This window comes from Bradyrhizobium liaoningense (assembly GCF_018130955.1).
Classification (GTDB): Bacteria; Pseudomonadota; Alphaproteobacteria; order Rhizobiales; family Xanthobacteraceae; genus Bradyrhizobium; species Bradyrhizobium liaoningense_C.
Genome location: NZ_JAFCJM010000041.1, coordinates 1 through 57,025, shown reverse-complemented (window position 1 = coordinate 57,025; position 57,025 = coordinate 1). Strand labels below are relative to the sequence as shown.

Sequence of the window (57,025 nt, the reverse complement as noted above, 5' to 3'; positions counted from 1 at the left end):
AACGCAGGCCCACTACCGGGTTCAGTGACCACAAGACGGCCGGATGCTGTGAGATCCCCCACACTCCCAGCAGCGAAATGGTCGCGAACCAGATCAACATGATGGGCCCCAACAACCGGCCAATGCGCGCAGTGCCATGGTGCTGCACGGCGAACAATGCGATGAGGATCACTACCGTTGTTGGAAGCACGTAGCGCTCAAGGTGAGGTGCTACGATGTTCAAGCCCTCCAGTGCCGACATGACCGAGATTGCTGGCGTGATCGCAGCATCGCCATACACCAGAGCAGCGCCGCACAAACCGAGGACCAGGATGAAAGGTTGTCGCCCGTGCATTTGGCGAAGAAGTGCCGTAAGCGCCAGAATGCCGCCTTCGCCGCCATTGTCGATACGCAGGGCGATGGTGACATACTTCAGCGAGGTGACGATGATGAGTGTCCAGAGGATGAGCGATAACGCGCCGAGAATTGCTGCCGGTTCTGAATGAGTACCGCCGGTGACGTCCAGCACGGTCTTCAGCGTATAGAGTGGACTGGTGCCGATGTCGCCGAACACAACGCCAAGGGCAATCAGGCCCAGTGCTGGCAGGTTTGGATGCCCTACGGCGGAATGCGGGATCACGGCTGCTTTGTCAGACATGGTACCCGCTCAGTCCTCTCGAGCCTGGCCGGGTGATGATCCCGGGGTGGATGTCGATGAGAGCAAGGCACTTTAGGCTTGCGACTTGTCCTTGATACTCGGGCCGACACTTTGATCCAGATCAAGGAAAGCCGCCCGAGGGCGGCTTCTCAAATTCGATGGAGACGAACTTAGCGCCGTTGGCATTGCATGGAGCATCGCCGGGCGAACCCAAGCGATGGCGGCCGTTTGGGTTTGCCGAAGATTCCGAACTTGCTTGTTGCGAGCACGAATTCTCGATCCGATCAGCGGAGATCAATATGACAGCGGTCGATATCGTATATCGCTATGCTGCGCATGACATTTCTGCGAAACCAATGCCGTTTGACAGCAGCGCAGCTCTTCTCAGGCTGAATAACGGCAACAGGGGTTTTTCTGCGCTTCTTGATCACATCAACGATGACACAGGCGTCATTCAACAGATCATCCCGGTCGATCCGCGCGACCTCGGTCTCACATCGGATGGCGCCAGATCGGTCAAGCAGCGTCCGTTCGCCGCTGTGCTTGGCTGCTCCGACGCCCGCGTGCCGATCGAGCTGATTTTCAATGAGGGGCCGAACGACCTCTTCGTCGTCAGGGTGGCCGGTAACGGCCTTGGAATAGATGTTCTTGGCAGCGTCAAATATGCGATTGAAAATCTGGGCGGCACTCTGAAGCTCGTCGTTGTCCTCGGGCATAGCGGGTGTGGAGCCCTGACCGCGGCTGTCGATATTTTCCTGAACCCGAGCAAGTATCTCGCCCTTGCCGCCAAACATGGGCTCAGGAGTATTCTCGATCGCGCGCTTCTCGTCGTGCATGCCTCCGCCAATAAACTAATGGCCATGTTTGGCCCTGACGCGGCGCAGCGTCCGGGATACCGGCAAGCATTGATCGAGGCGTCGATCGCGACGAACGCAGCGCTTGCAGCTTACTCGATGCAACAGGAGCTTGTTTCGGGCGGGTTGACTGAACTCAGGGTCGCTTATGGTGTTTATATCATCGAGACCCGAGAGGTGTGGGCACCGCGCCGGACTGATTTCGATGGTGTCGGCCTGGCGGTCGTGCCTCGCGATCCGTCTGGCTTCGGCGACCTGGGCGACGCGATCGCAAGATCGGCTCGGATCGCATCGTTTCTGAGTTCGTGAAAATGGCGAGCAAACGCCGTCCGCAAGATGTGGCGGCACAGTCGTTCGCCCGGCCGGACCCGCGCGCCAAAGCACAAACCGCTGCGACGACGATAACGGTCTGGACAGTCTTTGCATGAAAGCGAGGATTACTATGCAATTGTCCAAAGTCGCTGGTTTCGCGCTTATAGCCGGAGCAACAAGCTTGATGTCGGCGTCTTCAGCACTTGCCGCTCCTGAGTGTCCAAAGCTGGTGGGACTGGCGGATTGGGGTGAGAATTCGACCGGCGACATTAGCGTCGCATCAGGGGGCAGTTGCCTGTTTCCGATCCCCATGCGTGGCACGGTGAAGAGCTCGGACATTCTACAAAAGCCGACACACGGCAAGTTGAAGAAGCTCAACCCAACGAGTTACGAATACAGGGCGAAGGCAAAATATGTGGGAAGCGATATGTTTGCCATCAAAGCGACGGGGCAGGGGCCGACGACCTCTGGGACGTCGGTCATTACCGTGCACGCGACGATCAAATAGCGTTCTCGCGTCCATGGCGTGATGAACGCCGTGAAAAGTTTCCGAGGAAAGGCAGATCGAACAACGGTCGGAGTTGGACCGCGATCCGCCTATGGGTGAGCCACGCTGACCATTGAGACAGATCAGAGAGTCGGCCGCTCGTTCCATTCCATCCGGGCAGGGTCGGCGCTGAAGCTCTGCGTGGTTCAGGGCTTCAGGCCGGCAATCTCGGCGTGTCAATCCTGGCCGAGGAATTGAGCCATGGCGGAATTCGTCGAGGCCGCAAAGCACGTGATCGGAGACCAGTTGTCCCGGGAATGGGGCATGCTGATCGGCCGCGAACACGGCCCATTGGCATTTCGCATCGTCATTCAACCGATCGTGGCTGCCTGTCTCGCGATCCGCTCTGGAGTGAAGGACTCTCGGGCGGGTCGGCCCGCTTACGGATGGACCGTCGTCACAACAACCGATCCGGTTCATCGGCGTGAACTGATACGGAAGGGCTGGAGGGACGTGGGCCGGCTCTTTGCTGCAGCCGTTGTTATAGATCTGGTCTACGAGATTATCGTCTTTCGCTGGATTTATCCGGGTCAAGTCCTGATCGTTGCTGCCACGCTGGCGCTGCCGACCTATTTCCTGATCCGCGGATTGGCAAACAGGCTGGCTCGAAGGTGGCTCAACTCGGAGCAGAGGAGGCTCGATGCGTGAGTGGGCTTCAAAACCAGCGAAGCCGGACCGCTTCTGATAGCGGAAAACGACTGCGTTCCCATCCCTCGTTTGCCGACACTGAAGCTCAAGGATGGTGGCCACTAGTGGTGGCCACCACCCCCTCCATGGTGGCCCTCAAGGAAGACATAGTTCTGCCAGCTGCGCATGCGCAGAAGGATTTTCCGCAACAACGAAAGCTCGTGAAAATGCTCGGTGTAGATGGCAGCTTCGCCTTCCGAACCGAGCGGCACCTGGTAACCGGACACGTCATCGACGAGGTCAAGGACGGCCAGAGCCCGGTCTCCGGTCGGCGGCCCCTCGACATTCACCAGCGTGCCCGTGGTTTGAAGCTGGCCTGAAGCAATCGCATCAATCAAGAGGCGAACCTTGGCCTTGAAGACGCGACCCGGTATGCCCTTGAACAGAACTTCGGCTTCATTGCCGGGCCGAACGCGCTGCAGGGCGTTCTGCTGGAACGCCGCTACCAAAGCCCGGTCCCTTTGGCTGTCGTTGACGAAAACCATGGCCGGACGGAAGGGCGCCGGGACCACATACACGCCCGGCCGCAGGGCCAGTTCGGTGACAAAGCCGCCTGCGGGGGCTCGAACAACGGTCTGGTCCAGATCGTATTGCGCATCCGCAAGCTCGTTGCGCAGACGCACGATGGCCGAGTGTTCACCATCAACCATCGCGCCATATGCTTGCCGGGCACGATCTTCGGCAGCGGCGACTTCGGCGACCGTCTGCTTTGCTGCATCGAAGTTACGCGTTGCGGTGTCGAGTGTTGCCTTCGCCACAACGTTTTTCTGGAACAGCGTCGACTGACTGTCGTAGTTTTCCTGCGCGAGCAGCAGTTGGGCCTTCGCCTTTGCGGTCGCCGCCGAGGCCTGATCAACTGACGCCTTGAGCTGGGCGACGTTGGCCTCCGCGTCTGCCAGCCCCGCCCGCTTTTCCGCGACGATATATTCGTAAGGCTTGGGATCGATCTTGAAGAGAACTTCTCCGGCTTCGAGGTGCTGGTTGGTACGGTCCTCAACCGGCACCTCGACCACGCGACCCTTCACCGCGGGGAGCACCGGGGTGACCGCGAAATAGATGCGCGCATTGGTTGAAAACGGGTGATTGTAGGCCATCGTTATGAACAGCAGCGAAAGGCCAACGGCGCCGCCAAGCACTGCCGTCACCAGCGTCCATTGATTGACCGGAATTCTGAAAATCTTGAAGATGGCATAGCAGAGTGCGGCGTAGGTCAATACGAGCAAGATTTCCATCCGCGACCTCCCACTCCGGGATTTGAAGGTGCATCAGCTATCGCCGAGCACCTCGGCTCTTCGAATCTGCCCCTTCCGCCGCAGGGGCGCTCGCCTCGTCAACTGAACCCGATGGTCCCGGCGACTCGACTGCAGCCCGTGGCTTCCCTTTGCTCAATTGAGCTGCTCGATCTCCGATCTCGAGCCTGGCCTCGATCTCTGCCATGCGATGCCTGAGTTCCTGCAACTCAGCCACCGCCTCCTCCGGCGAGGCCGGCTCGCCCGGCTTGTGAGCGAAACCCCAGCCTCGATCCGGCTGATACATCATTGCCCAAATCCAAAGGAACGGCCACAGCACATGCAGCAGGAAGAGGCTGATCCAGCCAGCGGCGTGGATCGCGTCCGCGTGCGGATGGTGACGCGCGTGCGCGATCCGAGCCGGAATGTCGTGGATCGCGATCATGCCGTACACCAGAACGATCACCACGAAAAACAGCAAGCCAAGTGCGAAGTAGTTCAGGAATGGATCTTCCATGAACGCCCTCATTCACGTGAGCACAAGGTGCTATTAAACGCTCTATATCGAATAAGGTCGCCCGCGCCTCTTGCGTCCGGTGGCGGCGGTCAAGTTTGTTTCATGGCGTGGGCGCTATCTCACTTCTGCCCGATGCGATCGTGGATCGCAACGCCAACCCAAAACTCGCCTTGTTCCGCGAAATGCAATTGACATAGATCAAAGCCTCGCCTTGCCGTCACTGCACCGATGTTCGCCCGGAGCGAAAACGAAGATCGGCACGGGCCCGGCGCCCGCAAGGCGACATTCCGGGAGCGGGGTCGCATTTCCGCTTTACCCTCGAAAGCAGACATCGCGGATTTGTGAGTCCACCCCTCAGTTCAGGCTGCGGGTCAGAAGCCGCAGCACGATCGCAAACAGTTCGTTCTGCGCGGAGATGCCGAGCTTCTCATAAGCGCGTTTGCGGTAGGTCAGCGTGGAATGCAGGCTGATGCCGAGTTCCTGCGAGATCGCCTCGGAGCTCAACCCTGCGAGAATGCCGCGACAGACGTCCTGCTCACGCGCGGTCAGATCGCTGAGCGGCGCCTGCGTCGCAAACAGCGCGGCGATATTTTGTTCGGGACGCGGGGCTGTCGTCTGGAAATGGCGCGCGACGCTCGCGCCGATCGCCGGCGCGATGGTCTTGAGGCGTTCGAGCTGCGCACGGCCAAAACGGCCCTGCGCGGCGATGCGGTAGAAATTGACGTAGAAGCAGGTGTCATCGACCCAGATCGCGGTGGCGAACTTGTCGACGATGCCGGAATCCTGGAAGAAGATCTTTCGGTAGCGCGCGTCGTACATGCGCGGCGCGAAGGCCGGCAGCAGGATCGGCGCGGTCCTCACCTGGCCCTCGAACAGCGCGTCGCGGTTAGGATCTGACGCGTGGAACTGCCCGGCATAGGCGGCGCCGAGGTCGCTCCCGATCGGAATGTTGCCGGCATCGAGCAGGCAGCTCGCCGTGCCCTTGCTCGTCAGGGCGAACACCATGCAATGGCCGACATCGGCCTGCCTGCGCAGCGTTTCGATCAGGACGTCCGGAAAATCGGGGCGACCGATGGCGAGCACGGCCGGCGTGATGTCGCCGGCTGCCAAGCCTGATCCTGTCCCATGAGGTCGCATCGCTCTCCTCCGCCAAACGTCTTTTGACGGAGGATATCAGCAGCGGCAACACGTCGGAAGTCTGCGCTTTGGCTTCACTCTGTACCTGGCATAGGATCGGCAAACATTGATGTCGCAGCGGGGTGGGACGAATGAGCCGCTTCCTGTTGATTTGCGTGGCCGCTACCTGCCTTGCGGGAACTCTGCTTTTCCATTCCTCTGGAGCGAATGCGGTCTATTGGCGCGGCATAACCGCGCCGACAAATATCGACATTCACGGATGGCCGATCATCAAAGAGCCTCCCCCCAGCCCATGCCAATGGATACGGGTGAGCGGTGGCTACTGGGTCCGGCAATGCATTTACTAGGCCGATATGGACGAGATCGCCCGGCGGACGTTCATGGCGACGGGCCTCATCATGACCGCGGTTGTCGTCGGCTCGGGCCTGTGTGATGCGCTTGCAAAGCCTCGCTTTTGATCGTTGGCTCGAGCACTCATTTGGACGCGAAGTTCGCTTTCAGCAGGCCCCTTGGTACTTCGATCCGGACCATGATTGGTGGGATCCGCCGCCGATGGAAGCCGTATCTCATCTCACGCGACTGTTTGAAGACCCGGAGCCAGCGTTACAGGGATTTGCTGTCAGCCAAATTGCACAGGGCTTGACCTACCTCGTCAACACGAGCGCTAGCGGCGACAACAGATGGCTTTGTTCAACTGATGTGCCGGTCAAGGACCGGATCCGCTGCGTTACCTCCGTTGCTACTCTATTTGCGAAATTGTTTGAGCCTCGTTGCGCTTCCAGTCTGTCTCACCTCAGCGAAGCCGATGCCGGAACGCTGAACTGTGTTTGCTACATGTGGTGGGATGTGTTTCCGAGCCTGGCGCTTTCCGGCGACCCGGACCTTCCAACTCTCCACGATTGCGCGCTGCGTACCATGGAGCGCATCCTTCACCTCAACTCGCTTGCCTGCCAGGAGAGCGCCTTGCACGGGCTGGGACACTGGCAGCGAGGCTACAGCGAGAAAGTCATCCAAATCATAGACCGCTTTTGCGAGGCGCATTCCAAGGCTGACCCCCGGCTGCTGGCCTATGCCCAATCGGCCCGCAGCGGATGCGTCTTGTGATCCTGACCTGCGCTTGTCACGATGACAGGAGGTCCAGGATGCACGGCATCGGCTGTGAAGCCTGACGCTCCCAACTTCCGTCCTCAGCAGCGCGGACGAAGTGATTGAATGACATCTTGCTGAGAATAAAATTCACCGGACTTCATGTTTTGGGGACATAGCCTCGCTATTCAATCACCTCGTCGGCGCGCGCGAGCGCCAGCGGCGAGATGGTGATTCCGAGCGCCTTTGCTGTCTTGAGGTTGATGACCAGCTCGTATTTTATCGGTTGCTCGACGGCGAGATCGGCGGGCTGCGCACCTCTGAGAATTTTATCTACATACACCGCGGAACGACCAACGAATTCGCTCATATTCACCCCGTAACTCAACAGTGTGCCGGCCTCAGAGAAATCCCGATAGCTGGCGATCATGGGTAGCCGCCCTCTTATTGCGAGTTCTGCGACCTTGTTCCGGTACGGTGCAAACGTCGAGGTCGTAATAAGCACGAGACCATCTATCTGCCGCGGGACAAGTGCGGAAAATATCGCATCAAGCTGCTCTGGACCTGACACGTTAAAGTGTTGGATCTGAATCCCCAGAGACGCCGCGGCCGCATCCAGTTCTCCCATTTGAGAGTTGAAGGCAGGATCCGCCGAGTTGCCGAGGACACCTACTTTGCCGATATCGGGGACAGTCTGCTTTAGAATTTCAAGGAGCTTCCCGACGAACCCCGCAGCTGCGGTGAAGGTGGTACCAGTGACATTGCCACCCGGCCGACTGAGGCTGGAAACGAGCCCCAGCTCAACAGGCTCGGGGGTGAAAACCATGACGATCGGGATGCGGCTGGTTGCATTCTTTGCCGCAACCGCCGCCGATACGGCCGGCGCGACGATAAGATCAACATTGCTCTGAACCAACTCGACTGCAAGTTGCGGCAGCCGCGCAATGTCTCCATCGGCCCATCGATATTCAATGCTGATATTGGTACCTTCGATCCACCCGAGCTCCCTCAATTTTTGCAAAAAAGCATCAAGGATGCGCCGCACGGATTCGCGCGAGGGAGCACTTAGATAGCCGATGCGATAAATCTTCTGCTTTGGCTGCGCGCGCGTCGCATCTGGCAAGATGGCCGCCAATCCGCCGAGAAGAATTATGAAATCGCGCCGCCTCATATCGCGAGCTTACCGGTATGACCTGACGGTTTGAAGGAGGTGAATCGAAAATTAGCATGGATTTCGGTGCGGTCCGGGAGAAGGCCAGTCTGCTTTGCTCCCGGGAGAGGCTCGCAACCGATCCTTCAGTCCGCTCGGCAGCAGCGGCGACGTGTCGGAAGTGTACGGCCCGCGGCCTCGTGAGTCCCGGCTCCGCGCAGCGGCGTTGCACGCTGCAGCGCGTCCGGGACACGAGAGTTTGCGATCAATCAGCAGTCTCGTGGCCCGGACGCAGCACAGCGCTTCTTCCCTGGCGATGCGAAGCATCGTCCAGTGCGGTGCACTGCTGAGCCGGGGCCTAGCGCCGCTACGAGTTCTACCCCGCCGCCGCCTTCGCCGGCGCGACGTTGATCGCGAGCTTGCCGTAGCGGTCGGTGAAGGCCTCGGTGTCGATTTCCTCGAGCTTGATGGCGCCGCTCATGACGCCCTGCTTCCAGGCCTCCTGCGCGGGATCGTTCTGGAACTCCGGCATCACCTCGTGGCCGAACAGCTCGAGCGATTCGCAAATGTGCTCGTGGCTATTCTTGCCGGCCTGGTTGAGCAGGATCACCTGGTCGATATGGGAGCTCTGGAATCGCCTCAACTTCTTGCGGATCGTCTCGGGCGAGCCGATCAGGCCGCCGCGCAGCGCCGCCTCCTGCGCTTCCGGATTGTCGCGCTTCCACTTGTTGTACTCGTCCCACATGTTGACGGTGCCGGGCGCAGGGCGCTGGCGGTTCTGCGAGGCGCCGTAGAAGCGCAGCGCAAACTGGAAGAAGGTGGCGCCGTCGGCGCGCGCGCGGGCCTCCTCGTCGGTCCTGGCGCACATGAAGAACGAGACCAGCGCCATGTTGGGGTTGATCTCGTAGTCCGCGAGCTTGTGCAGTCGCTTGGTCATGGCGTTGTAATAGGCGTGCACCCAGGCATGCGCGGCATCGGCACTCACAAACTGGAAGCCGAGCGCGCCAAAGCCGTGGCGGCCGGCGCGCTCGATGGTCGGCAGTTGCGAGCAGGCCATCCACAGCGGCGGATGCGGTTTTTGCACCGGCTTCGGCACGACGTTGCGCAGGGGGATGTCGAAATATTTGCCGTGATGCTCGCTGCCACCATCCCCAAACATCGGGAAGATCGCGCGCACGGCTTCCTCAAAAACCTCCTTCTTGGTCTCCATGTCGCGGCCGAAGGGCGTGAGCTCGGTGATCGAGGCGCTCTCACCCATACCGAATTCACAGCGGCCGTTGGACAGGAGATCGAGCACCGCGACGCGCTCGGCAACGCGCGCGGGATGATTGGTCGTGAGCTGGAGGATGCCGTGGCCGAGCCGGATTTTTTGCGTGCGCTGGCTCGCGGCCGCGAGGAAGGATTCCGGCGAGGGCGAATGCGAATATTCCTCCAGGAAGTGATGCTCGACCACCCAGGCATGGTCGTAGCCGAGCCGATCGGCGAGTTCCATTTGCCAGAGCGCGTTCTGGTAGAGCCTGAGCTCGTCGCCGGCGATCCAGGGACGGGGCAGTTGGAGCTCATAGAAGATGCCGAACTTCATGACGCGCCTCTCCCAAGTTTTTGCCGACGATTATTCTTGTTATTTGCATCTTAATGAACGAGCCGGCGCTGTCCATCGCGGCACAATTCCGCGAGGTGGGACAAGCGGAATTTACTCAGGACAACCTTGGGTTTATTATCCGTACCGCTGCGACAAAGTGTGCAATGCAGTGCGGGTTGATCCATATCAAACTACCAACGACCCGGTTCCTTTACGTAGACAATCTGCAAGGTAACGGCCCGGATGCCGTCCAGATTCCAAATAGATTCAGAGAGACCGAACATGTCGGCCCCTGGCGACGACACGACTGGGCGTTTGCGCCGACGGCGCATGGAGATCTTTGCGTTCCTGTTCCTGACGGCGGTCGTGATGCCCGCCCTCGCGGTCGGGACCGTCGGCAGCTACGGGCTCGCCGTGTGGATCTACCAGATGTTTGCTGGCCCACCCGGCCCGCCTCCGACCCCGCATTGAAGTCCAAACGGAGAAAGGCAGGCATATGGCCCAAGCCAAACTCAACCGCCGCGCACTGATCACCGGACGGGTGCTTAGCGCCGACCGCATCGTGCCTCCGCCCGGAGGCGAGATCGCCAGCATTCTGGTGCAGGCACGCCCCGACCGCCTGGTGGACGTCGAAGCCGACATCACCGCCCTCGCCGGCTGCGAGATCTACGGCCGCGACGTCAGAGGCAAGCTAGTGGTCGTGGTCGATGCGCCGGACGCCGGCAGCCTCGGCACCACGCTCAACACCATCCAGTCCTTACAGCACGTCTATTCGGCCGCGCTGGTCTTTCACGCCATCGAAGCCTAAGGCGCCGGGAGAATTGACATGACCTCACCGAAAATCGACCGCCGCCAGATGTTGAAGCTGGAGGCCGCCGCGATTGCGGCCGCTGCCGCCGGCATGCCGGTCCCGGCCCTGGCCGCCAATCTCGCCGCCGAGCGCGACGCGAGCGAGCTGAAATGGGACAAGGCCGCCTGCCGCTTCTGCGGCACCGGCTGCTCCGTCATGGTCGCCACCAAGGACAACCGCGTGGTCGCCACCCACGGCGACATCAAGGCCGAGGTCAATCGCGGCCTCAACTGCGTCAAGGGCTACTTCCTCTCCAAGATCATGTACGGCCACGACCGGCTGACGCAGCCGATGCTGCGCAAGACGGGTGGCAAATACGACAAGAACGGCGAGTTCACGCCGGTGTCCTGGGACGAAGCCTTCGACATCATGGCCGAGAAGTGGAAGGACGCCATCAAGAAGCGCGGGCCGAACGGCGTAGCCATGTTCGGCTCCGGTCAGTGGACGATCTGGGAAGGCTATGCCGCCTCAAAGCTGTTCAAGGCCGGCTTCCGCACCAACAATATCGATCCCAACGCGCGCCACTGCATGGCCTCGGCCGTTGCCGGCATGATGCGCACCTTCGGCATCGACGAGCCCGCCGGTTGCTATGACGACATCGAGGCCACCGACGCCTTCGTGCTGTGGGGCTCCAACATGGCGGAGATGCACCCCATTTTGTGGACCCGCCTCACCGACCGCCGCCTGTCCGCACCGCATGTGCGGGTCGCCGTGCTCTCGACCTTCGAGCACCGCTCGTTCGACCTCGCCGATATCGGCATGGTGTTCGTGCCGCAGACCGACCTCTACATCCTCAACGCCATCGCCAACCACATCATCAAGACCGGCCGGGTCAACAAGGACTTTGTCGCCGCGCATACCGTTTTCAAGCGCGGCCAGACCGATATCGGCTACGGCTTGCGGCCCGAGCATCCCTTGCAGAAGAAGGCGACGGGTGCAGCGAAAGCCAACGACTCCACCGACATGACCTACGACGAGTTCGCAAAGTTCGTGTCCGAGTACACGCTGGAGAAGGCCGCGCAGATGTCCGGCGTGCCGCTCAACCGCCTCGAAGCGCTCGCCGAGCTCTATGCCGATCCCAAGACCAAGGTCGTCAGCTTCTGGACCATGGGCTTCAACCAGCACACCCGCGGCGTCTGGTGCAACAACCTCGTCTACAACATCCATCTGTTGACCGGAAAGATCTCCTCGCCCGGTAACAGCCCCTTCTCGCTCACCGGCCAGCCCTCGGCCTGCGGCACCGCGCGCGAGGTCGGCACCTTCTCGCATCGCCTCCCCGCCGACATGGTCGTCACCAACAAGGAGCATCGCACCAAGACCGAGCACATCTGGCTGCTGCCCGAAGGCACCATTCCCGACAAGAACGGCGCACACGCCGTGCTGCAAAGCCGGATGCTGAAGGACGGCCTGATCAACGCCTATTGGGTGCAGGTCAACAACAACCTCCAGGCCGGTCCCAACGCCAACGAGGAGACCTATCCGGGCTTCCGCAACCCCGACAATTTCATCGTGGTGTCGGACGCGTATCCGACCGTCACCGCGCTTGCCGCCGACCTGATCCTGCCGACGGCGATGTGGGTGGAGAAGGAAGGCGCCTATGGCAATGCCGAACGGCGCACGCAGTTCTGGCATCAGCTCGTCACCGCGCCGGGCGAAGCCAAGTCCGACCTCTGGCAGCTCATGGAGTTCTCAAAGCGCTTCAAGATAGAGGAGGTCTGGCCCGAGGAGCTGATCGCCAAGAAGCCGGAGGTTCGCGGCAAGACGCTGTTCGACGTGCTCTACAAGAACGGCCAGATCGACAAGTTTCCGACCTCGGAGATCGAAGCCGGCTACGCCAACGAGGAATCGAAGGCCTTTGGCTTCTATGTGCAGAAGGGCATCTTCGAGGAGTACGCCCAGTTCGGGCGCGGCCATGGCCACGACCTCGCGCCGTTCGACGTCTATCACCGCGAGCGCGGCCTGCGCTGGCCGGTCGTGAACGGCCAGGAGACCAAGTGGCGCTTCCGCGAAGGCAGCGATCCCTATGTGAAGCAGGGCACCGACGTGCAGTTCTACGGCTTCCCCGACGGCAAGGCGCGCATCTTCGCGCTGCCGTTCGAGCCGGCGGCGGAATCGCCCGACAAGGACTATCCGTTCTGGCTCTCCACCGGCCGCGTGCTGGAGCACTGGCATTCCGGCACCATGACACGCCGCGTGCCCGAGCTCTACAAGGCGTTCCCCGAAGCCGTCTGCTTCATGCACCCGGACGACGCGCAGGATGCGAAGCTCCGTCGCGGCGACGAGGTGAAGGTGGTCTCGCGCCGCGGCTTCATCCGCGCCCGCGTCGAGACCCGCGGCCGCGACCGGCCGCCGAAGGGTCTCGTCTTCGTGCCGTGGTTCGACGAGTCCAAGCTGATCAACAAGGTGACGCTGGACGCCACCGATCCGATTTCGCTGCAAACCGACTTCAAGAAATGCGCCGTGCGCATCGAGCGGGTGTGAGCCATGATGAAACGATTTGGTATTGCCGTGCTGGCGCTCGCGATGGCCGCGGGCGCAGGCACCCTGACCGCGCAGACACTCAATTCCGGCCTGCGCGGCCCGGCCCCGCTCAACGACGAAGGCCCCGCGCCGCCGATGCTGCCGAACCGCAACACGTCGGAGAGGGAGGCGCGCAACTATCCGGAGCAGCCGCCGGTGATCCCGCACTCGATCGACGGCTACCAGGTCGATCTGAACGGCAACAAGTGCCTGTCCTGCCACGCGCGCGCGCGCACCGCGGAGTCGCAGGCGCCGATGGTCTCGATCACCCACTTCATGGATCGTGACGGCCAGTTCCTGGCCTCGATCTCGCCGCGGCGCTTCTTCTGCACGGAGTGCCACGTGCCGCAGAACACCGCCACACCACCTGTCAGCAACGACTTCACGGACATCGACACGCTGCTGTCGCGTGCAAGCCCCGGTGGCCGGCGATGACTGCGACCGCCGAAGAACCGAAAGCCAAGCGCGGCTTTCTCGCGCGAAGCTGGGATTTTGCTCTCGAACTCTGGGGCGTGCTGCGGCGGCCGAGCTCGGTCTTCGCGCTCGGCACGCTGGTGCTCGCGGGCTTCGTGGCCGGCGTCATCTTCTGGGGCGGCTTCAACACCGCGCTGGAATTGACCAACACCGAAAAGTTCTGCACCGGCTGTCACGAGATGAAGGACAACGTCTATGCGGAGCTGAAGTCGACCATCCACTTCACCAACCGCTCCGGCGTGCGCGCGACCTGCCCGGACTGCCACGTCCCGCACAACTGGACCGACAAGATCGCGCGCAAGATGCAGGCCTCCAAGGAGGTCTGGGGCAAGATCTTCGGCACGATCGACACCCGCGAGAAGTTCCTGGATCACCGGCTCGAGCTGGCGGCCCACGAATGGGCCCGCTTCAAGGCCAATGATTCGCTGGAATGCCGCAACTGTCACAGCGCCGATTCCATGGACATCACGAAGCAGTCGCCGCGCGCCTCGGTGGCGCACCAGCGCTTCCTGTTCACCGGCGAAAAGACCTGCATCGACTGCCACAAGGGCATTGCCCACCACCTGCCCGACATGCGCGGCGTTCCCGGCTGGCAATAGAAGGCCGTGGGCTCGCCCGCTTGAACAAGCGGGCGGAATGGTTAGTTTTGGGGGATGGCGAATCGCGTCACGCGATTTTGCCCTCCCTCAAGACAAAAATGCCGACGTTCACCCCGCATCAGGATGCCGCACTGAAGGCCGTTGCCGACTGGCTCAGAGCCAGGCCCGGCCGAGGCGGCACGCCGCCGATCTTCCGCCTGTTCGGCTTTGCCGGAACCGGCAAGACCACGCTGGCGCGGCACATCGCCGACGGCGTCGACGGCGAGGTGAAGTTCGCGGCCTTCACCGGCAAGGCCGCGCTGGTCATGCGCAACAAGGGTTGCGACAACGCCTCCACCATCCACTCGCTGATCTACCGCGCCCGCGAATCCGGCGAGGAGCAGCCGAGCTTCGAGCTGTGGGACGATGCGCCGGCCTCCAAGGCCAAGCTGATCGTGATCGACGAATGCTCGATGGTCGACGCGGAATTGGGCCGCGACCTGATGTCGTTCGACTGTCCGCTGCTGGTGCTGGGCGACCCCGCGCAGTTGCCGCCGATCCAGGGCGGCGGCTTCTTCACCAACACCTCACCCGACGCGATGCTGACCGAGGTGCACCGCCAGGCGCAGGACGATCCGATCGTGCGGATGTCGATGGACATCCGCGAGGGGCGCGAGCTCGAGATCGGCCGCTACGGCGAGAGCGAGGTGGTCTCGCGCAAGGAGCTCGACCCTGACAGAGTCATGAGCGCCGACCAGGTGCTGGTCGGCCGCAACAACACGCGACGCGCCTACAACATGCGGGTGCGCCAGCGCCAGAACATCGAGGACCAGTTTCCGGTCGCCGGCGACAAGCTGGTCTGCCTGCGCAACAACCGCAAGAAGGGCCTGTTCAACGGCGGCCTGTGGCGGGTGAAGTCGCGCAACACCTCGCGATCGAAATCGCGCATCCTCAGCATGCGGCTCTCACCGGACGAGGAATTCGGCCACAAGGTCACCAAGGTGTCGGTGCGCGCCGACTGCTTTGAGGGCGGCATCGAGCAGATCGCGTGGGAGCAGCGCAAGCCCTATGACGAGTTCGACTACGGCTACGTGCTGACCGTGCACAAGTCGCAGGGCTCGCAATGGGACGACGTGGTGCTGTTCGACGAGAGCTTTGCGTTTCAGGATAGTCGCGCGCGGTGGCTGTACACGGGCATCACGCGCGCAGCGAAGCGGTTGAGCGTGGTGGTTTAGTCGTCGTCCCGGCCTAGCTGCGCAATTGCGCACTAGGCCGGGACGACACCGAGAATGTGGTGCCGCCGTCGCGCCCAATCCGTCACTTCCCCGCCACGAAGTAAAAATCCTCCCGCCCCGGCGGCGAGCCGTAGGTGAAGGGCTGCTGGCCATGCTTGGTCGCGGCCCAGACGTCGTCTCTGATGATGTCGAACAGTTTGCGGACCTCGACGCGAGGCTCTTTCATCTCGCGCGCGAATGCAACGGCGAACGGGCTGTTGTCGGCGCCGCCGTCGCCGTCCAGCGCGGTCTCGCCGTGCTTGGCCGCGTAGACCACCATGAAGCCGGCGCCGGGCTCGATGTTGGAAAAGCCCTTGTCGACCAGCTTCAGCGACAGCGTGCGCTGCATGGTCGGCGCGAACGGATTGTCCCGGCACGCATCCAGGATCACGAGCCGCAGTTTTCGCGCAGCACCCACCGCGGCGATGACCTGCTCCAGCGCGACCGCCTGGCTCTCGGCATCCTTGTCAGCGGCGAGCTTTGCGTCGATCGGAACGAGATAATTCACGCCGCCGATCTCGAAACCATGGCCGGCGTAATACACCACCGCCCAATCCGCCTTTTCCGCTTCCTTCGCAAATGTCTGGAGCGTCTCGAAGAACTTGTCGCGCGTGAGGTCGGTCGTCGCTACCACGGTCTGAAAGCCGACGTCGCGCAGGACGCCGGCGATCAGCTTGGCGTCGCGCGGCGGATTGTCGAGCGGATGCACGTTGCGATAGGCGCCGTTGCCGATCACGAGCGCGACGCGACGCGTGGTTGATGAGGCCCCCGGCCCCTGCGGGGCGAGCGCGGCGAGCCGCTCCTGCGCCTTGGCACGCGCGCGGGCGACGTCGTAGTCGTCGAACGGCGTCAGCGCATAGGCGGCAGAACGGTAGTCGGCACGCGCCTGGGCAAGATCGCGCTTGCGCTCGTAAACCTGGCCGCGGCCGGCATAGGCCCGCACATTGTTCGGGTTGAGCTGGAGGACGGCGTTGTAATCCCTGAGCGCGGCCTCGACATCTCCCTTGAGCAGGTAGACGTCACCGCGGTTGCTCAGCGCGTACTGCCATTTCGGCATCTTCTGGATCAGGCCATTGCAGTCGGCCAGCGCCAGGTCGAACTTGCCCATCAGGGCGTAGGTGGTGCAGCGGTTGGCGGTGATCTGCTGCGCGTTCGGTTCGATCTTCTCGGCCTCGGCAAAATCCGCGAGCGCGCCGTCATAATCCTTCAACAGCGTGCGCACGCGGGCGCGATTGGTGTAGCCAAGCAGAAACCTGGGTGCGTATTTGATCGACAGGTTGAAATCGTCGAGCGCGCTTTGCAACGCGCCCCTGCGCACCTGGATGATGCCGCGGTTGTTGTAGGGAACGCCGTAGGTCGGGCGCTTCTGGAGCGCGAGGTTGTAGTCGGCCATCGCGAGGTCGTCCTGACCCTTGCGCTCATGGGCGAGGCCGCGCAGGTTGAGCGTGATGACATTGTCGGGATCGAGGTCGACGGCCTCGGACAGGACCTCGATCGCGCGATCGAGGTCGCGCTTGTTGATAAACGTATTGCCGCGCACGGTGAGCGCCACGGCCTTGTCCTTGCCGGTGACGCGATCGGTGTTGAGCAGAGTCTCGCAGGCCTGGGCACGGACCTGCAGGTCTAACTGCCGGTCCCGGCATGTCGTGAGATCGTCGCCGAGCTGGGGCTCGGCGGACGCGAACGGCACATATGACAACAGGATGAAGAGGCTCAGGGAAACGACGCGCAACATGTTCGGCAATCAAGCTCCACCGCCACTCGACTTAAGTCGGCGATCCAACAATGGGGTTCATTAAGGCCCGATTTGCCCGATGCCGCCAAGAGGGCGGCAAGCGAACGCCGGTTCCTCACGGCTTCGTGTCCGCCCCGGCGTAACAATCGCCCCGCGTCCCCGTATCTCAGGCAACGGAACGCCGCCGTCCGGGCTGTTCGCCCGGTCCGCCCAGCCCTAAACTGTCACCGATTTCGAAAGAGGACCCGCCATGCGCAAAACCCCCTTCCATGTCCCGTCCCTGCTCGCCGCCGCCGCACTGGCGCTCGCCGCCGTGACGCCCTCCCAGGCGGCGGAAGAGGCCGTCGTCATCCCCGTCCCGGCCGTGGATGCAGCGAGCGCGAGCGGCATCCAGACCGCGGTGCTCGCGGGCGGCTGCTTCTGGGGCGTCCAGGGCGTGTTCCAGCACACCGCCGGCGTCGTCAACGCGGTCTCCGGCTATGCCGGCGGCACCAAGGCGACCGCCGACTACAACACGGTCTCGAGCGGCCGAACCGGACATGCCGAAGCGGTCGAGATCAAATACGATCCGAAGAAGATCTCCTACGGCAAGATTCTGCAGATCTTCTTCTCGGTCGTGCACGATCCGACCCAGCTCGACCGCCAGGGCCCGGACGTCGGCACGCAATATCGCTCGGCGATCTTCACGACCTCCGACGAGCAGAAGAAGGTCGCCGACGCCTATATCGCGCAGCTCAACGGCGCAAAAGTGTTCAGGAAGCCGATCGTGACCAAGATCGGCGCGCTGGAGGCGTTCTATCCGGCCGAGGCCTATCACCAGGACTATCTGACCCTGCACCCGAACCAGCCCTACATCGCCTACAACGACATTCCGAAGGTCGAGAACCTGAAAAAGCTGTTCGCGGATAACTATCTCGAGAAGCCGACGCTGGTGGGTGCCGGCAAGGCCACCAACTAAAGCGCGAGAGATCGCGCTTTAGTTTATCTTTTGCGCATGATCCTTTCGGAAAACCGCTACACACTTTTCCGGATCATGCTTTTTGAACGGGAGATCCATGTCCGACACCAAGACGACTTCCGACAAGGTGATCAAGAGCGAGGAGCAGTGGCGGCGCGAATTGTCGCCGATGCAGTATGCCGTTCTGCGCGAAAAGGCGACCGAACGTCCCTTCTCCGGCGAATATGAGCACGACCATCGCGCCGGCACCTATGTCTGCGCGGGCTGTGGCAACGTGCTGTTCGAATCCGATGCCAAGTTCGATTCCGGCTGCGGCTGGCCGAGCTTCACGCAGCCGGCCGTCGAGAGCCATATCGACGAGGAAAGGGATGTGAGCCACGGCATGATCCGCACCGAGGTGCTGTGCTCGAAATGCAGCGGCCATCTCGGCCATGTCTTTCCCGACGGTCCCGGACCGACCGGCTTGCGCTACTGCATCAATTCGGCCGCGCTGAAGCTGGAGCCGAAATAGCGCCGGCAGGGAGGTTCCGACGTGGAACCCGATGCCGAGATGTGCTTTTCTCTCCTGACGGTGCGGCCGATAGGCGCATTTCGGCGGCCGTCAGGGAGGATGCCATGACGCTTGGAACCATCCTGATCATCCTGGTGATCATCTACCTCCTGGGCGGCATGTCCGGCCGCTTCGGGGGCTATGGCTATGGCATGGGCCATTCCGGAATGGGGATCGGCGGCGTTATTCTCGTGGTACTACTGGTACTGCTGCTTCTGGGCAAGCTCTGAGCCTAATAAGTTATTGATTTATCTATAGTTATACCCACAGCGGAGCTGCCATGCGCAGATTCATCATCTCCGTTTGCAGGGGTCGCATTTCTGTCAAAACGGCCTATATTAGGGGTCGAAAATGACGGCGTGCCGCCAAGTCGCGGCCTGCGCCCTCCACCCCCACCGCGCCTGAAGCCAAAGAAAGATCACGAGGTCTTTGACCATGCGTCCACTGCGTCCGTTCAACTTCAACACCTCCGCCGAACTCTTCCCCGCTGCCATCCGCAAGAAGAAGCGTGCCGGCTTCACCTATCGGCGTTTCGGCACCGCGGCCGAAGCCGTGCAGTTCGCGATGGAGCAGTTGCCGACGGACTCGCTGAACGGCGCCTATCTCCAGGTCGAGGAAGCGCGCTTCGACCAGAACGGCATCCGCTCGCTCTATGAGAGCGAAGCCTTCCCGCTGCCCCGTCGCCGCAAGCCGGAGCCGGCTGCGAACACCGACGCCGACGCGGCGTAAGCCCTTTTATCCTGCGATGCGTGGGAAGCGCGGTAGCCAACCGGCTATCGCGCTTTTCGCGTTCTGAGGTTGGAGCATGATCTTCTCGGAAAACCGCTGCACACTTTGCGCTAACGCGGCCCTCCGGGTCCGGATCATGCTCTAACGTCCTTGCTTGTCCAGCCAGCGGCGCAGCAGGCGGACGTTGCGCATGTTGGCGCGGAACATGACGTCAAAAGCGTCGCCGGCGAACGGCACCATGCCGACCACGCCGTCGACCGCGACATTGCCGAGCATCCGCGCCGTGAGATACCAGGGCGCACCCAGCGCACGCGCCTCACGCACCAGCCACAGCGAGATCGCGGTCGTGATGATGTCGCCCACGACCGGGATCAGGCCGATCAGGCCGTCGATGCCGTAGCGGATATTGGTGCCGGGCAGCACGAAGGCGATGTCGAGCAGCTTTGCGAGCGCCTCGAGCCGCGCCAGCCGCTGCTCCCGCGTCAGATTGCCGAAGGGGTTGGCTTTGCCAAACTCGAAGCCGAACTCGCGAAACCCCTGCTCCAGCGTCTCCGGCGCAATCTCGTGCCCTTCCTGATCGATGATCGGCCCGCGCGCCTCGCGGCCGCTGAAGGTCGCGCGCGAAGTGTTCCCCGAACGGGGCCGGCCGCGCACTGAAATCTCGTCATCGGGCATGGTCATGGTCCCCGGTCAACGCACGGGCGCGGCCGAGGTTGCTGCGGCGGAATCGCCGCTCACGCCGATGCCGCCGCCGGCTGCGGCTCGTCGATATATTTGTGCACCAGCCAGGACGAGATCACGGCCGGCACAAAGCCGACCAGACCGTAGAGGATGAACTGCACCGCACCGCTCTCCGCTCCGCGCGAGCCATAGGTGAAGGCGGCGAGGAAGAAGGCAACGATTCCGACCAGCAGGATGCGCAGCACCGGCCCGATCCGCTTGATGTGCAGGATGATGTCATCCACCGCGCCGATCATCAGCGACGGCAGGAAGCCGAACAAATAGCTGTATTGCAGGGTCTTGAAGAACACCACGAACAGCTTGCCGACCTCGCCCCAACTGGTCTGGGTCCAGTAGCCGGACTGATAAGTGGTCGTCAGCAGCAGCAGAAACCCGCCGACGAACGGACCCACCAGCGCAAAAACCAGATAGCGTTTCATCAAACACCCCTCAACTGGATGCCGCCGTTATAGCAGCGCGGCGCGCGGCTTGGATAGCGGGACGAGGCGCCTCCCGGACCCAGATTGCGGATCGAAATTGCAGCACCTAAAGTAGGGCATCAAACTGGCGCTCGCCCCGGGGAAGACGTTGGCAGGACGTTGGCATTCAATGCTGAGGCCCGTCGTCATCTGCGTGCTCGCAGCGGCGTTTTCCGTCGCGCTGGCGCACACGGGTGCCGCCGCCGAGCCGAAGCGCGTGCTGGTGCTGCATTCCTACGGCCAGAACTTCAAGCCGTGGCGGGACTACGCGGTCGCGCTGCGCCAGGAGTTCGAGCGCCAGTCGCGCTGGCCGATCGACGTCCAGGATTTTTCGGTCATCACCGCCCGCTTCGACGACAAGAGCGTCGAAACCCAGTTCGTCGAATATCTCGGCGCGCTGTTCGCCCACGGCGCGCCCGACCTCGTCGTGGCGATCGGGGCGCCGGCGGGGCTGTTCATGCAGCAGCACCGCGCTGACCTCTTTCCATCGATCCCGATGGTCCTGACCGCCATCGAGGAGCGGCGGGTGCAGAGGTCCGCACTCACGGACAATGATACTGTCGTCGCCGTGAAGCAGGACCTTCCGGCGCTGTTTGCCAATCTCCTCAGGCTGCGTCCGGAAACGAAGACCATCGCTATCGTGATCGGCGATTCCCCCAACGAGCGGTTCTGGCTCGGCGAATTCCGCCGGGAAATCGAGCCGACACTGTCCGCCGTCAAGATGGTGTTCTGGAACGACAAGTCGTTTCCTGATGTGCTGAAAGAGGCCGCCACGCTGCCGCCGAACAGTGCGATCTTCTGGGTGCAGTTGCAGGTCGACGGCGCCGGCGCCGTGCACGAGGGCGAACGGGCGCTGAAGAACATCCACGACGTCGCCAACGCGCCGATCTTCTCCTATGACGAGTCCTTCTTCGGCGACGCAATCGTCGGCGGCCCGATGACGTCGGCGACCAGGACCGGCCGCAAGACGGCCGAGGTCGCGCTCAGAATTCTCAGCGGCGAAAAGCCGGCTGATATCAAGACACCGACGCTCGAATACGGCCCGTCAAAATATGATTGGCGGCAGTTGCAGCGCTGGAACATCCCCGAGAGCCGACTTCCGCCGGACAGCGAGGTGGAGTTCCGGCCGCCGACGGCATGGGAAACCTTTCGCTGGCAGATCAGCCTGATCACGGCCGTGATCCTGCTTCAGGCCGCACTCATCAGCATCCTCGTCCACGAACGCCGCCGGCGGCTGCTCGCAGAGGTGCAGGCCCGGCAGCGCTCGGCGGAGCTCGCGCACATCAACCGCTTCACGATGGCGGGCGAGCTGACCGCCTCGATCGCGCACGAGCTGAACCAACCGCTCGGCGCGATCCTGACCAACGCCGAGAGCGCGGCCTTGATGCTGAAATCCGACACGCCCGACCTGAAGGAGTTGCGCGAGATCGTGGAGGACATCAGGCGCGACGACACGCGCGCCAGCGAGGTCATTATCCGCCTTCGCAGTTTGCTCAAGAAGGCACCGTTCGAGCAATGCGATCTCGATCTCAACCAGGTCGCGCGGGAGGCGATCGAATTCCTCCAGCCGCTGGCCGCCGCGCGCGATGTCGAGCTCGACCCCGGGATCGCCGCAGGCGCGCTGCCGATCCGGGGCGACCGGGTCCAGCTTCAGCAGGTGATCACGAACCTGATGGTCAACGCGATCGATGCGATCTCCGGCGCGACGGGCCCAAAGCGCCGGATCGGACTGCGGACCGCGCGGGTCGGCGAGTTCGCCGAGATCGGCGTCTGCGACAACGGCCCCGGCATCCTGCTCGACAGGTTCGACAAGGTGTTCGAGCCGTTCTTCACCACCAAGCCGCAAGGCATGGGCATGGGCCTCGCCATCGCCCGCACCATCGTGGAGGCCCATCACGGGCGGATCGCGGCCGAGAACAAGGCCGAGGGCGGCGCGGTCTTCCGCATCATCCTGCCGCTCGCCGGGCCGGGACGCGGGCGGTCCTGACCGGCCGGAACAAGTGCCCGCCCTGCCGAGTTGGCAAAGCTCTGCAACGGATGTCCAGATACGGAGCGAGCGATGCGTGGCCTGATCATGGGACTAGCTGTCATCACCATGGCCGTAACGGGCCTTGCGAGCGCGCCGGCCTTCGCGCAAGGGCATGCCGGCACCAAGACGGAGCAGCAGGCCTGCTCGCGCGACGCCTCGCGGCTGTGCCGCAAGGAGCTCGGCAATGACGGTGCAGTGCAATCGTGCCTGCAGGCCAATCGCAGCAAGCTGTCGTCGTCATGCCGCAAGGTGTTCGAGAGCCATGGCATGTAATCCTGGCATGTAATTTTCGGAACTTGCGTGACGAACGCGCAACAATCGTGGAATCGTTTGCGTGAGCCATTGAAGCTTTGTCGCAATCACGCATAATTTGATTCGGGCGGCGCAGCACTTTCGATTCGACCGACATCGCAGTTCGAGCAACCACACCGGATGGATGGTCCGGTGGCGTGGATGACATGCGGCAGTGCAAGCCGCGTGCGGCGCCCCCCAAAGAAGACAAGCGGCCCACTGGGCCGCGAAACCTTGGGGACGCATTTCACATGTCAAGCTACCGGATCGCCAGGATTGCCACGCTCGTTGCGCTTGCTGCAACTGCCACCGCCCTCGCCACCTCGCCCAGCCTCGCCTTCACGCAGGAAGCCCAGCAGATGTGCTCGGGCGACGCGATGCGGCTGTGCTCCGCCGAAATCCCCGACATCCCGCGGATCACCGCCTGCATGGTGCGGAACAAGTCCCAGGTCAGCCCGGGCTGCCGTGCGGTGATGGACAAGGAAGCGGCCGCCGCAGCGGCGTCGCGGAAGCGTTCGGCTGCGGCGGCGGATTAGGCCGACTGCCCACCCGTGCCTCAGGCAAGCGGTAGCCAGATGCGGAACCGCGCGCCGCCCGTAGCGTGGTTCTCGGCCAGAAGCTGGCCCCCGTGAGCCTCCACGATGGTTCGCGCGATGGACAATCCCATGCCCATCCCGCGCTCCTTGGTCGTGAAGAACGGCTCGAACACGTCCGCGAGCTTGTCCGGGGGGATGCCGGGGCCGGAATCGGCAATCGAAACCTCGGCGAAATTGCCGCTGCGGCCGGTCCTGACGGCAATGCGGCGGCTGGCCGGCGGCATGCCGGACATCGCATCGATGGCGTTGACGACCAGGTTCAGGATCACCTGCTGGAGCTGAATCCGGTCTCCCTTGACGACGAGCGGCGCCGGCGCGAGCGAGTTTTCGACGCCGACCTGCCGGCCGATGGTCAGCGCGGACAGAAAGTCCAAGGTCTCGCGCACGATCGCGTTGAGGTTGACCTCGCGCAATTCGAACGGAGTCTTTTTCAGAAGGCTGCGCAGCCGAAGAATGACCTTGCTGGCACGCTCTTCGTCGCGGCGGATGTCGGCCACGATCTCCCGGATTTCGTCGATGTCGGGCGCGGCCGATTTGACCATCAGCTCCATGGTCTCGGCATTCGTGCGAATGGCGCCGAGCGGCTGGTTGATCTCGTGCGCGATCGACGCCGTCAACTCATTGGCCGTCGTGAAGCGGTTCACATGGGCAAGCTCGGACATGCGCTGCCGTGACTGCACCTCGGCGCGCAGCCGGCGCGCGCGCTCATGGACGAGCAGTGTAATCAGCAGCGACTGGGCGAGAACGATGAGGAAGATCAGGATGATCTGCCCGCGATAGGCCTCCCAGATGGACGGCTCGCGAAAATCGACCTCGGCACCCGCCGGCAGCAGGCTCTCGCTGACGTTCCAGCGCTTCAACTCCCGCCAGTCATATTTGGGCGGCTGAAAATTGCTGGGCGGGGTCTTGATGTCGCCCGGCTTCTCACCGCCGAGTATGCGCGCGGCGACGGACGCCGTTCGCTTGCCGCCTTCGGCCGGCGAATGCATGGGGCCGCCAATGATCTCCCGGCCGAAGAAGGCCTGGTCCGTCGTGAAGATCGGAGCATTGGCGACCGCGTAAAGTCGCGTCAGCGCACGGTCGCCCTCATGCGCGACGCCAGCGCCATCGATGATCATCTGGAACCAGAAGATCGCGGAATGCGGCGGAAGCACCGCGATCTCCTTGAGCATGTCCTCGAAGGAGCGCTTGTCGTACCATCTGATGTCGACGCGCTGCTCCAGCGGCTTCAACTCCCGCCGCATCTCGTTCTGCCAGACCAGCTCGTTGGGAGAGTTGCCGTTCACCATCGCGATGACGCGCGTCTCTGGCGCAATCGCGAGGAAGCTTTCGAACAGGTAGCGAAAATCGTGCCTGACCGCGACGACCGTGTCGTTCTCAGTCAGGTTTGCAAACTGGATGCGGCGCTGCTCGACGGCTGTGAAGAGCATGGGCGCGTCGGGAAACAGCTTCTGCCTGTGGCGCTGGATGAAGACGGCAGCCGGCGCGCCGATGCAGATGATCAGCTCGGGCGGCTTGTCGGCGTAGAGCGCGTGCAGGTATTCGACGAAGGGCAGATCGGGGTTCGAATCCGGGGTGCGCGCCGCCAGCAGCGCATGCTCCTGCACGTCCAGAATCCAGGGCGACTGCCGGTCCAGCTCGGCCCGAATGGCCCGCGCGTGTTCATTCCAAGGCCGGAATTCACGGCCGAAGGAATGCAGGATCATGACGCGCTTGTGCTCGGCGGCAGCCGCATCGAGCACCGTCAATGCGTAGACGACAGCCGCAACGCACAATCTGGCAAGCGATGACCTGGCCATGAACCGAGGGATGCAATGCGCTCAAGCGAAGTTTGCTGGAGCCATTGTAGATCACGGGGTTCGGCGACAACAGCGTCGATCCATGACGCTTTCGGCTAACCGCCCTACTCGCCCCAGGCCGCGAAGGCGTCGTTGAAGGCGCGCTCGCCGGGGGCGCCCTTCTCGATCGCGATGATGGCGCGGCGCTGGTTGGTATAGACCAGCGGGATGTCGAACCAGGAGCGCTCCTTCAGGAGCTGGATGTTGCGGGCGCGGTCGGCTTCGACATTGGAGAGGCCGACCAGGAAGAAGCCGTCGGTGACCTTGACGGCGAGGCCCGCGAGCGGCGTGCCGCGCGCCTGCTCGTTCGACTTCATCAAAATGCCCGGCACGTTGGAGACGCCGCCGCCCGGGAAATCCGGCGGCAAGATGAAGGTCAGCTCGGCCGTGTGGCTCGCCGGCAGCGAGGAGTCAGTGTTGCGGCGGAACGACATCGTCATCTTGAACTTACGGTCGGGAATCTCGATGTCGGCGCGCACGGCGATGTCGGCCTTCTGGTTGCCGGACGCCTTGATCGGCTCGGTCCGCCACACCACGGAGCCGACGAATTGCTTGCCCTTCGGATCGGACGGATCCTCGTCATAGAGCACGACGCGCTGTGCCACGGGGGCGGCCGGCTGCTCGCTCGACGACGGCTGGCCGACACGATCGGGGATCTTCGGCTTGCTCTGCGGCTGCGACGGATCCTTCGGCGCCTCCACCACCTGCGTGGCCGACGGCTTGAACAGGCCACTCACGGTCTGCACCGCCTGCTTGCCCCAGAGGATGCCGGCGCCGACCAGGATCAGCACGATGCCGACGGCGATGGCGCTCTTGAACGGGAATCCGGAGCGGGGCTTCTTGACGTCACGGACCGGGATGCGCGGGCGCGGCGACGGCGGCTGCGGCGTGTAGCGCTCGGCTTCTTCCACCGACTCGTCATAGGAGTAAGGCACGTCCGGCGGCTCGCCGGCGCGGTTCTCCAGGCTCGGCTCGAGCCGGTCGAATTCCGGCGAGGGCGACGGCACGTTGGCGTAGGTCCGGCGCGCGGCACGATTGGCCTGTTGGGCGGCCCGGCCGAGGTCGTCGGCATCGGCCGTAATGTCGCGGAAGCCGCGCACGCCCGGGGCCTGCGGAGGCACGGGCGGCGGCGCACCTTCGGGCGGACGACGCGAGGCGGCGCGATCACGCCCTCCCGGCGCTGATGGCTCCGGCATCGGCGGCGGCGGGGGAGCCTGCGGGCCCTGCGGACGCGGCGGCTCGGCACGCGGCGGGCGCACCTGACGCTGGGCATCGCGATCGGTGAAATCGTCGGGCCGCTCGCCGCGCGGCGGCGCGGCCGGGCGCGAGGGCCGCGGCGGTGGAGCGGACGGCGAATTGGGCTGCTGCGCGCCCTCGGCAGCGCGGGCGCTGGCCCGGCGGAAGGCGTCGCCGCTGCTGCCACCAGTGCGCGGACCGCCCGGGCGCGAAGCGTCGCGGGCGCGCTGGGCGGCTTCCGATTCGACCTTGCGCACGGCCTCTTCGAGCGACAGCCGCTCGCGGGTGATCTCGGACTCGGAGAGCGGCGGCTGGACGCTGCGCAGTTGCGCGATCAGCGCCGTGCGCGCCCGTTCATAGAGCGCGCGACGGCTTTCGCCGGGAGCGTTGGGATCCAGGGCGGCAATAGCGCGGGCGATCAGCGGATAGTAATCAGCCATTTCAACTCAACTATGCGCGCGTCCCGGTAAGATATCGTTAAGCCTCAAACGGATTTTGCACCAGGATAGTATCTTCGCGTTCGGGGCTCGTGGAAAGGAGGGCGACCGGGCAGCCCACCAGTTCCTCGATTCGCCGGACGTACTTGATGGCCTGGGCCGGCAGGTCCGCCCAGGACCTTGCATTGGCCGTCGGCTCCTTCCAGCCTTCGATGGTCTCGTAGATCGGCTCGACCCGGGCCTGGGCACCCTCGCCGGCCGGGAAATGGTCGATCTCCTTGCCGTCCAGCCGGTAGCCGGTGCAGACCTCGATGGTGTCGAAGCCATCGAGGATGTCGAGCTTGGTCAGCGCCAGGCCGTTGATGCCGCAGGTGCGGACCGCCTGGCGGACCAGGACGGCGTCGAACCAGCCGCAACGGCGCGGACGGCCGGTATTGGTGCCGAACTCGCGGCCGCGCTCGCCGATCCGGCGGCCGGTCTCGTTGTCCTGCTCGGTCGGGAACGGCCCCTGGCCGACACGGGTCGTGTAGGCCTTGCAGAGACCGAGCACATAGCCGACCGCGCCGGGGCCAAGGCCCGAGCCGGTCGCGGCCTGCGCCGCCACCGTGTTGGACGACGTGACATAGGGATAGGTGCCGTGATCGACGTCGAGTAGCGCGCCCTGCGCGCCTTCGAACAGCATGCGCTTGCCCTCGCGGCGCTTGATGTCGAGCAGCCGCCAGACGGTCTCGGCATAGGGCAAGAGCTGCGGCGCCATCGCCATCAGCTCCTTCAGGATCACGGCGCCGTCGAATTCCGGCAGATTGAGGCCACGGCGCAGCGCATTGTGATGCGCCAGCAGGCGATCGATCTTGTGCGGCAGCGTCTGGTGATCGGCGAGGTCCATCAGGCGGATGGCGCGGCGGCCGACCTTGTCCTCATAGGCGGGTCCGATGCCGCGGCGGGTCGTGCCGATCGCAGTCGCCGCGCTGGCGGATTCGCGCAAGGCATCGAGCTCGCGATGCAGCGGCAGGATCAACGTGACGTTTTCAGCGACGCGCAGATTGTCCGGGCTGACGGCCACGCCAGCCTCCCGCAGCCGCGCGACCTCGTCGAGGAAGGCCTGCGGATCGAACACTACGCCGTTGCCGATGACGGACAGCTTCGATTCCCGGAGCACGCCCGAGGGCAGCAGCGCGAGCTTGTAGGTCTTGCCGTTGATGACCAGCGTATGGCCGGCATTGTGCCCGCCCTGGAAACGGACGACGATGTCGGCCTGCTCCGATAACCAGTCGACGATCTTGCCTTTTCCCTCGTCGCCCCACTGGGCGCCGACGACGACAACATTGGCCATTCGCGGGTAATCCCTATCAAGCTCTCTTCAGGAGGCATGATCCCAACGGAAAACCGGTGTCCACTTTTCCGGGATCATGCCTGCGCCCAGCCCAATTCACGGCCCAAGGCCGCGCGCATGCAAGGCAGCCCCACCGGATAAAGGAAGCGGCCCCTCTAGGCAAGCAAGAACCGGGCTTCTTCGGGGCCCAAAACCCGCTTCAAGCCTTTGATATCCCCGGAAAATCCAGAATCGCTCCAGGCGAGGCTGACCGACCCCGACGAAAGACGGAAGCTGCCCCTCGAAATTGACCCGCATCAACCCAGCCTGACCCGCCTTGCGCCAAGGCTGTCGTCTCCCTTGCGACCCACCGGAACCGAAGTGACCGCGTCATCCGAGCCGGCCCCGAACAACTTCTGGCAGCATTCGCCCGAGGCGCTGTGCGCGCAGCTCGGCTGCAAGCCGGAAGGTTTGACCGCGACGGAGGCCGCCGCGCGGCTTGCGCGCTTCGGGCCGAACAGCGATGCGCCGCCGAGCGTCGAAGGCGCGATGCGCGCCATCCTGCGCCGGCTGATGGAGCCGCTGTCGCTGATCCTGCTGGTGGCCGGGGTCATCTCGATGCTGACCGGCGACGACATCGGCGGCCTGATCATCGTGCTGATCCTGACGCTCTCGATCGGGCTCGACACCGTCCAGGAGGGGCATGCGGTGCGCGCCGCCGAGATCCTCCGCCGCTCGGTGGCGCTGAAGGCCGAGGTCAGGCGCGACGGCACGTTCTGCGAGGTCGACGTCGAGCATGTGGTGCCCGGCGACATCCTGCGCATTCGCGCCGGCGACATCATTCCGGCAGACGCGCTGATCCTGGAGAGCACCGCCTTCACGGCCGGAGAAGCCGCGCTCACCGGCGAGCCCTATCCGGTGCAGAAGCGCGCCGGCCCGGCTGCCGACGCTGACGACAGGTCGAACGCGCTGTTCCGAGGCGCGGTGGCGCAGACCGGCGAGGCCGTCGCGCTCGCCGTCAGGACCGGACGCGACACCGTGTTCGGCGCGGCCGCCTCCGCGCTCGCGGAAGCGCAGACACCCTCGCCCTTCGAGCGCGATCTGCGCGAATTCGGCCTCGTGATTGCGCGCGCAACGCTGGCACTCGCGCTGATCGTGCTGACGGTGCGCGTGGTGTTCGGCCGGCCCGTCATGGACTCGCTGCTGTTCGCGGTCGCGCTCGCGGTCGGGTTGACGCCGGAATTGTTGCCGATGATCACCACGGTGACGCTGTCGCGCGGCGCGCTGCGCATGGCCGGCCGCAAGGTCATCGTGAAGCGGCTCGCCGCGATCCACGATCTCGGCGCCATGACCATCTTGTGCACGGACAAGACGGGCACGCTGACCTCGGCGCAGATCACGCTTGCCAAAAGCCTCGACGCGCGAGGCAAGGACGATCCGCGCGCAGCTCGGCTCGGTGCCATCGCCGCTTCACTCGGCGGCGACCGCGGGTCGCTCGATGCCGCGCTCGTCGCCGGACATCCGGATGCCGCCGAAGGCTGGACGCTGGGGGGCCGGCAGGCCTTCGACTTCTCGCGCAGGCTCGGCTCGGTGCTGGCGCGCGGACCAGGCGGCACGCGCCTCTTCGTCAAGGGCGCGCCGGAAGCCGTGCTCGCCCTCTGCACGATGGATGACGGCGCGCGAGGCGCAGCACTTGCGCGCGTGCAGGCGCTCGCCGAGGAGGGTCTGCGCTGCGTCGCCATCGCCTCACGGCCGTGGGACGGACCGACACGGGAGGTCGAAACCGAGGACGAAGTCGCACTGACCTTCGAAGGCTTTTGCGCGTTCGCCGATCCGCCGAAGCCGACGGCGGCCGCCGCCATTGCCGATCTCGCGGCGATCGGCGTCGGCCTCAAGATATTGTCGGGCGACGATCCCGTGGTGGTGAAACGGCTCGCCGGCCTCGTCGGGCTCAACGCCGGGCGCGTGCTCTCAGGCTCCGACATCGCCGCGCTCAGCGACGAGGCGCTGGCCGTGCAGGTGCAATCGGCCGATGCCTTCGGCCGCCTCGCGCCCGACCAGAAGTCGCGCATCGTGAAGGCGCTGCAGGCGAACGGCGAGGTGGTGGGCTTCCTCGGCGACGGCATCAACGATGCGCCGGCGCTGAAGGCCGCCGACATCGGCCTCTCCGTCGACGGTGCCACCGGCGTGGCGCAGGCCGCGGCCGACATGATCCTGCTCGCCTCCGACCTCGAGGTCGTTGCCGACGGCGTCGAGGAAGGCCGGCGCACCTTCGCCAACATCCTGAAATATGTCCGCATGGGCGCGAGCTCGAATTTCGGCAACATGCTATCGATGGCGGCCGCTTCCATCGCGCTGCCGTTCCTGCCGATGCTGCCGACGCAGATCCTGCTCAACAATCTGCTCTACGACCTCTCCGAGCTCGGCATTCCCTTCGACCGCGTCTCCGCGCAGGCGACCGCGCAGCCGCAGGTCTGGAGCATGACGCGCCTGGTGCGCTTTGCCGCGATCATGGGACCGCTGTCGTCGCTGTTCGACTTTCTGACCTTCGGCGCGCTGATCTATCTGTTCGGCGCCTCGCCGGACCAATTCCGCACCGCCTGGTTCATCGAATCCATGGCGACGCAGATCCTGGTCATCTTCATCATCCGCACCAATGAGCGGCCCTGGCACAATTGGCCCGATCCCGTGCTGTCGGTCTCCTCGCTGGTCGCGCTGCTGGTGGCGATGGCCGTGCCATTCACGCCGGTCGGCACCTGGTTCGGCTTCGTCGCACCGCCACCGCTGATGATGGCCGGCATCGCGCTCCTGGTCGTGACCTATCTCGTCTGCGCCGAGCTGGTAAAGCCGTTCGCGATCCGCCGTGGGCCGAAGGAATGAGGTTCCGTCGCATCCTCAACCCTGCATGGTCGCGATGCGCCGCGCCCCATTGATAGCAGGCGGATTTCCGTGTCTGTGAGGAAGCCGGATGTGAGCCGGCCCGGACACTGCCGGGCCGGACGAACCGGTGCATGAACCGGGCGCTTCGTCATCCCATGTCCGCCACCGAGCAAACCTCCGGCATCGCCGCGCGCGGGCACCAGCCCTGGATCGCCAACCAGCCCTATCTGTTGCTGAGCATCACCGCGCTGTGCTGGGCCGGCAACGCCATCGTCGGCCGGCTCGCCGCCGGCCATATCCCGCCGGTGACGCTGTCCTTCCTGCGCTGGTTCTTCGCCTTCCTGCTGGTGCTGCCGTTTGCCTGGAAGCATCTGGCCAAGGACTGGCCCGCGATCCGCGGCAAGCTCGGACTGATGATCGTGCTCTCGATCACCGGCATCGGCGCCTTCAACACCCTGCAATACTGGGCGCTGGAGCACACCCAGGCCCTCAACACGCTGCTGCTGCAGTCGGCAGCGCCTCTGCTCGTGGCGCTGTGGTCGCTGGTGATCCTGGGTATCCGGCTGACGGCGGCGCAGGCCTTTGGCGTGCTGCTGTCGCTGTTCGGTGTGCTGATGATCCTCTTGCGCGGCGATCTCACCACGCTGTCGAATATCGCGTTCAACAAGGGCGATCTCATTTTCATGGTCGCCTTGATCATCTTCGCGCTCTATTCGGTACTGACCCTGAAGCGGCCGGCGATCCACGGCCTGTCCTTCCTCGCCTTCACCTTCGGCTGCGGCGCGGCCTGCCTGATCCCGCTGGAGATCTGGGAATTGTCGGCGCGGCCGGTGATGAAGCTCGATGTGCCGAATCTGCTGACGCTGGTCTACGTCGCGGTGTTTCCTTCCACACTCGCCTATCTCTGCTTCAACCGCGGCGTCGCGCTGATCGGCGCCAACCGCGCCGCGCCCTTCTTCCATGTCGTGCCGGTGTTCGGCTCGATCATGGCGATGATCTTCCTCGGCGAGCTTCCGCAAGTGTTCCACTTCATCGGCTTCGCGCTGGTGCTCGCAGGCGTGTTTGTGGCCTCGCGCAAGCCGGCGACGTGACGATCCATCCCCCACATTCAGTGTCTAATATATTGACCGGTTCAGGCCTCAGGCCGGCTTGAATTTGCTGTAGGCTTCCCTGGTCGCGACGATCACGTGTTCGGCACAGCCGTTGCGTCGATGCGGATCGGCGAGCGTTTCGTAAGCGTCCGACGTCATCATGTCGAGGAAGGCGGCGACGGTAGGATAATGGACCAATGCGACGAAATCCCAGTTATGGCCGGCTCGTGGTCCGAGCGCGACCGCCTTGGTATCGCCGGTCCACAGCAGCGTGCCACCGCGCGCCTTGATCATCGGCACCGTCACCGCGCTGTAGCGCAGATAGGCGTCCCAGCCCGATCCGTCGCCGTCGAGCGAGTGCGGATGAAAGCGCATCAGGTTCAGCATCACCACGGGCGCCTGCTGATCGAGCTGCGCCAACCCTTCGACGTTCAGGAGATCCACGCCCATCTCACGCCTCCCCGACAATTTCCTGCATTGTAGCATTGCGGAGACGGGACTTGTCCGGCAAGCGAAACCCGGCGCAAGCTCGACATGACAAAAATGACGATCGCTGCACCCGCGCCACCGAGTTCGAATCCGATCGGCTGGCTCAACAACCAGCCCTATCTGCTGCTGAGCCTGAGCTCGCTGTTCTGGGCCGGCAACATCGTGCTCGCGCGCCATGTCGGCGCGCATATCCCGCCGATCACGATGACCACTATCCGCTGGTTCGGCGTGTTCATCATATTGCTGCCGTTCGCCTGGCCGCATCTGAAGCGGGACTGGCCGGCGCTGCGCGCGCATCTGCCGCTGATGCTGTTTTTGTCGCTGATCGGCTTTGCCTTCAACAACGCGATCTCCTACTGGGCGATGCAATACACCGAGGCGCTGAACGCGCTGCTGATCCAGTCGTCCGGGCCGCTGTTCGTGGCGCTGTGGTCGCTGGTGCTGTTCGGGGTGCGGCTGACGGGCAGCCAGCTTGCAGGCATCGTGGTCTCGCTGCTCGGCGTGCTCGTCATCATCCTGCGCGGCGACCTCGCGGCACTCGCGAGCATCGCTTTCAACAAGGGCGATGTGATGTTCACCTGGTCGCTTGTCGCGTTCGGACTCTATTCCGCGGTCATTGCGCGCCGGCCGCGGGTTCATCAGCTCTCGTTCCTGTCCTTCACCACCTGCTGCGGCGCCATGATGCTGCTGCCGGGCGCGCTGTGGGAATATTCCGCCGGCATCACGCTGAAGCTCGATGCGCTGACCTTCGCGACGATGAGCTACATTTTGATCTTTCCCTCGACGCTCGCCTATCTCTTCTTCAACCGCGGCGTGGCGCTGATCGGGCCGAACCGCGCCGCGCCGTTCTTCCATCTGGTGCCGGTGTTCGGCTCGGCGCTGGCGATCGTGCTGCTCGGCGAGAAGCTGCAGGCGTTTCACCTGATCGGCTACGCGCTGGTGCTCGCCGGCGTCGTCACCGCCTCGCGGCAAGGCTCGGCGGCGAAAGGCTCGGCAGCGAAATAATTCCGCATAGCGGATGCGGGCGTGCCAAGCTGCCGCCTTCCGATTCCACGACGAACCGGCTAGGTTCCCTGCACAACAAGAACAGGGAACGTCCGGAATGAACTCATTCGTCATCCGCAGCTTGCGCGCTGCCGCCGTGCTGCTCGCGTGTCTTTCGGTACCTTTGGCCATTTCGACCGCGCAGGCGCAAAACTATCCGAACCGCAACATCACGCTGGTGCTGCCGTTCGCCGCCGGCAGCGGCACCGACACCACCACGCGGATCATCTCGCAGCATCTGTCGCAGGCGCTCGGCGTCGGCATCGTGATCGAGAACAAGGCCGGCGCCAACGGCATGCTGGCCGCGACTTATGTCGCGCGCGCCACCCCGGACGGCTACACGCTGCTGGTCACCACCAACACCACGCATTCGGCCAATCCCTATCTCTTGAAGAGCCTCACCTATGACCCGGTGAAGGATTTTGTGCCGATCGCGCGCACCGGCGACCTGCCCTTCATGCTGGTGATCCACCCAGACGTGCCCGCGAAGACGGTCGGCGAGCTCGTCGCCTATGGCAAGGCCAATCCGGGCAAGCTGAGCTACGCCTCGGGGTCATCGTCGGCCATCGTGTCGGGCGCGACCTTTGCGCATAATGCCGGGATCGACATGCTGCACGTGCCCTACAAGAGCTCGCCGCCGGCACTCAACGACGTCATGGGCGGCCGCGTCTCCATGATGTTCGTGGACATCCTGACCGGCCTGCCGCACGTCAATGGCGGCGCGCTGCGCTCGCTCGCGGTCACCACCAAGGACCGCTCGCCGCTGGTGCCGAGCCTGCCGTCGATGCAGGAAGCCGGCGTACCCGACTTCGACATCACCTCGTGGCAGGGTTATTTCGCCCCGGCCGGCACGCCGAAGGAGATCGTCGTCAGGCTCAATGCCGAGATCCGCAAGATCGTCGAGAAGCCGGAGATCAAAGCCCAGCTCGCCACGCTCGGCATGGACGCTTTCTCCGGCACGCCGGAGGAGCTTGGCACCTTCGTGAAGGATCAGCTCGTGCTGTGGGAGAAGCTGATCAAGAACGCGAACATCGAGGCGCAGTAGGCGGCGACGCTCTAACAAGGCTCGTCATGGCCGGGCTTGTCCCGGCCATCCACGCGCTTCCTCAACTTGCGGTGCCCAAGAACGTGGATGCCCGGGACAAGCCCGGGCATGACGACGTTGAAGCACTGTGGCGGTTCAGCTTAAGCCGCCCGCACCTTCGCCAGGAATCCATCCACGGCGCTGCGCAGTGCGCCGGACTGGTTGTCCAGCTCGCGGGCGTTCGACAGCACGTCGGAAGCCGCCGAACCGGTCGCTTTCGCGGCCGAGGTGACGCTGCCGATATGGGTGTTGATCTCGTTCGAGCCGGCCGCGACCGACTGGATGTTGCGGGCGATCTCGCGCGTCGCCTCACCCTGCTGCTCGATCGAGGAGGAAATGCCGGCGGTGATCTCGCTCATCTCGGCGATGGTCTGCGTGATGCCGGCAATGGCGGCAACCGCGTCGCTGGTCGAGGTCTGCATCGCCGCCACCTGGGCCGAGATCTCCTCGGTCGCCTTCGCAGTCTGGTTGGCCAGCGCCTTGACCTCGGAGGCGACGACGGCAAAACCGCGGCCTGATTCGCCGGCGCGCGCCGCCTCGATGGTGGCGTTGAGCGCGAGCAGGTTGGTCTGCGCCGCGATCGAGTGGATCAGCTTGACCACCTCGCCGATCTTCTCGGCGCCGGACGACAACACCTGCACGGTGGCATTGGTGCGCTCGGCATCGCTCACCGCCTTGCTCGCGACTTCCGTCGAGCGCGTCACCTGGCGCGAGATCTCGTTGACCGAGCTCGACAGTTCTTCGGCGGCGGCTGCAACCGTGCCGACATTGCCGGAAGCCCGTTGCGAAGCCGCACCGACGGTCGCTGCACGCGCGCTGGCGTCGCTGGCGGTCGCGGTCATCGACTGCGCCGTGGTCTGCATGCCGGCGGCGGCCGAGGAGACCGAGCGGACGATGCCGTTGACGCTGCGCTCGAAGTCGTTGGCGATGTTCTCCATCGCGCTGCGACGTTCCGCCGCAACACGTTCCTTGGCGTCCGCCTCGGTCTTCTCGAGGTCGCGGATGCGGACCGCATTGTCCTTGAAGATCTGCACCGTTGATGCCATCGCGCCGATTTCGTTGCCGCAACCGACGCCGGGAATGTCGCCTTCGAGCTTGCCGTCGGCGAGCTCCTTCATGCGGGTGCCGAGAAGGGCGAGCGGACGGCTGATGCTGCGGCCGATCAACCAGGCCACGCTGCCGGCGACGATGACGATGCCGAGAACGGACAGGCCGAGCAGCCAGGCCACAGGCGCCATCTTGTCCTCGATGTCGTCGAGATAGGCACCCGTGCCGAGATACATGTCGAAGCCGGGGACGGCCACCGCGTAACCGAGCTTGCGGATCGGCTTCTCCTGACCGGGCTTCACATATTCATAATAGAGCAGAATGTCGCCGTTGGCCTTGACGCCGTCCATCAGCTCCTTGGACAGCTTGCGGCCATTGGTTTCGACCTCCATGCGGTTCTGGCCGATCTGCTTCGGGTCCGGCGCGAGCTGCGTGATGCCGTCATAGGTGGTGCCGAACAGATAGCCCGCGCCCTTGTCGTAGGTCATCGCATTGCCGTAGCGGCGGAGGTCGGCCAGCGCGGCCTCCTTCGTCATCTCGCCGGCGTTGACCCGCTTCACCAGGGTGGCCGCATAGTTGCGCGCCAGTTCGACGATCGCCTTGGTCTGGTCGACGCGCGCATTCACCATCTCGCGCTTCATCAGGTAACCGGCGAGAACGCCGGAGATGCACAAGCCGAACAGAGTGACGCCGACAAGAATGCCCAGCTTGGGGGCGATCTTCATATTGCTCAACTTCACGGGGATGGCTCCGGGGGTGAGGGACAGACGCGCGGACGGTCGACAGGATTTGAATCAACTTTTAGTGTGCGACCCCTTAGCGCTTTGTTACGGTCCTCCGTAGAAGCCCTGACCTCCGCGAAAGTCCGGTATTCCGGCAACCGTCGATTGTACGAATACGGGCCGCTTTCGCGTAAAAGACGAACAGGCCCGCCGCAAAGACCGGGTCAAGACAACAACCGACCAGCAGAATCGGGAGCAGGAAATGCCGAAATACAGGGTGCTGACGCCGAAGGGCGCGAGCTTTACGGTCGCCGGCAGCGACTATTCCTACGAGCGCGAGGCACTCGATCCGATCGAGGCCGAGATCATCGAGGCGCCGGCGAACGAAGCCGAGTTCATCGCGGCCGCCCGGAGCGCCGACGCGATCTACGCCAAGGGCATGCCGATCAGCAAGACGATCATCGACGCACTTGAGAACTGCAAGGTCATCACGCTCGGCTCCGTCGGCGTCGACAGCGTGGACGTGAAGGCCGCGACCGCGCGCGGCATTCCCGTGACCAACATCCCCGACACCTTCATCGAGGAGGTCGCCGACCACGCCATGATGCTGCTGCTGGCCGGCTTCCGCCGCCTGGTCGAGCAGGATCGGATGGTACGCACCGGACGCTGGGCCGAGGGTCGGCCGGCGCTGCTAAAGATCCCGCGGTTGATGGGCCAGACGCTCGGCTTCATCTCGTTCGGCCGCGTGGCGCGTGCAGTTGCGAAGCGCGCCGCTCCCTTTGGTCTGAGGATGATGGCCTACGATCCCTTCATCCAGGAAACGCTGATGTACGACCACGGCGTGATCCCGGCGACGCTGAACGAGGTGCTGTCGCAATCGGATTTCGTCTCGATGCATGCACCGGCGCGGCCCGAGGTGCACCACATGCTCACGGAGAAGCATTTCCGTCAGATGAAAAAAGGCTCGGTCTTCATCAACACCGGCCGCGGCGCCACCGTGGACGAGGAGAGCCTGATCAAGGCGCTGCAGGAAGGCTGGATCGCACATGCCGCGCTCGACGTGCTGGAGAAGGAGCCGCCGTCGCACAACAATCCCCTGCTCGGCATGGAGAACGTGACGCTGACCGCCCATGTCGCCTCAGCCTCGGCACGGTTCGACGAGGCGCGCAAGCGCCGCGTGGGCTACGAATTGTCACTGGTGCTCCAGGGGATGTGGCCGGTAAGCTGCGTCAATCCGTCGGTGCTGCAAAACACCGCGCTCCGCCGCTGGCAGCCCGTCAGCATGGATCGCGGCCCGAACAGCTGAGCGGGCAGAACTGGCTTCGAAGGAAACGGAGACGAACTAGACCCATCCGAACCAAAGAGACCCTTCACCGGCGATCAACGCCGGGAAGGCGAAAAGATCAATGGGAGGAACTGATGAGGAACGACCTTACCCGTCGCGATGCCTTGGCGCTGGGCCTGTCCGCGGCGGCGCTCGCCGCCACCGGCACGCCGGCCAACGCGCAATCCGCAATCAAGGCCGCCGACGTGCCGGCGCCCAAATGGGCGATCGAGAAGGGCGCATCGCTGAAGATGCTGCGCCCGGTCCGCTTCGTCCAGGCCGACGAAGACGTCTTCCGCGCCAACGCGGCCAAGTTCACCAAGGAGACCGGCGTCGAGGTCAAGGTCGACTTCGTCGGCTGGGAGGACATCAACCAGCAGACCGCGGTGACCTCGAACTCCGGCGCCGGCCCCGACATCATCATGGGCTTCTCCGACGCGCCGCACATCTATGTCGACAAGCTGATCGATCTCAGCGACCTCGCCGACTATCTCGGCAAGCGCTACGGCGGCTGGCAGAACCTTGCCAAGGCCTACGGCAAGAAGGCCAAGACCGACACCTGGATCGGACTGCCGTTCGGAGCCACCGCCGGTCCCCTGATCTATCGTAAGTCCATTCTCAAATCCGTCGGGTTCGACAAGGCCCCGGAAGACGCGGCCGGGTTCCTCGACCTCTGCAAGAAGCTGCAGAAGGCCGGCAAGCCTGCCGGCTTTGCGCTGGGGAACGCCGTCGGCGACGGCAACGGCTTTGCGGAATGGATGTTGTGGTCGCACAACGGCTCGCTGCTGGATGAAGAAGGCAGTGTCTCCATTAACAGCAAGGAGACCATCGCCGCGCTGAACTACGTGAAGGAGCTCTATCCGACCTTCATCGCAGGTACGCCGTCCTGGAACGACGTCAGCAACAACCGCGCCTATTCCTCGCAGGAAATCGGGCTGACCGCCAACGGCGTCTCGCTGTATTTCTCGCTGAAGAACGATCCGGCGACCGCCGCGATCGCCGAAGACTCAGAACATCAGCTATTGCCGAAATTCTTTGCGCCGATCTCGCCGATGTCGGGCCTGACGCTGAATGCCATGGTGTTCAAGCACAGCCCGTATCCCAACGCCGCAAAAGCCTTCCTCCAGTTCATGATGGAGAAGGACCAGTACGAGCCCTGGCTCAACGCCAACAGCGGCTACTGGTCACAACCGCTCCCCGCCTATGCCGATGCGGCGGTGTGGAAAGGCGATCCCAAGGTCGCGATCTTCAAGAACACCATGAACAGCACCTACTACACTGGCTACAAGGGCCCGATTTCCGCCGCCAGCGGTGCGGTTCGTGCGGACTATGTGCTGGTGCAAATGTTCGCGTCCGTTGCGACCGGAGCTGCCACGCCGGAAGCCGCGGCCGCGGAAGCCGAGCAGCGCTGCAAGCGGTACTTCCGGCGGCAGGCGTCGAAGTAACGCCTGAACGAACGTCATTGCGAGGAGCTCGTGACAAAATTGCGAAGCAATTTTGCACTGAAGCGACGAAGCAATGCAGACTGTCTCCGCGGAAACATCTCTGCATTGCTTCGCTCGCAATGACGACGCGGCCTACTCTTAAAGGACACCCGCACGATGTCCGTGACCACACTCTCCTCTCCCGCCCTGACGGTCCGGCAACCGGGCTGGATCGCGCGGCTGTTCGACTACAAGCCGTTCCTGATCGTGATGTGCCTTGCGCCCGCGATCGGCCTTTTGGCGGTTTTCCTCACCTATCCGCTCGGGCTCGGCATCTGGCTTGCGTTCACCGACACCACGATCGGGCGGCGCGGCATCTACATCGGCCTCGAGAACTTCCAGTATCTGCTCAAGGACCCGCTGTGGTGGAACGCGGTGTTCTACAGCATCTTCTATACGGGCATCGCGACCTTCGGGAAGTTCGCGCTCGGCTTCTGGCTCGCGCTGCTGCTCAACAACCACTTTCCGTTCAAGAGCCTGCTGCGCGCCATCGTGCTCTTGCCCTGGATCGTGCCGACCGTGCTGTCGGCGCTGGCGTTCTGGTGGATCTACGATCCGCAATTCTCGATCATCTCCTACCTGCTGGTCGACGTGCTGCACTGGCGCAGCAGCAATATCGACTTCCTGGGTACACCCTGGCCGGCCCGGTTCTCGCTGATCGCCGCAAATATCTGGCGCGGCATCCCCTTCGTCGCGATCTCGCTGCTGGCGGGGCTGCAGACCATCTCGCCCTCGCTCTACGAGGCCGCGATGCTCGACGGCGCCAGCGCCTGGCAGCGCTTCCGCTACATCACCTTCCCGATGATGATGCCGATCCTCGCCATCGTCATGACGTTCTCGATCATCTTCACCTTCACCGACTTCCAGCTCGTCTATGCCATCACGCGCGGCGGCCCGGTGAACTCTACGCACCTCTTGGCGACATTGGCGTTCCAGCGCGGCATCGCCGGCGGCGAGCTCGGCGAAGGCGCCGCGATCGCGGTCTCGATGATCCCGTTCCTCGTGTTCGCAACGTTGTTCAGCTACTTCGGCCTCGCGCGCCGCAAATGGCAGCAGGGAGAAGCTAATGACTGACGTAGCCGCCTCGCCGGGCAACAGCAATGTCGCCAGTGCCACGCCGGATACGATGGCGTGGGATTCCCGCGCGCGGCGGGTGATGATGATCTACCTGCCGCTGTCCTGCTTCGTGCTGATCCTGCTGTTCCCGTTCTACTGGATGGCGATCACGTCGTTCAAACCGAACGCCGAGCTTTTGAACTACAAGGAACACAATCCGTTCTGGATCACCTCGCCGACGCTCGCGCATATCAAGCACCTGCTGTTCAACACCGCCTATCCGACCTGGCTGAAGACCACGATGTTCGTGGCAATCGGCTCGACGACGCTATCGCTGTTCGCAAGCACGCTCGCGGCCTACGCGATCGAGCGCCTGCGCTTCCGCGGCAGCCCCTATGTCGGCCTCGGCATCTACCTCGCCTATCTCGTGCCGCCCTCGATCCTGTTCATTCCGCTGGCGACGGTGATCGTGCAGTTCGGCCTGTTCGACTCACCGATGGCGTTGATCCTGGTCTATCCGACCTTCCTGGTGCCGTTCTGCACATGGCTCCTGATCGGCTATTTCAAGTCGATCCCCTACGAGCTCGAGGAATGCGCGCTGGTGGACGGCGCGACGCGGCTGCAGATCCTGCGGCGGATCACGCTGCCGCTCGCCGTACCCGGCCTGATCTCCGCCGGCATCTTCTCCTTCACGCTGTCCTGGAACGAGTTCATCTACGCACTCGCCTTCATCCAGAGCGGCGCCAACAAGACGGTGCCGGTTGCAATCCTGACCGAGCTCGTCACCGGCGACGTCTACCAATGGGGTGCGCTGATGGCGGGCTCGCTGCTCGGATCGCTGCCAGTCGCGCTGTTCTACTCGTTGTTTGTGGATTACTACGTGTCCTCGCTGACCGGCGCGGTAAAGGAGTAAACGCGCCTGCGGCGTTTGGCCCGCTTTCACAAATCTGCAATGTGCCAACAGCATAAGGCGTGCGTCCGATAACAGGAGACGCACATGCGCGCGACTTGGCTTACTTCCGTCGCCACCATCCTTCTCACCGCCAGCGCCGCGTTCGCGCAGAGCGAAGGCGAATTCCCGGCCACGCTGGCCGCCCACGCGGTCATGCCAGCCGAATCCTTCATCGAGGCGCCGGCCGATGCGCCCGCCGATCTCAAAACCTCGGGCAAGTACACCACGGGCAAGCGGGTCGATGCGATCGGCACCGTGATGGGCAAGTCCGCGGAGCGGCCGACCGGCGTGTCGCTGCCGTTCAAGGGCCAGCCGCTGCAGGGCCATTCCGGCATCAAGTCGATGGGCGACGGCACCTTCTGGGTGTTGACCGACAACGGCATGGGCTCGCGCTACAACTCGCCGGACTCGATGCTGTATCTCAACCGCTACAAGATGGATTGGGCGGGCGGCAAGATCGAGCGGCAGGAGACGGTGTTCCTGCACGATCCCGACAGACGCGTCCCTTTCCGCATCGTGCATGAGGACACCGAGAGGCGCTATCTCACCGGCTCCGACTTCGACACCGAGGGCTTTCAGATCATCGGCGAAAACTTCTGGATCGGCGACGAGTTCGGGCCCTACATCCTGAAGGCCGACAAGACCGGAAAAATTCTCGCCGTGTTCGAGACCGTTGCCGACGGCAAGCCGGTGCGCTCGCCCGATCATTGGGCGGTGCAGTCGCCGGGCGCACCGGGCGCGAGCTATACCAACGTCAACCTCCGCCGCTCCAAGGGCTATGAGGGTTTTGCGGCCTCGAAGGACGGAAAATTCCTCTACGGATTGCTCGAAGGGCCGCTGTGGGACGCCGAGAAGAAGGATTTTGAAAAGGTCGACGGCAAGGAAGCCTCCCGCATTCTCGAATTCGACGTCGCCGCGGAAAAGTTCACGGGACGCTACTGGCACTACGTGTTCGAGCAGAACGGCAACGCCATCGGCGACTTCAACATGATCGACCCGACCAGCGGCCTGATCATCGAGCGCGACAATGGCGAAGGCACCGCCGACAAGGCCTGTCCGCAAGGCGTGCGCGGCGAGAACTGCTTTCCGGATCTCGCAAAGTTCAAGCGCGTCTACAAGATCGAGCTGAGCGATGCCAATGTCGGCAAGCCCGTGCGCAAGATCGGCAATATCGACCTCTTGAAGATCCGCGATCCGGACAAGAAGGCGCGTAAGCCGCTCAACGACGGCGTCTACACCTTCCCGTTCTTCACCATCGAGAATGTCGACCGTGTCGACGAGACCCACATCATCGTCGGCAACGACAACAATCTGCCGTTCTCCTCCAGCCGCGATCCGAACAAGGCTGATGATGACGAGTTCATGCTGCTCGAGGTGGCGGAGTTCTTGAAGGCGAAGTGAGATAGCACTCGCGAACCACAAGACCAGGCCGTCGTCCCGGACAAGCGCGCCAACAAGCGCGCGCTGATCCGGGACCCATAGCCACAGGGAGAAGTTTGGCGAAGACTCGGAGTTATCAGCTTGCCCCATAACCACATCCTGTGGTTATGGGTCCCGGATCTGCGCTGACGCTTGTCCGGGACGACGGCGGAGCTGGTGGAGAGCGCCACCCTACCTCACCGTAAACTCCACTGGAATCGAAAAGCTCATCGAGGAATTGGTGATCTCCGGCGGGAACGGCGGGAACGGTTATGCCTGGCGGATCATCGCCATCGCCTGGACGTCGAAGGCGGCAACGCCCGATGATCCGACGCGGCTGGAGGTCACGCTGCCACTGCGGCTCAGCGTGAACGATCTCAACCTAGCGATCCGCTTTGCCGACCGGCTCGTGATGCTGCGTCATGGCAGGCTCGCCGCCGACGGCAGCCGCCACGAGGTCGTGACCGACGGGATGATCCGCGACATCTTCGAGATCGACGCCGTCATCGGCCGGGCCGACGACGGCGTACCGTACCTGCTGCCGCAGTCGATGCGCGCAGCGGTCAGCCCGCCGGCGTCATGACGATGCCTCTGTCCTTGGGCCAGCGGATGCGCCAGGCGAACTTGATCTCCTTGACCTCGCTGGGTTTTGCGTCGAACGCCCATTCCAGTACGCCGCGCTTGTCGCGCAGATTGGTGGTCGTGGGCGGCGTGGTCGAGGACTGCATCTCGACTGCGATATCCTCGTTCTCGCTGACCGGAAGCTGATCCTCGATCGCGATGCGGATCGGGAAATCGTGACCGTTGCGAACGACGGTGCGGAACGAGCGGGCATCGGTCTTGGACGACGCGATCACGCCGGCCGTGCCTTCGTTCTGCCTGATGACGGTGCGCTCGATCTTGATCTTGTCGTCGGCGCCGAAGCCGAGCCGGATCGCGTCGTTGCGCGCAGCGGTCGAGAATTTGCTGCGGCCGACAAAGGTGCCGTCGCGGAAGATCGCGACCTTGCCCGGCAGGAGATTGGTGTCCTCGGCGAGCTTGAAGGAGGCTTCGAGATACGCCGTGGGATCCACGACCGGCGCGGCGCGGATGGCGAGGTCAGGCGTCACCGTCATGGAGGAGATGAGCAGGCTCTTGGCGCCTTCATTGGCACCCAGGCTGACGCGGCCGGAGATCTGATACACGGCCTGGAAATCGCCGATCTCGGCATTGGCCTGCTGCTCGTCGGCTCGCTCGCGCAGCTCGGGCTCTGCCGCCTTGGCCATCGCCGGGGACTGCGCCTGCCGCGTCATCGGCGGTGCGGGCATCGCCATGTCGGACGCCGTGCCCAGCGCCAGCGGCTTCGGAATCTGCGGATATTTGACGACCAGCGAATTCAGCTCCGGCGCACTGCCGCCGCGGCTGACGCGGACGGTGGAGACACCGAGACTGACATTCGACCAGTCCTCGCCGGTCGACTGCGTGATCTCGGCGCGCCGCACCAGTTCGAGCTGCGGCTTGCGGTCCTTCGTGCCAGTATCGAGACGGGCGTCGTAGAGCGGCAACCAGCGCGCATTGCGCACATTATAGGTCACACGCAACGTCGCCTTCGTGGCCGCAGAAGCGGCGACGTCGATCCGGACCTCCAGCTTGCTCGGTGGCTTGGCCGAACGCTCGGCCTCGAGCTGGCCGATCTGGCGATCGATGTCGCGCTGCTTGCGCGTCGCTTCACGGATCGAGGTGTCGGCAGTTGCGATCTCCTCCGCGACGGCCGCGAAGGCCGCGCGCCATTCGGACATCGGCCGCGCCTCGCCCTTCTCGCCGATGCCGGCGGGCGATGCTTCGGCAAAGCGCTCGGCGAATTTGCGCCGCGCGTTGGCCGCCTCGATCGTGCCTTGCAGATTGCCGCGCTCGTCCTTCAGGGCCTCGATGCGCTTGTCGAGTTCGGGGAGATTGACCGGCGGTGCGGCGCGTGGCGGCCGTGCGTCGATCGAGCCGATGGTGAGTTTCGCTGTCGCATCGCCCTCGACCCGGAGCGACGAAGGATCGAGCGTCAGCGGAAAGTCCTTGGCCACCAGCGTGCTTTCGCCGGACGGCAGGTCCAGCGCGATGACACGGGTGATGCTCGCGCCGTCGGGATAGACGGTGACGGCGTCGATGGCCGAACTGGCGTCCACATCCGCGGCCCAGGACGGCGCGGCGACCGCCGCCGTGACCAGGACCAGGCTCGTCGTAACCAGACACTTTGCGATCGTTCGCATGAATTCCCTCCTGCCAGCCTCGCCGCGCCGCCAGCCGGGCGCGCGAGAAGATGCCTCGCCATCGACATGAGACGCGGCAAGGAAGGAACTGGTTCGATTGAGGTTTCCGTGGGGCGGCGGCGTAGCCGCCGGTCGCGTCATCCGGCCGCACAGCCGGATGACGAGGGTTCAGCCGTGGTTCAGGCTTGCCCGTAGATGCGACGGAGCAAATCGGTCACGTTCCTGGCATTGGCCTTCTTGAGGATGCCGGCGCGGTAACCCTCAACCGTTCGCGCGCTTAGCCGCATCAGCCGGGCGATCCCCTTGTTGGTGAGGCCGGCGGCAAGATGCGCGAGCACCTCGGCCTCGCGCTCCGTCAATGGCTCGCAGCCGGCAAGCCAACGCTGCCGGCCGGAATCCGGCTGCGCGAACTCGTCGATCGCGGCATCGATCCGGTCAACGATGTCATGGCTCTGAAACGGCTTCTCGATGAAATCGAACGCGCCGCTCCGGATCGCGTCGACGGCCATGGCGATGCTGCCATTCGCCGACGTCATCAGGATCGGCGCCATGCAGTTATCTTCACGGAGCTGCTTCAGGACATCGAGCCCTGAATGGTCGGACGCCTGCACCTCCAGCAGGACGCAGGCGGGCATGCGAAGCCTCGCTTCCGACAGGAGCGAGGCACCATCGGCGAAGCAGATGACCTCATAGGCCTTCTGCTGAAGCGCAGTCGAAAGCTGTTCGCGGGAGGAGGCGTCGGTATCAATGACAAATACCTCGCCCTTGGAAATCGTGTTTCCTGGCATCATTTCCGGCTCAAACAATGTTTTGATCAAAGGATCCGAGACGGCAAAATCCGGAACTCCCCGGCAGCCGTCGTAAGCCTGGCTTCGGCGCCAGTGCTTTCGGTTTTGCGTATGTATGTTTCGACCGGTTCGAGGATTTGACGAATTGGGACAGAAATTTTACAGTTCGGGACATCTGCTGGAATGGCTGGTATGACCGATCTCATTCGCAGCGCAGCCCTGACCCACTATCCGGATATTGCGCGGTCGGTCGGACTTGACCCCAACGAGATGATGCGACGCGCGCGGGTTCCGCTGGCCTGCCTCGACAGGCCCGAAGTCCGGATCGCGGTGACAGGCTTCCGGCGCCTGCTTGAAACATCGGCAGCAGTGTCAGGTGCCCAGGACTTCGGCTTGCGCATGGCTGATCGGGGCGGCCTCACCAATCTCGGCCCCGTCGCCCTGGTGGTCCGCGAGCAGCCGACGGTCGGCAGCGCGCTCGAAGCGCTGGCCCGCTACATCCATATCCACCATGACGGCATGCGGCTCGATGTCGAGCGTAGCGGAAGCACGGTGACCATCGCGCTCGGCCTGCGCGGCCGTCATCCCAGCGCCTCGAACCAGTCGATCGATCTTGGGCTTGGCACCGTCCACCGCGTGATCAAGGCGCTGTGCGGCGACAAATGGCGACCGCTCGAGGTGCACTTCAGCTACGCGCCGCCGCGCGATCGCAGCCATCATCGCGAATTCTTCGGCTGCCCGCTCGTCTTCAATTCCGAGATCGACGCGGTGGTGATCTCGGCCCAGGACCTGGGCCGCCGGATCGCGAGCGCGCATCCCCTGATGGCAAGCTACCTGCGCAAGCGCGTCGAGGCCATCGACACGCGGCCGGGCGGCTGGGACGAGAAGGTGGACGAGGTCGTGCGCGCGCTGCTCGCCAGCGGCAACTGCACGGTCGAGCGCGTGGCGGAGCATTTTGCGTGCAACCGCCGCACCATCCACCGTCACCTCGCCGAATGCGGCACCAGCTTCTCGGCCATCCTCGATATGCAACGCGCCGCGCTCGTCACCAAGCTGATCGAGGATCCCGGCCGGTCGCTGTCGGCGATCGCGCAGCAGCTCGGCTTCTCCGCGCAAAGCGCCATGGCCCGCTGGTTCCGCAGCCGCTTCGGCTGCTCAATCACCGACTGGCGCAAGGGCGTACGGCCGGCAAAGCCGCGTGTGGATGCGACGGCGAAGGCGGGCGGCCACTCGGCGAGAGTTTGAGCGACGCTATCCAATCGCACGCTGCTTTCCCTTCTCCCCTTGTGGGAGAAGGGAAAGCAGCAGTCCTACGAAAAAAGCACGGCGCTCATCGCGCCGTGCTCTCTATTCTACGTCGCGGTGACGCGAACGCCTTAGTTGTAGATCTCGAACAGGCCGGCGCCGCCCTGACCGCCGCCGATGCACATCGTCACCACGCCCCACTTGGCCTTGCGACGACGTCCCTCCTGCAACAGATGGCCGGTGAGACGCGCGCCGGTCATGCCGAAGGGGTGGCCGATCGCGATCGAGCCGCCATTGACGTTGTACTTGGCGGGATCGATGCCGAGCTTGTCCCGCGAATAGAGGCACTGGCTGGCGAAGGCTTCGTTGAGCTCCCAGAGATCGATGTCGTCGATCTTGAGGCCGTGGCGCTTCAACAGCTTCGGCACGGCGTAGATCGGCCCGATGCCCATCTCGTCGGGTTCGCAGCCGGCCGCCGCCCAGGCGACGAAGCGGCCCATCGGATTGAGGCCGCGCTTCTCGGCGTCCTTGGCTTCCATCAGCACGACAGCCGCAGCACCATCGGAGAGTTGGCTGGCGTTGCCGGCGGTGACGAACTTGCCCGGCCCCTTCACCGGCTCGAGCTTGGCCAGGCCTTCCAGCGTGGTTTCGGGACGATTGCACTCGTCGCGGTCGACGACGTAGTCGACGATCGACTCGGCCTTGGTCGCCTTGTCCACCACCTTCATCTTGGTCTTCATCGGGACGATTTCGTCCTTGAACTTGTTGGCCTGCTGGGCCGCCGCCATGCGGCGCTGCGATTCCAGCGAGTACTCGTCCTGATATTCACGGCTGAGCTTGTAGCGCTCGGCGACGATGTCGGCGGTGTCGATCATCGCCATGAAGATGTCGGGCGCGGTCTTGAGCAAGTCCGGATCGATCGATTCCTTCGGCGTGCCACCGCCCGGAATCGAGATGCTCTCCACGCCGCCAGCGACGATGCAGTCGGAACCGTCGGAACGGATCGAGTTGGCGGCCATCGCGATGGTCTGCAGGCCCGAGGAGCAGAAGCGATTCACGGAAACGCCGCCGGTCGACTTCGGCAGACCCGCCAGCAGTGCGGCCTGACGGCCGATATTCGGCGCGCCATGCGCGCAATTGCCCAGATAGCAATCCTCGACATAGTCCTTGTCGACGCCGGCGCGATCGACCGCGTGCTTGATGGCATGCGCGGCCAGCGACATCGGCGGAGTGATGTTGAACCCGCCACGGCCGGACTTCGCCAGACCCGTGCGTGCGTAGGATACGATTACGGCTTCACGCATTGCTTTCTCCCTTTTCGGACGACCTGATGTGGCAAGTCTTGTACGGTCAGTCTTGACGCCATTGGTACACAAACTTTGCCGGCCGCGGGAAAGAAAAACGCCGCCCCTGGATGCAGGAGCGGCGCTTGTTCCGTAGATCGGAATATCGTTGTTCTCGTCGTCATTCCGGGGCGATGCGCAGCATCGAACCCGGAATCTCGAGATTCCGGGTTCGCGCTTTCGCGCGCCCCGGAATGACTGCTGTCCTTAGAACGTCAGCGCCTTGACCTGCTTGACCTGCGGCAGCGCCTGCACCTTGGCTAGCACATCCGCCGGCACAACACCGTCGACCTCGACCAGCGCGATCGCATCGCCGCCCTGCTCGACACGGCCGAGATGGAAGGTCGCGATGTTGATCTTGGCATCGCCCAACAGGCCCGCGAACTTGCCGATGAAGCCCGGCTTGTCCTCGTTGGTGACGTAGATCATCGACTTGCCGAACTCGGCGTCGACACGGATGCCCTTGATGTCGACCAGGCGCGGCTTTCCGTCGTGATACACGGTGCCGGAGACCGAACGCTCCTGGCGCTCCGTCGACACCGTCACGGTGATCAGGCTCTCGTAGTCGCTTTGCGCGGCGCGGGTCACCTCGTCGACGACCATGCCGCGCTCCTTGGCGACAACGGGCGCGGACACCACGTTGACCTCGCCCAGCATCGGCCGCAGCAGGCCCGACAGCACCGCCGAGGTCAGCGCCTTGATCTTCATCGCGGCGACATGACCTTCATAGGTGATCGTCACCTTCAAAATGCCGGTCTCGGTGAGCTGGCCGGCGAACGAGCCGAGCTTCTCTGCAAGCGCGATGAAGGGTTTTAGCTTCGGCGCCTCTTCCGCGGTGATCGAGGGGAAGTTGATGGCGTTGGAGATCGCCCCGGACAACAGATAGTCCGACATCTGTTCAGCGATCTGGAGCGCGACGTTCTCCTGCGCCTCGGTGGTGGAGGCGCCGAGATGGGGCGTGCAGATCACGTTGGGATGACCGAACAGCACGTTGCTGCTTGCCGGCTCCTCGACGAATACGTCGAAGGCCGCGCCGGCGATGTGCTTGGAATTCAGCGCATCGACCACCGCCTGCTCGTCGACCAGGCCGCCGCGCGCGCAGTTGATCAGGCGCACGCCCTTCTTCATCTTGGCGATCGCTGATGCGTCGATGATGTTCCTGGTCTTCTCGGTGAGCGGGGTGTGCAGCGTGATGAAGTCGGCGCGCTTGAGCAGATCGTCGAGCTCGACCTTTTCCACGCCGATGTCCTTGGCGCGCTCCGGCGACAGGAACGGATCGTAGGCGATCACTTTCATGCGCAAGCCGAGGCCGCGATCGGCGACGATCGAGCCGATATTGCCGCAGCCGACCACGCCAAGCACCTTGCCGGTGATCTCGACGCCCATGAAGCGGTTCTTCTCCCACTTGCCGGCCTGGGTGGAGATGTCGGCCTGCGGAATCTCGCGGGCGAGCGCCAACATCAGGGTGATGGCGTGCTCGGCGGTCGTGATCGAATTGCCGAACGGCGTGTTCATCACGATGATGCCCTTGGCGGTGGCGGCCGGGATCTCGACATTGTCGACACCGATGCCGGCGCGGCCGATCACCTTCAGCTTCGTCGCCTTGTCGATGATTTTTGCGGTCGCCTTGGTCGCGGAACGGATCGCGAGACCGTCGTAATTGCCGATGATCTCGGCCAGCTTGTCCTTGTCCTTGCCGAGGTTGGGCTGGAAGTCGACCTCGACACCGCGATCCTTGAAGATCTGCACGGCGGCGGGAGAAAGCGCGTCGGAAATGAGAACTTTGGGTTTGGTCATCTGAACGTTTCCTTCACCCTCCCCTGGAGGGGGAGGGTCGGCGCTTCGGCGCCGGGGTGGGGTGAAACTGTCGATGTGAATTTCAACGATGCGCCGCGTGGAGAGATCACCCCACCCCGACGCACCTGACGGTGCGTCGACCCTCCCCCTCCAGGGGAGGGTCAGAAAGTTACGCAGCCTTGGCGAGCTGCGCCTTGGTCTCGGCAAAGGCCCAGTCGATCCACTGCGTCAGAAGCTCGACGTCCTTTGCCTCCACGGTGGCGCCGCACCAGATGCGCAGGCCTGCGGGGGCGTCGCGGTAGTAGGCGAAGTCGTAACCCGCGCCTTCCTTCTCGACCAGCGCCACCAGCTTCTTGCAGAACTCGGCCTGCGCGTCCGCCGACAGCGAGGTGATCGCGGGATCGGTGAACTTGAGGCACACGGAGGTGTTGGAGCGGATCGAGGCGTCCTTCGCCAAGAAGTCGATCCAGGGCGTCTTCGCCTTCCAATCGGCCAGCACCTTGGTGTTGGCGTCGGCGCGCGCGATCAGCGCCTTGAGACCGCCGATCGACTTCGCCCAATTCAGCGCATCGAGATAGTCCTCGACGCACAGCATCGACGGCGTGTTGATGGTCTCGCCGACGAAGATGCCTTCGTTGATCTTGCCGCCCTTGGTCATGCGGAAGATCTTTGGCAGCGGCCAGGCCGGCTTGTAAGTCTCGAGCCGCTCCACGGCGCGCGGGCTGAGGATCAGCATGCCGTGCGCGGCCTCGCCGCCCAGCGCCTTCTGCCAGGAGAAGGTGACGACATCGAGCTTGGCCCAGTCGAGCGGCTGCGCGAACGCCGCCGAGGTCGCGTCGCAGATGGTGAGACCCTCGCGGGTCGCGCTGATCCAGTCGGCGTTCGGCACGCGCACACCTGACGTGGTGCCGTTCCAGGTGAAGACAACGTCGCTCGCAGGATCCACCTTCGACAGATCGGGGATCTCGCCATAAGCCGCGTTGAGCTTGGTGACGTCCTTGAGCTTCAATTCCTTGACGATGTCGCTGACCCAGCCTTCGCCGAAGGATTCCCAGGCGAGCGTGGTGACGGGGCGCGCACCGAGCAGCGACCAAAGCGCCATTTCGACCGCGCCGGTATCGGAGGCCGGAACGATGCCGATGCGATAATCGGCCGGCACCTCGAGCACTTCGCGCGTCAGATCGATCGCGAGCTTGAGCTTGGTCTTGCCGACCTTCGCGCGATGCGAGCGGCCGAGCGCGGCGTCCTTGAGATTTTGGGCGTTCCAGCCGGGGCGCTTGGCGCAGGGGCCGGAGGAGAAATGCGGCACGGTCGGCCGCGAAGCGGGCTTCGCTACAGTCATGATCTACCCTTCCAGATAGTAAGCCTCCCGTTGGGGGGAGGTGTCCCGCGGCGGCTAATACGGGAAACGGGTAGAATCGTCAAGGAGCTTTGGGCGTCTCACGCTGGAGTGATGGCTCGGCCAGCGCCTCCGCTGTGGATTGCGCCGCGGCCTGGGCATTGAGCAAACCCAAGGCTTCGCTGATCAATTGCGCCGCTTTGCGCCTGCTCGCGACCTTCAAAATGCATTGCTGATCGGCCAGCACGACATAGTCGTTGCCGACCTTGATTAAGGAATAGCTGGTCATCGAAATCCCCCCCGCCGGATGGGAGACTCGACGATACACCCAATCGCTTCTCAGCGAACATGAACGACGGGTTGGTAGTTTATCAGCTCTTAATGAATGCGCATGCGCCGGCGGATTTCGCAGGCGGCGCAAGGGACGCGGTGGCTTGCGTCAAAAGCGGACAGTCATGCCGATATGACTCGCGGTGAATCCGAGCCGCTTGTAGAAGCGCTGCGCGTCGGTGCGGCTCTGATGCGTCAGGAGCTCGACGAGCTTGCAGCCGCGCGCCCGCGCCTCTTCGACCGCCCACTGCACCAGTTGCTCGCCGATGCCGCGGCTGCGGCAATCGGATGCGACGCGAACGTCCTCGATCAGGCCGCGCGAGGCGCCTTGCGAGCTCAAGCCCGGCAGGATGCAGAGCTGGAGGCATCCCACCACCCTGCCCTCTCCGGTTTCGGCGACCACGAGCGCGAAGTTGGGATTGCCGTCCACCGTCTCGAAGGCATCGAAATAAGACGCCGGCAGCGGATCGGAGAGATGCTCGCGCGCGCTGCCGAGACGATCGTCGGCGAGCATCGCGACGATAACAGGAACGTCGTCGCGGCGGGTGCGGCGGATGGTGATGGAATTCGCGGCCATGATTTGATCCAGAGTTCACCGCGCCGGCGCCAGGCCCAAACTTGTCTCGGCCTCGCCGATCCAGCGCCGGATCGCGGCATACCGCGCGAGATCGAAGCCGCCCTCATGGGCAACGCGGGTGTAAGCCAGCAGCGACACATCGGCGAGCGAGGCGGCGCCGCCGGCGAAAAAGCGGTTGGTTGCGAGATGCTGCTCCATCCGATCGAGCGCTGCATAGCCGCGCTTGACCTTTTCCGGATCGAGCTCCGAGGCATCCTTGCCGAGATAGACCATCTGGAAACGGCACACGGCGATATAGGGCTCGTGGCTGTACTGCTCCCAGAACAGCCATTCGTCCATCTTGGCCGCGGCAAAGGCATCGCTTGGGATAAGCGCGCTGTCGAGGGCGAGATAGCGGATGATCGCGTTGGACTGCGCCAGCGTGCGGCCGTCGTCGAAGGCGACGGTCGGCACCTGGCCGGCGCCGTTCATCTTGAGGAATTCCGCCGTGCGCGTCTCGCCCTTGCGGGTGTCGATCTCGATCCACTGATAGGGCAATGCGAGCTTGTCGCAGACCCACTTCACCTTAAGGCAATTGCCGGAATTCGAATCGCCGTAGACCTTCATCGCTGCCGCTCCCTACAGCATGATCCGGACCCGGAGGCCGCGTTGGCACAAAGTGCGCAGCGGATTTCCGGATAGATCATGCTCGGACAAAGAGGAAGCGACAGAGCATCAAAGCGGGCCGGTGCTGTCAACCGGCCGGGCAGGAATGGCGGTCAGAACTTGTAGCCGGCGCCGAGGCGGAAATTGTTGGTCGAGAAGTTGATGTCCTTCACGGACGAGAAGCGGATGTATTCCCATTCACCGCGGAGGAATATGCAATTCCAGATCATGTATTCGGCGCCGAGGCCGGCGGTCCAGCCGGTGACGAAGCTGTTGACGCGCTGCTCGGTCTGCGATTGCGAGGCGGAGCCGAGATAGTCGGTGTGGTGGACGACACCCGAGATGCCACCGACGACAACCGTTTCGTCCCAGTCATCGTATTTGTCGTACGACACCGTCGCGGACCGCGATGCCGCAACGCGCCCTACCGCCAGGCCACCAAACGCATAGGGCAGGAAGTCTCCGCCCGCCCAGCCCACACGGCCGCGGAAGGTGACGACGTCCTTGACCTGAAGCGCCGCGGAGCCGGTCAGCGTCGTGTTGTAGGAATGTGTGTGGCCCGCCGGTGCGACCTCACCGGCCGGACTGACGATCAACCGCGTCATCGAATCGCTCGATGAGCTCGCAAGGTTGTTCATGTAGTTGTAGTTGGCTTCGACGCCGAGCACGGCGTCATACCATTGCCAGTTGCGACCGACGAATGCGCCAAAGCCGTTCGCCTGCGCGTGATTTTTCGACAGGAGTCCCCAGCTCGACACCGGAGCCTGCAACACGCTGTTGCGCAGCATGAACCCCGTCATGCCCCCCGGGGCATGGCTGAAGTCCATGTCGGCGGAGGTGTATCCGATCTGCCCGCCGACATAGAAGCCGTCCCAATTGCGGCTGGTCTTCGACAGGCCGTCGGTGAATGCGCCGCGCAGGATGGGAAGATCGGGCATATCGGCCGCTTGCGCGGCGGACACCGTTCCCAACATCGCCGCCACCAACATGAACCTACGCATCGCAACGCTCCATCGAACACGAATTTTCGTGTGTGATCATGGACCGTTAACCTTAACCAATAGTTGCAATAGGCAATTTCGTCCCAACGAGCATTGAAAAATACGCAAAGCAAAACGGCGCGGGATAATCCCGCGCCGTTAAGACGTCTTAAGAGTTGGGGGGGGGGGGGCGACCGCTCAGCCCTTGGTGACCAGCGGCGGCGGCGCGTAGGCCGGCGGGCTGTTGAGGTCCCAGCGCACGCCGAGCTTCAGGTCGTGCGAGGTGAGGTCCTTGATCTTGATCGAGGTAGGACCGGAGGCGCTGTTGTCGAACAAGCGGAAGTTGCCGGGCGCCGCGTCGCCGAGGTTCATGTAGCTGTAGGCCAGTTCGACGGTGAACCCGGGATTGACCTTGTAGGCGAGACCGGCGTGGGCGGCCCAGGCGAAGTTCCACTTTCCGTTGTCGGCGAAGTAGGCGACGCTGTTGTTCAGCAACGGGCTGTATGACACGCCGTCGTCACGGAAGCCGCTGATCTTGTTGTAGGAGCCACCGACACCGGCACCGATGAACGGCGTGATGCACCACCACGTGCCGAGATCGACATAGGCGTTCGCCATGACGACCCACTCGGACTTGCTGCCGCTATAATTGTTGACCCCGACAAAGCCGGGCCCAATGACGTTGTCCGAACCATGCAGGTTGGCCTTGCCGCGCCACTGCCCGATCACGTCCGCGCGAAACCAGTTGTTGAAGCGATAGCCGACACCGAGGTCGAACAGCGGGGACGAGTCGAAGCCGAGTCCCTCCGTCGTCTTCGTAAACCCGGGCGCTACGGCGCCCTCGATGCTCTTGGCGCGCTGGTTGGTCATGCCGATGTCACCGCGCAGGTACCAGCCGCCGAAGTCGGCGGGGGGCGCCGGCGGCGCGTACATCGGAGGGGGCGCCGCAATTGGCATATCGGCGGCAAACGCCATCGACGAGATCAGGGTTGCCGCTCCTGCAGCAAGCAAAGACTTAACGCTACGCATTGGCTTCGTCCTTTTGGCCGGTGAGGCAAATACCGGCGCCTCACGTTCTGGAAACTCACGGGCGGACGATGGCATCAAATGCTTAAGCGCCACTTAACCCTAATTTTTAAGGTTGATTTTTTCTCACCGTACACGCGCATGCGGCAAGAGCGTTGCAAAAATGCGGCGCCTACGCGCCCTCAATTGCTAACGATTGATGAAGGTGCGGCGCAACGAAACAGGAAGCGTTAACGCACGGGACGCGGCAGTTTCGGCAGGAACACCGCGAGCAGGCCAATCGCCGGAAGATACGAGCAGACCTGATAGACGAACTCGATCGAGGTGTGGTCGGCGAGCTTGCCGAGCACGGCAGCGCCCAAGCCGCCGATGCCGAAGGCGACGCCGAAGAACACACCCGAGATCATGCCGAATCTGTGCGGCACCAGCTCCTGCGCGAACACGATGATCGACGACGTCGTTGACGAGATGATGAGCCCGATGAAGACGGAGAGCACCGCACTTCCGACCAGCCCGACGTAAGGCAGCGCCAGCGTGAACGGCAGCGCGCCGAGGATCGAGATCCAGATCACGATCTTGCGGCCGAAGCGATCGCCCAGGGGACCGCCGAGGAAAGCACCGACCGCGTTCGCCGCGAGGAAGATGAAGAGATAGATCTGCGCCGCCTGCGTCGACACGCCGAAGCGATCGATCAGGTAGAAGATGTAGTAGCTCGACAGGCTCGAGACGTAGAGCTGCTTGGAGAACAGCAGCGCGACCAGCACGAGCAGCGCAACGGCAACGCGGCGCGAGCTCGGCCCGCCCGGATGCGCGTGAAGCGGCATCGTCTTCTTGGTCGTTATCTGCGGCGCGTACCAGCGGCCGATGCGCCAGAGGATGAGAATCGCGAGGAACGCGATCGACGAGAACCAGGCGATGCTGCCCTGTCCGAACGGCACGACGATGAGTGCGGCGAGCACAGGTCCCATCGAGGTGCCAAAGCTGCCGCCGAGCTGGAACACCGACTGTGCGAAGCCGTAGCGTCCGCCGGAGGCTAGCCGCGCGATGCGCGCGGATTCAGGGTGAAACACCGCCGAGCCGAGTCCGACCAGCGCGGCGGCAGCGAGGATGACGAGATATTGGTGCGCAACGGCCAGCAGCAGCAGGCCGAAGAAGGTCGAGGCCATGCCGATCGACAGCGAATAGGGTTGCGCCTTCTTGTCGGTGTAGTGCCCGACCACCGGCTGGAGCAGCGATGCCGTGAACTGGAAGGCCAGCGTGATCATGCCGATCTGCGCGAAGTCCAGCGCATAGGTGTCCTTGAGGATCGGATACACCGAGGCGATCAGCGACTGCATGGTGTCGTTGAGGAAGTGCGAGACGCTGATGCCGGTGAGCACGATGTAAGCGGGACCGGCGCCAGGCTTGACGGCCGCAGGCGCGACGTCGGCCACGACGACGGGCTCGGCCAGCGTTTCCTCGGAGACGACGACAGGCTTGTTCAATGGAGCGATCCCGGCAGGCGCGGCGAACCGCCGCACCGCCTTACCTACGATGACGGGGCCCGCGCGACCACCGCCAATCGCCGAATAGCTGGAATGCGCGGGTGCTCTCGTCTGACCCTCTCCCCTTGTGGGAGAGGGTGGCTCGGGTCCTAACCGGCTACATGGGTAACAGAATAGACCGGCGACATGGGTAACAGGTCAACTGTCGGCAAGGAGGGCTTTGCCGATGGGTTGGAAGGAGACCTGTGCCGTGGACGAGCGGATGCGCTTTATGGTGGCGGTTGAGAAGGGCGAG

General features: G+C 63.7%; 53 protein-coding genes (1 of these 53 cut by a window edge). 28 read left to right on the top strand and 25 right to left on the bottom strand.

Features of this window, described 5'->3' with window-relative positions; genetic code table 11:
• A protein-coding gene (locus JQ632_RS27430; protein ID WP_212405758.1) for a potassium transporter Kup crosses the window boundary here: on the bottom strand, positions 1-637 show its 5' end (the start). The gene continues 1,259 nt to the left of window position 1, outside the view; the window shows 637 of its 1,896 coding nt (coding positions 1-637); it begins with the start codon at positions 635-637; its stop codon lies off the left edge, out of view.
• A 299-nt stretch (positions 638-936) separates the two neighbouring features.
• On the opposite strand from JQ632_RS27430, the gene JQ632_RS27425 reads away from it, so the two are divergent.
• From JQ632_RS27425 to JQ632_RS27415, 3 genes are all read left to right on the top strand, one after another.
• Positions 937-1,800, top strand: coding sequence for a carbonic anhydrase (locus tag JQ632_RS27425; RefSeq protein WP_212405757.1), 864 nt, complete (start codon positions 937-939; stop codon positions 1,798-1,800).
• Positions 1,801-1,933: 133 nt separating this feature from the next.
• Complete coding sequence (locus tag JQ632_RS27420) at positions 1,934-2,311, top strand: hypothetical protein (RefSeq protein WP_212405756.1); 378 nt, start codon at positions 1,934-1,936, stop codon at positions 2,309-2,311.
• Between the two features lie 240 nt (positions 2,312-2,551).
• Positions 2,552-2,998 carry a hypothetical protein gene (locus JQ632_RS27415; RefSeq protein ID WP_212405755.1) on the top strand — a complete coding sequence of 149 codons (447 nt, stop codon included), beginning with the start codon at positions 2,552-2,554 and terminating at the stop codon, positions 2,996-2,998.
• A 101-nt stretch (positions 2,999-3,099) separates the two neighbouring features.
• On the opposite strand, the gene JQ632_RS27410 is transcribed toward JQ632_RS27415, so the two are convergent.
• From JQ632_RS27410 to JQ632_RS27400, 3 genes are all read right to left on the bottom strand, one after another.
• The gene (locus JQ632_RS27410; protein WP_212405754.1) at positions 3,100-4,269 is read right to left on the bottom strand and encodes an HlyD family secretion protein; all 1,170 of its coding nucleotides are present in this window, start codon (positions 4,267-4,269) and stop codon (positions 3,100-3,102) included.
• Between the two features lie 37 nt (positions 4,270-4,306).
• Positions 4,307-4,783: a DUF3302 domain-containing protein gene (locus JQ632_RS27405; RefSeq protein WP_212405753.1), complete on the bottom strand. Its 477-nt coding sequence runs from the start codon at positions 4,781-4,783 to the stop codon at positions 4,307-4,309.
• 354 nt (positions 4,784-5,137) lie between these two features.
• A complete protein-coding gene (locus JQ632_RS27400; RefSeq protein ID WP_212405752.1) occupies positions 5,138-5,920 on the bottom strand; it encodes a helix-turn-helix transcriptional regulator in 783 nt (260 codons plus the stop codon).
• A 432-nt stretch (positions 5,921-6,352) separates the two neighbouring features.
• Between JQ632_RS27400 and JQ632_RS27395 the strand changes: the two genes are divergently transcribed.
• Entirely contained in the window at positions 6,353-7,024 is a 672-nt protein-coding gene (locus JQ632_RS27395; protein ID WP_249152562.1) for a hypothetical protein, read from the top strand.
• Positions 7,025-7,190: 166 nt separating this feature from the next.
• On the opposite strand, the gene JQ632_RS27390 is transcribed toward JQ632_RS27395, so the two are convergent.
• Together JQ632_RS27390 and JQ632_RS27385 are read right to left on the bottom strand one after the other, a co-directional pair.
• A complete protein-coding gene (locus JQ632_RS27390; protein WP_212405750.1) occupies positions 7,191-8,177 on the bottom strand; it encodes an ABC transporter substrate-binding protein in 987 nt (328 codons plus the stop codon).
• 355 nt (positions 8,178-8,532) lie between these two features.
• Positions 8,533-9,738, bottom strand: a complete 1,206-nt coding sequence (locus tag JQ632_RS27385) for an LLM class flavin-dependent oxidoreductase (protein ID WP_212405749.1) — start codon at positions 9,736-9,738, stop codon at positions 8,533-8,535.
• A 282-nt stretch (positions 9,739-10,020) separates the two neighbouring features.
• Between JQ632_RS27385 and napE the strand changes: the two genes are divergently transcribed.
• The 6 genes from napE (at position 10,021) to JQ632_RS27355 (ending at position 15,395) form a co-directional block, all read left to right on the top strand.
• Complete coding sequence (napE, locus tag JQ632_RS27380; RefSeq protein WP_140977001.1) at positions 10,021-10,209, top strand: periplasmic nitrate reductase, NapE protein; 189 nt, start codon at positions 10,021-10,023, stop codon at positions 10,207-10,209.
• A gap of 25 nt (positions 10,210-10,234) precedes the next feature.
• Positions 10,235-10,546, top strand: coding sequence for a chaperone NapD (locus JQ632_RS27375; protein ID WP_212405748.1), 312 nt, complete (start codon positions 10,235-10,237; stop codon positions 10,544-10,546).
• An 18-nt stretch (positions 10,547-10,564) separates the two neighbouring features.
• Entirely contained in the window at positions 10,565-13,069 is a 2,505-nt protein-coding gene (gene napA, locus JQ632_RS27370; protein WP_212405747.1) for a nitrate reductase catalytic subunit NapA, read from the top strand.
• A 3-nt stretch (positions 13,070-13,072) separates the two neighbouring features.
• Positions 13,073-13,543: a nitrate reductase cytochrome c-type subunit gene (locus JQ632_RS27365; protein ID WP_212405746.1), complete on the top strand. Its 471-nt coding sequence runs from the start codon at positions 13,073-13,075 to the stop codon at positions 13,541-13,543.
• A complete protein-coding gene (locus JQ632_RS27360; RefSeq protein WP_212405745.1) occupies positions 13,540-14,181 on the top strand; it encodes a NapC/NirT family cytochrome c in 642 nt (213 codons plus the stop codon). The genes JQ632_RS27365 and JQ632_RS27360 overlap by 4 nt, the downstream gene beginning before the upstream one ends.
• Positions 14,182-14,279: 98 nt before the next feature.
• The gene (locus JQ632_RS27355) at positions 14,280-15,395 is read left to right on the top strand and encodes an ATP-dependent RecD-like DNA helicase (RefSeq protein WP_212405744.1); all 1,116 of its coding nucleotides are present in this window, start codon (positions 14,280-14,282) and stop codon (positions 15,393-15,395) included.
• 82 nt (positions 15,396-15,477) lie between these two features.
• Here JQ632_RS27355 and JQ632_RS27350 read toward each other — a convergent pair whose 3' ends face one another.
• Positions 15,478-17,169: a caspase family protein gene (locus JQ632_RS27350; protein ID WP_212405763.1), complete on the bottom strand. Its 1,692-nt coding sequence runs from the start codon at positions 17,167-17,169 to the stop codon at positions 15,478-15,480.
• Positions 17,170-17,419: 250 nt separating this feature from the next.
• On the opposite strand from JQ632_RS27350, the gene msrA reads away from it, so the two are divergent.
• The 4 genes from msrA (at position 17,420) to JQ632_RS27330 (ending at position 19,406) form a co-directional block, all read left to right on the top strand.
• Positions 17,420-18,127 (top strand): peptide-methionine (S)-S-oxide reductase MsrA, encoded by a 708-nt coding sequence (gene msrA, locus JQ632_RS27345; protein ID WP_212405743.1) that lies wholly within the window; start codon positions 17,420-17,422, stop codon positions 18,125-18,127.
• A gap of 97 nt (positions 18,128-18,224) precedes the next feature.
• Positions 18,225-18,638: a peptide-methionine (R)-S-oxide reductase MsrB gene (gene msrB, locus JQ632_RS27340; protein ID WP_212405742.1), complete on the top strand. Its 414-nt coding sequence runs from the start codon at positions 18,225-18,227 to the stop codon at positions 18,636-18,638.
• A gap of 104 nt (positions 18,639-18,742) precedes the next feature.
• Positions 18,743-18,907 (top strand): DUF3309 family protein, encoded by a 165-nt coding sequence (locus tag JQ632_RS27335; RefSeq protein ID WP_212405741.1) that lies wholly within the window; start codon positions 18,743-18,745, stop codon positions 18,905-18,907.
• 205 nt (positions 18,908-19,112) lie between these two features.
• Complete coding sequence (locus tag JQ632_RS27330) at positions 19,113-19,406, top strand: hypothetical protein (protein WP_140977018.1); 294 nt, start codon at positions 19,113-19,115, stop codon at positions 19,404-19,406.
• A gap of 141 nt (positions 19,407-19,547) precedes the next feature.
• Here the strand turns inward: JQ632_RS27330 and JQ632_RS27325 are convergent, their stop codons facing one another.
• Together JQ632_RS27325 and JQ632_RS27320 are read right to left on the bottom strand one after the other, a co-directional pair.
• Positions 19,548-20,087: a DUF4112 domain-containing protein gene (locus JQ632_RS27325; protein ID WP_212405740.1), complete on the bottom strand. Its 540-nt coding sequence runs from the start codon at positions 20,085-20,087 to the stop codon at positions 19,548-19,550.
• A 53-nt stretch (positions 20,088-20,140) separates the two neighbouring features.
• The gene (locus tag JQ632_RS27320; RefSeq protein WP_212405739.1) at positions 20,141-20,566 is read right to left on the bottom strand and encodes a DUF5413 family protein; all 426 of its coding nucleotides are present in this window, start codon (positions 20,564-20,566) and stop codon (positions 20,141-20,143) included.
• Positions 20,567-20,735: 169 nt separating this feature from the next.
• On the opposite strand from JQ632_RS27320, the gene JQ632_RS27315 reads away from it, so the two are divergent.
• The 3 genes from JQ632_RS27315 (at position 20,736) to JQ632_RS27305 (ending at position 23,461) form a co-directional block, all read left to right on the top strand.
• On the top strand, positions 20,736-22,592 hold the full coding sequence (locus JQ632_RS27315; protein WP_212405738.1) for an ATP-binding protein: 1,857 nt from the start codon (positions 20,736-20,738) through the stop codon (positions 22,590-22,592).
• 72 nt (positions 22,593-22,664) lie between these two features.
• Complete coding sequence (locus JQ632_RS27310) at positions 22,665-22,907, top strand: hypothetical protein (RefSeq protein ID WP_212405737.1); 243 nt, start codon at positions 22,665-22,667, stop codon at positions 22,905-22,907.
• Positions 22,908-23,176: 269 nt separating this feature from the next.
• Positions 23,177-23,461: a hypothetical protein gene (locus JQ632_RS27305; RefSeq protein WP_212405736.1), complete on the top strand. Its 285-nt coding sequence runs from the start codon at positions 23,177-23,179 to the stop codon at positions 23,459-23,461.
• A 20-nt stretch (positions 23,462-23,481) separates the two neighbouring features.
• Here the strand turns inward: JQ632_RS27305 and JQ632_RS27300 are convergent, their stop codons facing one another.
• From JQ632_RS27300 to JQ632_RS27290, 3 genes are all read right to left on the bottom strand, one after another.
• The gene (locus tag JQ632_RS27300; protein ID WP_212405735.1) at positions 23,482-25,320 is read right to left on the bottom strand and encodes an ATP-binding protein; all 1,839 of its coding nucleotides are present in this window, start codon (positions 25,318-25,320) and stop codon (positions 23,482-23,484) included.
• Between the two features lie 104 nt (positions 25,321-25,424).
• The gene (locus JQ632_RS27295; protein WP_212405734.1) at positions 25,425-27,035 is read right to left on the bottom strand and encodes a hypothetical protein; all 1,611 of its coding nucleotides are present in this window, start codon (positions 27,033-27,035) and stop codon (positions 25,425-25,427) included.
• A gap of 37 nt (positions 27,036-27,072) precedes the next feature.
• Positions 27,073-28,365, bottom strand: coding sequence for an adenylosuccinate synthase (locus JQ632_RS27290; RefSeq protein WP_212405733.1), 1,293 nt, complete (start codon positions 28,363-28,365; stop codon positions 27,073-27,075).
• 360 nt (positions 28,366-28,725) lie between these two features.
• Between JQ632_RS27290 and mgtA the strand changes: the two genes are divergently transcribed.
• Together mgtA and JQ632_RS27280 are read left to right on the top strand one after the other, a co-directional pair.
• Positions 28,726-31,224, top strand: a complete 2,499-nt coding sequence (gene mgtA, locus JQ632_RS27285) for a magnesium-translocating P-type ATPase (protein WP_212405732.1) — start codon at positions 28,726-28,728, stop codon at positions 31,222-31,224.
• A 155-nt stretch (positions 31,225-31,379) separates the two neighbouring features.
• Positions 31,380-32,315, top strand: a complete 936-nt coding sequence (locus tag JQ632_RS27280) for a DMT family transporter (protein ID WP_212405762.1) — start codon at positions 31,380-31,382, stop codon at positions 32,313-32,315.
• A 48-nt stretch (positions 32,316-32,363) separates the two neighbouring features.
• Here the strand turns inward: JQ632_RS27280 and JQ632_RS27275 are convergent, their stop codons facing one another.
• A complete protein-coding gene (locus JQ632_RS27275) occupies positions 32,364-32,765 on the bottom strand; it encodes a DUF1330 domain-containing protein (protein ID WP_212405731.1) in 402 nt (133 codons plus the stop codon).
• 93 nt (positions 32,766-32,858) lie between these two features.
• Between JQ632_RS27275 and JQ632_RS27270 the strand changes: the two genes are divergently transcribed.
• The gene (locus JQ632_RS27270) at positions 32,859-33,809 is read left to right on the top strand and encodes a DMT family transporter (RefSeq protein ID WP_212405761.1); all 951 of its coding nucleotides are present in this window, start codon (positions 32,859-32,861) and stop codon (positions 33,807-33,809) included.
• Positions 33,810-33,906: 97 nt separating this feature from the next.
• Positions 33,907-34,893 (top strand): tripartite tricarboxylate transporter substrate binding protein, encoded by a 987-nt coding sequence (locus tag JQ632_RS27265; RefSeq protein ID WP_212405730.1) that lies wholly within the window; start codon positions 33,907-33,909, stop codon positions 34,891-34,893.
• Between the two features lie 140 nt (positions 34,894-35,033).
• Here the strand turns inward: JQ632_RS27265 and JQ632_RS27260 are convergent, their stop codons facing one another.
• On the bottom strand, positions 35,034-36,719 hold the full coding sequence (locus tag JQ632_RS27260; protein WP_212405729.1) for a methyl-accepting chemotaxis protein: 1,686 nt from the start codon (positions 36,717-36,719) through the stop codon (positions 35,034-35,036).
• A 244-nt stretch (positions 36,720-36,963) separates the two neighbouring features.
• Between JQ632_RS27260 and JQ632_RS27255 the strand changes: the two genes are divergently transcribed.
• From JQ632_RS27255 to JQ632_RS40505, 6 genes are all read left to right on the top strand, one after another.
• Positions 36,964-38,007 carry a C-terminal binding protein gene (locus JQ632_RS27255; RefSeq protein ID WP_212405728.1) on the top strand — a complete coding sequence of 348 codons (1,044 nt, stop codon included), beginning with the start codon at positions 36,964-36,966 and terminating at the stop codon, positions 38,005-38,007.
• Positions 38,008-38,120: 113 nt separating this feature from the next.
• Positions 38,121-39,470, top strand: coding sequence for an ABC transporter substrate-binding protein (locus JQ632_RS27250; protein WP_212405727.1), 1,350 nt, complete (start codon positions 38,121-38,123; stop codon positions 39,468-39,470).
• Positions 39,471-39,626: 156 nt separating this feature from the next.
• Positions 39,627-40,583: a carbohydrate ABC transporter permease gene (locus JQ632_RS27245; RefSeq protein ID WP_212405726.1), complete on the top strand. Its 957-nt coding sequence runs from the start codon at positions 39,627-39,629 to the stop codon at positions 40,581-40,583.
• Positions 40,584-40,635: 52 nt separating this feature from the next.
• On the top strand, positions 40,636-41,478 hold the full coding sequence (locus tag JQ632_RS27240; RefSeq protein WP_409363518.1) for a carbohydrate ABC transporter permease: 843 nt from the start codon (positions 40,636-40,638) through the stop codon (positions 41,476-41,478).
• An 84-nt stretch (positions 41,479-41,562) separates the two neighbouring features.
• The gene (locus JQ632_RS27235) at positions 41,563-42,918 is read left to right on the top strand and encodes an esterase-like activity of phytase family protein (protein WP_212405724.1); all 1,356 of its coding nucleotides are present in this window, start codon (positions 41,563-41,565) and stop codon (positions 42,916-42,918) included.
• Between the two features lie 259 nt (positions 42,919-43,177).
• A complete protein-coding gene (locus JQ632_RS40505; RefSeq protein ID WP_409363517.1) occupies positions 43,178-43,519 on the top strand; it encodes a hypothetical protein in 342 nt (113 codons plus the stop codon).
• Here JQ632_RS40505 and JQ632_RS27225 read toward each other — a convergent pair.
• Together JQ632_RS27225 and JQ632_RS27220 are read right to left on the bottom strand one after the other, a co-directional pair.
• On the bottom strand, positions 43,500-45,176 hold the full coding sequence (locus JQ632_RS27225) for a mucoidy inhibitor MuiA family protein (protein ID WP_212405723.1): 1,677 nt from the start codon (positions 45,174-45,176) through the stop codon (positions 43,500-43,502). The two genes, JQ632_RS40505 and JQ632_RS27225, sit on opposite strands and share 20 nt — an antisense overlap.
• A 179-nt stretch (positions 45,177-45,355) precedes the next feature.
• On the bottom strand, positions 45,356-45,964 hold the full coding sequence (locus JQ632_RS27220) for a response regulator transcription factor (RefSeq protein WP_212405760.1): 609 nt from the start codon (positions 45,962-45,964) through the stop codon (positions 45,356-45,358).
• Between the two features lie 192 nt (positions 45,965-46,156).
• Between JQ632_RS27220 and JQ632_RS27215 the strand changes: the two genes are divergently transcribed.
• Positions 46,157-47,209, top strand: coding sequence for an AraC family transcriptional regulator (locus tag JQ632_RS27215; RefSeq protein ID WP_212405722.1), 1,053 nt, complete (start codon positions 46,157-46,159; stop codon positions 47,207-47,209).
• Between the two features lie 131 nt (positions 47,210-47,340).
• Here the strand turns inward: JQ632_RS27215 and JQ632_RS27210 are convergent, their stop codons facing one another.
• From JQ632_RS27210 to JQ632_RS27170, 9 genes are all read right to left on the bottom strand, one after another.
• The gene (locus JQ632_RS27210) at positions 47,341-48,513 is read right to left on the bottom strand and encodes a thiolase family protein (RefSeq protein ID WP_212405721.1); all 1,173 of its coding nucleotides are present in this window, start codon (positions 48,511-48,513) and stop codon (positions 47,341-47,343) included.
• A 246-nt stretch (positions 48,514-48,759) separates the two neighbouring features.
• Complete coding sequence (serA, locus tag JQ632_RS27205) at positions 48,760-50,349, bottom strand: phosphoglycerate dehydrogenase (protein WP_212405720.1); 1,590 nt, start codon at positions 50,347-50,349, stop codon at positions 48,760-48,762.
• A 169-nt stretch (positions 50,350-50,518) separates the two neighbouring features.
• The gene (locus tag JQ632_RS27200; RefSeq protein ID WP_212405719.1) at positions 50,519-51,691 is read right to left on the bottom strand and encodes a phosphoserine transaminase; all 1,173 of its coding nucleotides are present in this window, start codon (positions 51,689-51,691) and stop codon (positions 50,519-50,521) included.
• 79 nt (positions 51,692-51,770) lie between these two features.
• Complete coding sequence (locus JQ632_RS27195; protein ID WP_212405718.1) at positions 51,771-51,977, bottom strand: hypothetical protein; 207 nt, start codon at positions 51,975-51,977, stop codon at positions 51,771-51,773.
• A gap of 150 nt (positions 51,978-52,127) precedes the next feature.
• A complete protein-coding gene (locus JQ632_RS27190; protein ID WP_212405717.1) occupies positions 52,128-52,595 on the bottom strand; it encodes a GNAT family N-acetyltransferase in 468 nt (155 codons plus the stop codon).
• Positions 52,596-52,610: 15 nt separating this feature from the next.
• Complete coding sequence (locus tag JQ632_RS27185) at positions 52,611-53,201, bottom strand: glutathione S-transferase family protein (protein WP_212405716.1); 591 nt, start codon at positions 53,199-53,201, stop codon at positions 52,611-52,613.
• A gap of 152 nt (positions 53,202-53,353) precedes the next feature.
• Entirely contained in the window at positions 53,354-54,241 is an 888-nt protein-coding gene (locus JQ632_RS27180; protein WP_212405715.1) for an outer membrane protein, read from the bottom strand.
• Positions 54,242-54,418: 177 nt separating this feature from the next.
• Complete coding sequence (locus JQ632_RS27175; protein WP_212405714.1) at positions 54,419-55,249, bottom strand: outer membrane protein; 831 nt, start codon at positions 55,247-55,249, stop codon at positions 54,419-54,421.
• Positions 55,250-55,476: 227 nt separating this feature from the next.
• Positions 55,477-56,730 (bottom strand): MFS transporter, encoded by a 1,254-nt coding sequence (locus JQ632_RS27170; protein ID WP_212405713.1) that lies wholly within the window; start codon positions 56,728-56,730, stop codon positions 55,477-55,479.
• Positions 56,731-57,025: the final 295 nt, after the last annotated feature.

Coding starts and splice junctions, on each gene's coding strand:
- JQ632_RS27425 (WP_212405757.1), top strand. CDS start 937: ATGACAGCGGTCGATATCGTATATCGCTATGCTGCGCATGACATTTCT.
- JQ632_RS27420 (WP_212405756.1), top strand. CDS start 1,934: ATGCAATTGTCCAAAGTCGCTGGTTTCGCGCTTATAGCCGGAGCAACA.
- JQ632_RS27415 (WP_212405755.1), top strand. CDS start 2,552: ATGGCGGAATTCGTCGAGGCCGCAAAGCACGTGATCGGAGACCAGTTG.
- JQ632_RS27410 (WP_212405754.1), bottom strand. CDS start 4,269: ATGGAAATCTTGCTCGTATTGACCTACGCCGCACTCTGCTATGCCATC.
- JQ632_RS27405 (WP_212405753.1), bottom strand. CDS start 4,783: ATGGAAGATCCATTCCTGAACTACTTCGCACTTGGCTTGCTGTTTTTC.
- JQ632_RS27400 (WP_212405752.1), bottom strand. CDS start 5,920: ATGCGACCTCATGGGACAGGATCAGGCTTGGCAGCCGGCGACATCACG.
- JQ632_RS27395 (WP_249152562.1), top strand. CDS start 6,353: ATGCGCTTGCAAAGCCTCGCTTTTGATCGTTGGCTCGAGCACTCATTT.
- JQ632_RS27390 (WP_212405750.1), bottom strand. CDS start 8,177: ATGAGGCGGCGCGATTTCATAATTCTTCTCGGCGGATTGGCGGCCATC.
- JQ632_RS27385 (WP_212405749.1), bottom strand. CDS start 9,738: ATGAAGTTCGGCATCTTCTATGAGCTCCAACTGCCCCGTCCCTGGATC.
- napE (WP_140977001.1), top strand. CDS start 10,021: ATGTCGGCCCCTGGCGACGACACGACTGGGCGTTTGCGCCGACGGCGC.
- JQ632_RS27375 (WP_212405748.1), top strand. CDS start 10,235: ATGGCCCAAGCCAAACTCAACCGCCGCGCACTGATCACCGGACGGGTG.
- napA (WP_212405747.1), top strand. CDS start 10,565: ATGACCTCACCGAAAATCGACCGCCGCCAGATGTTGAAGCTGGAGGCC.
- JQ632_RS27365 (WP_212405746.1), top strand. CDS start 13,073: ATGATGAAACGATTTGGTATTGCCGTGCTGGCGCTCGCGATGGCCGCG.
- JQ632_RS27360 (WP_212405745.1), top strand. CDS start 13,540: ATGACTGCGACCGCCGAAGAACCGAAAGCCAAGCGCGGCTTTCTCGCG.
- JQ632_RS27355 (WP_212405744.1), top strand. CDS start 14,280: ATGCCGACGTTCACCCCGCATCAGGATGCCGCACTGAAGGCCGTTGCC.
- JQ632_RS27350 (WP_212405763.1), bottom strand. CDS start 17,169: ATGTTGCGCGTCGTTTCCCTGAGCCTCTTCATCCTGTTGTCATATGTG.
- msrA (WP_212405743.1), top strand. CDS start 17,420: ATGCGCAAAACCCCCTTCCATGTCCCGTCCCTGCTCGCCGCCGCCGCA.
- msrB (WP_212405742.1), top strand. CDS start 18,225: ATGTCCGACACCAAGACGACTTCCGACAAGGTGATCAAGAGCGAGGAG.
- JQ632_RS27335 (WP_212405741.1), top strand. CDS start 18,743: ATGACGCTTGGAACCATCCTGATCATCCTGGTGATCATCTACCTCCTG.
- JQ632_RS27330 (WP_140977018.1), top strand. CDS start 19,113: ATGCGTCCACTGCGTCCGTTCAACTTCAACACCTCCGCCGAACTCTTC.
- JQ632_RS27325 (WP_212405740.1), bottom strand. CDS start 20,087: ATGACCATGCCCGATGACGAGATTTCAGTGCGCGGCCGGCCCCGTTCG.
- JQ632_RS27320 (WP_212405739.1), bottom strand. CDS start 20,566: ATGAAACGCTATCTGGTTTTTGCGCTGGTGGGTCCGTTCGTCGGCGGG.
- JQ632_RS27315 (WP_212405738.1), top strand. CDS start 20,736: ATGCTGAGGCCCGTCGTCATCTGCGTGCTCGCAGCGGCGTTTTCCGTC.
- JQ632_RS27310 (WP_212405737.1), top strand. CDS start 22,665: ATGCGTGGCCTGATCATGGGACTAGCTGTCATCACCATGGCCGTAACG.
- JQ632_RS27305 (WP_212405736.1), top strand. CDS start 23,177: ATGTCAAGCTACCGGATCGCCAGGATTGCCACGCTCGTTGCGCTTGCT.
- JQ632_RS27300 (WP_212405735.1), bottom strand. CDS start 25,320: ATGGCCAGGTCATCGCTTGCCAGATTGTGCGTTGCGGCTGTCGTCTAC.
- JQ632_RS27295 (WP_212405734.1), bottom strand. CDS start 27,035: ATGGCTGATTACTATCCGCTGATCGCCCGCGCTATTGCCGCCCTGGAT.
- JQ632_RS27290 (WP_212405733.1), bottom strand. CDS start 28,365: ATGGCCAATGTTGTCGTCGTCGGCGCCCAGTGGGGCGACGAGGGAAAA.
- JQ632_RS27280 (WP_212405762.1), top strand. CDS start 31,380: ATGTCCGCCACCGAGCAAACCTCCGGCATCGCCGCGCGCGGGCACCAG.
- JQ632_RS27275 (WP_212405731.1), bottom strand. CDS start 32,765: ATGGGCGTGGATCTCCTGAACGTCGAAGGGTTGGCGCAGCTCGATCAG.
- JQ632_RS27270 (WP_212405761.1), top strand. CDS start 32,859: ATGACGATCGCTGCACCCGCGCCACCGAGTTCGAATCCGATCGGCTGG.
- JQ632_RS27265 (WP_212405730.1), top strand. CDS start 33,907: ATGAACTCATTCGTCATCCGCAGCTTGCGCGCTGCCGCCGTGCTGCTC.
- JQ632_RS27255 (WP_212405728.1), top strand. CDS start 36,964: ATGCCGAAATACAGGGTGCTGACGCCGAAGGGCGCGAGCTTTACGGTC.
- JQ632_RS27250 (WP_212405727.1), top strand. CDS start 38,121: ATGAGGAACGACCTTACCCGTCGCGATGCCTTGGCGCTGGGCCTGTCC.
- JQ632_RS27245 (WP_212405726.1), top strand. CDS start 39,627: ATGTCCGTGACCACACTCTCCTCTCCCGCCCTGACGGTCCGGCAACCG.
- JQ632_RS27240 (WP_409363518.1), top strand. CDS start 40,636: ATGGCGTGGGATTCCCGCGCGCGGCGGGTGATGATGATCTACCTGCCG.
- JQ632_RS27235 (WP_212405724.1), top strand. CDS start 41,563: ATGCGCGCGACTTGGCTTACTTCCGTCGCCACCATCCTTCTCACCGCC.
- JQ632_RS27225 (WP_212405723.1), bottom strand. CDS start 45,176: ATGCGAACGATCGCAAAGTGTCTGGTTACGACGAGCCTGGTCCTGGTC.
- JQ632_RS27220 (WP_212405760.1), bottom strand. CDS start 45,964: ATGCCAGGAAACACGATTTCCAAGGGCGAGGTATTTGTCATTGATACC.
- JQ632_RS27215 (WP_212405722.1), top strand. CDS start 46,157: ATGACCGATCTCATTCGCAGCGCAGCCCTGACCCACTATCCGGATATT.
- JQ632_RS27210 (WP_212405721.1), bottom strand. CDS start 48,513: ATGCGTGAAGCCGTAATCGTATCCTACGCACGCACGGGTCTGGCGAAG.
- serA (WP_212405720.1), bottom strand. CDS start 50,349: ATGACCAAACCCAAAGTTCTCATTTCCGACGCGCTTTCTCCCGCCGCC.
- JQ632_RS27200 (WP_212405719.1), bottom strand. CDS start 51,691: ATGACTGTAGCGAAGCCCGCTTCGCGGCCGACCGTGCCGCATTTCTCC.
- JQ632_RS27195 (WP_212405718.1), bottom strand. CDS start 51,977: ATGACCAGCTATTCCTTAATCAAGGTCGGCAACGACTATGTCGTGCTG.
- JQ632_RS27190 (WP_212405717.1), bottom strand. CDS start 52,595: ATGGCCGCGAATTCCATCACCATCCGCCGCACCCGCCGCGACGACGTT.
- JQ632_RS27185 (WP_212405716.1), bottom strand. CDS start 53,201: ATGAAGGTCTACGGCGATTCGAATTCCGGCAATTGCCTTAAGGTGAAG.
- JQ632_RS27180 (WP_212405715.1), bottom strand. CDS start 54,241: ATGCGTAGGTTCATGTTGGTGGCGGCGATGTTGGGAACGGTGTCCGCC.
- JQ632_RS27175 (WP_212405714.1), bottom strand. CDS start 55,249: ATGCGTAGCGTTAAGTCTTTGCTTGCTGCAGGAGCGGCAACCCTGATC.